The 57,671-nt window shown below is 34.2% G+C and carries 67 protein-coding genes and 1 riboswitch (2 of these 68 only partly in view); of the genes, 54 read left to right on the top strand and 13 right to left on the bottom strand.

Annotated elements, in window-relative coordinates; translation table 11 throughout:
- Positions 1-1,120, bottom strand: partial view of a flavodoxin-dependent (E)-4-hydroxy-3-methylbut-2-enyl-diphosphate synthase gene (gene ispG / locus IEU51_RS01895; RefSeq protein WP_186087671.1) — the 5' portion only. Its footprint begins 2 nt before the window's first position; only the first 1,120 of its 1,122 coding nucleotides appear in the window; its start codon is at positions 1,118-1,120; only part of the stop codon is in view: it crosses the left edge, with 1 base visible at position 1.
- A gap of 74 nt (positions 1,121-1,194) precedes the next feature.
- Positions 1,195-1,920, bottom strand: coding sequence for a DUF1189 family protein (locus tag IEU51_RS01890; protein ID WP_186087674.1), 726 nt, complete (start codon positions 1,918-1,920; stop codon positions 1,195-1,197).
- 126 nt (positions 1,921-2,046) lie between these two features.
- Between IEU51_RS01890 and IEU51_RS01885 the strand changes: the two genes are divergently transcribed.
- The 9 genes from IEU51_RS01885 to IEU51_RS01845 all read left to right on the top strand — a co-directional run bounded on the left by IEU51_RS01885 (position 2,047) and on the right by IEU51_RS01845 (position 11,406).
- Positions 2,047-2,649 carry a superoxide dismutase gene (locus IEU51_RS01885; protein ID WP_186087677.1) on the top strand — a complete coding sequence of 201 codons (603 nt, stop codon included), beginning with the start codon at positions 2,047-2,049 and terminating at the stop codon, positions 2,647-2,649.
- 102 nt (positions 2,650-2,751) lie between these two features.
- Positions 2,752-4,938, top strand: coding sequence for a peptidoglycan D,D-transpeptidase FtsI family protein (locus IEU51_RS01880; protein WP_186087680.1), 2,187 nt, complete (start codon positions 2,752-2,754; stop codon positions 4,936-4,938).
- Positions 4,939-5,084: 146 nt separating this feature from the next.
- Positions 5,085-6,047 (top strand): phosphate ABC transporter substrate-binding protein PstS family protein, encoded by a 963-nt coding sequence (locus tag IEU51_RS01875; protein ID WP_186087683.1) that lies wholly within the window; start codon positions 5,085-5,087, stop codon positions 6,045-6,047.
- Positions 6,048-6,069: 22 nt separating this feature from the next.
- The gene (gene pstC / locus IEU51_RS01870) at positions 6,070-6,987 is read left to right on the top strand and encodes a phosphate ABC transporter permease subunit PstC (RefSeq protein ID WP_186087686.1); all 918 of its coding nucleotides are present in this window, start codon (positions 6,070-6,072) and stop codon (positions 6,985-6,987) included.
- On the top strand, positions 6,987-7,862 hold the full coding sequence (gene pstA / locus IEU51_RS01865; protein ID WP_186087689.1) for a phosphate ABC transporter permease PstA: 876 nt from the start codon (positions 6,987-6,989) through the stop codon (positions 7,860-7,862). Before pstC ends, pstA begins: the two co-directional genes overlap by 1 nt.
- A 78-nt stretch (positions 7,863-7,940) precedes the next feature.
- Entirely contained in the window at positions 7,941-8,708 is a 768-nt protein-coding gene (gene pstB / locus IEU51_RS01860) for a phosphate ABC transporter ATP-binding protein PstB (protein ID WP_229713851.1), read from the top strand.
- Between the two features lies 1 nt (position 8,709).
- The gene (gene phoU / locus IEU51_RS01855; RefSeq protein WP_186087692.1) at positions 8,710-9,345 is read left to right on the top strand and encodes a phosphate signaling complex protein PhoU; all 636 of its coding nucleotides are present in this window, start codon (positions 8,710-8,712) and stop codon (positions 9,343-9,345) included.
- 65 nt (positions 9,346-9,410) lie between these two features.
- Positions 9,411-9,992, top strand: a complete 582-nt coding sequence (locus IEU51_RS01850) for a 5-formyltetrahydrofolate cyclo-ligase (RefSeq protein ID WP_308808164.1) — start codon at positions 9,411-9,413, stop codon at positions 9,990-9,992.
- Positions 9,982-11,406, top strand: a complete 1,425-nt coding sequence (locus IEU51_RS01845; RefSeq protein ID WP_186087711.1) for a rhomboid family intramembrane serine protease — start codon at positions 9,982-9,984, stop codon at positions 11,404-11,406. Before IEU51_RS01850 ends, IEU51_RS01845 begins: the two co-directional genes overlap by 11 nt.
- A gap of 33 nt (positions 11,407-11,439) precedes the next feature.
- Here IEU51_RS01845 and IEU51_RS01840 read toward each other — a convergent pair whose 3' ends face one another.
- Positions 11,440-11,679 (bottom strand): DUF2759 family protein, encoded by a 240-nt coding sequence (locus IEU51_RS01840; protein ID WP_186087714.1) that lies wholly within the window; start codon positions 11,677-11,679, stop codon positions 11,440-11,442.
- A 92-nt stretch (positions 11,680-11,771) separates the two neighbouring features.
- On the opposite strand from IEU51_RS01840, the gene IEU51_RS01835 reads away from it, so the two are divergent.
- The gene (locus IEU51_RS01835) at positions 11,772-12,386 is read left to right on the top strand and encodes an MBL fold metallo-hydrolase (RefSeq protein ID WP_186087716.1); all 615 of its coding nucleotides are present in this window, start codon (positions 11,772-11,774) and stop codon (positions 12,384-12,386) included.
- A 37-nt stretch (positions 12,387-12,423) separates the two neighbouring features.
- On the opposite strand, the gene IEU51_RS01830 is transcribed toward IEU51_RS01835, so the two are convergent.
- Positions 12,424-12,669: a DUF2626 family protein gene (locus IEU51_RS01830; RefSeq protein WP_186087719.1), complete on the bottom strand. Its 246-nt coding sequence runs from the start codon at positions 12,667-12,669 to the stop codon at positions 12,424-12,426.
- A gap of 150 nt (positions 12,670-12,819) precedes the next feature.
- Here IEU51_RS01830 and IEU51_RS01825 point away from each other — a divergent pair, with 150 nt between their 5' ends.
- The 9 genes from IEU51_RS01825 (at position 12,820) to gcvPB (ending at position 21,019) form a co-directional block, all read left to right on the top strand.
- A complete protein-coding gene (locus IEU51_RS01825; RefSeq protein WP_186087739.1) occupies positions 12,820-13,818 on the top strand; it encodes an ATPase, T2SS/T4P/T4SS family in 999 nt (332 codons plus the stop codon).
- Positions 13,775-14,830: a competence type IV pilus assembly protein ComGB gene (gene comGB / locus IEU51_RS01820; protein ID WP_186087742.1), complete on the top strand. Its 1,056-nt coding sequence runs from the start codon at positions 13,775-13,777 to the stop codon at positions 14,828-14,830. The genes IEU51_RS01825 and comGB overlap by 44 nt, the downstream gene beginning before the upstream one ends.
- Before the next feature lie 11 nt (positions 14,831-14,841).
- Entirely contained in the window at positions 14,842-15,171 is a 330-nt protein-coding gene (gene comGC / locus IEU51_RS01815; protein WP_186087745.1) for a competence type IV pilus major pilin ComGC, read from the top strand.
- Complete coding sequence (locus IEU51_RS01810; protein ID WP_188349259.1) at positions 15,149-15,577, top strand: prepilin-type N-terminal cleavage/methylation domain-containing protein; 429 nt, start codon at positions 15,149-15,151, stop codon at positions 15,575-15,577. The genes comGC and IEU51_RS01810 overlap by 23 nt, the downstream gene beginning before the upstream one ends.
- A gap of 167 nt (positions 15,578-15,744) precedes the next feature.
- Positions 15,745-16,224 carry a competence type IV pilus minor pilin ComGF gene (locus IEU51_RS01805; protein ID WP_186087751.1) on the top strand — a complete coding sequence of 160 codons (480 nt, stop codon included), beginning with the start codon at positions 15,745-15,747 and terminating at the stop codon, positions 16,222-16,224.
- A 155-nt stretch (positions 16,225-16,379) separates the two neighbouring features.
- Positions 16,380-16,865, top strand: a complete 486-nt coding sequence (locus tag IEU51_RS01800; RefSeq protein ID WP_186087753.1) for a shikimate kinase — start codon at positions 16,380-16,382, stop codon at positions 16,863-16,865.
- Between the two features lie 74 nt (positions 16,866-16,939).
- A riboswitch (glycine riboswitch) is annotated at positions 16,940-17,026 on the top strand.
- A 66-nt stretch (positions 17,027-17,092) separates the two neighbouring features.
- Positions 17,093-18,169 carry a glycine cleavage system aminomethyltransferase GcvT gene (gene gcvT, locus IEU51_RS01795; protein WP_186088383.1) on the top strand — a complete coding sequence of 359 codons (1,077 nt, stop codon included), beginning with the start codon at positions 17,093-17,095 and terminating at the stop codon, positions 18,167-18,169.
- A gap of 29 nt (positions 18,170-18,198) precedes the next feature.
- On the top strand, positions 18,199-19,542 hold the full coding sequence (gcvPA, locus tag IEU51_RS01790) for an aminomethyl-transferring glycine dehydrogenase subunit GcvPA (RefSeq protein WP_186087756.1): 1,344 nt from the start codon (positions 18,199-18,201) through the stop codon (positions 19,540-19,542).
- Complete coding sequence (gene gcvPB, locus IEU51_RS01785) at positions 19,535-21,019, top strand: aminomethyl-transferring glycine dehydrogenase subunit GcvPB (RefSeq protein WP_186087759.1); 1,485 nt, start codon at positions 19,535-19,537, stop codon at positions 21,017-21,019. The genes gcvPA and gcvPB overlap by 8 nt, the downstream gene beginning before the upstream one ends.
- Before the next feature lie 46 nt (positions 21,020-21,065).
- Here the strand turns inward: gcvPB and IEU51_RS01780 are convergent, their stop codons facing one another.
- Positions 21,066-21,452, bottom strand: coding sequence for a rhodanese-like domain-containing protein (locus tag IEU51_RS01780; protein WP_186087762.1), 387 nt, complete (start codon positions 21,450-21,452; stop codon positions 21,066-21,068).
- A gap of 84 nt (positions 21,453-21,536) precedes the next feature.
- Here IEU51_RS01780 and IEU51_RS01775 point away from each other — a divergent pair, with 84 nt between their 5' ends.
- Positions 21,537-22,355: a lipoate--protein ligase family protein gene (locus IEU51_RS01775; protein ID WP_308808163.1), complete on the top strand. Its 819-nt coding sequence runs from the start codon at positions 21,537-21,539 to the stop codon at positions 22,353-22,355.
- Positions 22,356-22,380: 25 nt separating this feature from the next.
- Here the strand turns inward: IEU51_RS01775 and IEU51_RS01770 are convergent, their stop codons facing one another.
- Together IEU51_RS01770 and IEU51_RS01765 are read right to left on the bottom strand one after the other, a co-directional pair.
- Positions 22,381-22,602, bottom strand: a complete 222-nt coding sequence (locus IEU51_RS01770; protein WP_186087765.1) for an SA1362 family protein — start codon at positions 22,600-22,602, stop codon at positions 22,381-22,383.
- Between the two features lie 11 nt (positions 22,603-22,613).
- The gene (locus IEU51_RS01765) at positions 22,614-23,174 is read right to left on the bottom strand and encodes a hypothetical protein (RefSeq protein ID WP_186087767.1); all 561 of its coding nucleotides are present in this window, start codon (positions 23,172-23,174) and stop codon (positions 22,614-22,616) included.
- Positions 23,175-23,296: 122 nt separating this feature from the next.
- Here IEU51_RS01765 and IEU51_RS01760 point away from each other — a divergent pair, with 122 nt between their 5' ends.
- From IEU51_RS01760 to recN, 13 genes are all read left to right on the top strand, one after another.
- Positions 23,297-24,358, top strand: coding sequence for a M24 family metallopeptidase (locus IEU51_RS01760; RefSeq protein WP_186087770.1), 1,062 nt, complete (start codon positions 23,297-23,299; stop codon positions 24,356-24,358).
- Positions 24,359-24,369: 11 nt separating this feature from the next.
- Positions 24,370-24,927 (top strand): elongation factor P, encoded by a 558-nt coding sequence (efp, locus tag IEU51_RS01755; protein WP_186087773.1) that lies wholly within the window; start codon positions 24,370-24,372, stop codon positions 24,925-24,927.
- Between the two features lie 96 nt (positions 24,928-25,023).
- Complete coding sequence (accB, locus tag IEU51_RS01750; RefSeq protein WP_186087776.1) at positions 25,024-25,464, top strand: acetyl-CoA carboxylase biotin carboxyl carrier protein; 441 nt, start codon at positions 25,024-25,026, stop codon at positions 25,462-25,464.
- Positions 25,464-26,810: an acetyl-CoA carboxylase biotin carboxylase subunit gene (gene accC, locus IEU51_RS01745; RefSeq protein WP_186088385.1), complete on the top strand. Its 1,347-nt coding sequence runs from the start codon at positions 25,464-25,466 to the stop codon at positions 26,808-26,810. Before accB ends, accC begins: the two co-directional genes overlap by 1 nt.
- A gap of 12 nt (positions 26,811-26,822) precedes the next feature.
- The gene (locus IEU51_RS01740) at positions 26,823-27,173 is read left to right on the top strand and encodes an Asp23/Gls24 family envelope stress response protein (protein WP_186087778.1); all 351 of its coding nucleotides are present in this window, start codon (positions 26,823-26,825) and stop codon (positions 27,171-27,173) included.
- Positions 27,174-27,185: 12 nt separating this feature from the next.
- Complete coding sequence (nusB, locus tag IEU51_RS01735; protein ID WP_186087781.1) at positions 27,186-27,551, top strand: transcription antitermination factor NusB; 366 nt, start codon at positions 27,186-27,188, stop codon at positions 27,549-27,551.
- A gap of 13 nt (positions 27,552-27,564) precedes the next feature.
- Complete coding sequence (xseA, locus tag IEU51_RS01730) at positions 27,565-28,908, top strand: exodeoxyribonuclease VII large subunit (protein WP_186087783.1); 1,344 nt, start codon at positions 27,565-27,567, stop codon at positions 28,906-28,908.
- A complete protein-coding gene (gene xseB / locus IEU51_RS01725; protein ID WP_186087786.1) occupies positions 28,898-29,104 on the top strand; it encodes an exodeoxyribonuclease VII small subunit in 207 nt (68 codons plus the stop codon). The genes xseA and xseB overlap by 11 nt, the downstream gene beginning before the upstream one ends.
- Positions 29,094-29,963: a polyprenyl synthetase family protein gene (locus IEU51_RS01720; protein ID WP_229713793.1), complete on the top strand. Its 870-nt coding sequence runs from the start codon at positions 29,094-29,096 to the stop codon at positions 29,961-29,963. The genes xseB and IEU51_RS01720 overlap by 11 nt, the downstream gene beginning before the upstream one ends.
- Before the next feature lie 79 nt (positions 29,964-30,042).
- Positions 30,043-31,920, top strand: coding sequence for a 1-deoxy-D-xylulose-5-phosphate synthase (gene dxs, locus IEU51_RS01715; RefSeq protein ID WP_186087792.1), 1,878 nt, complete (start codon positions 30,043-30,045; stop codon positions 31,918-31,920).
- Complete coding sequence (locus IEU51_RS01710; protein WP_186087794.1) at positions 31,907-32,689, top strand: TlyA family RNA methyltransferase; 783 nt, start codon at positions 31,907-31,909, stop codon at positions 32,687-32,689. Before dxs ends, IEU51_RS01710 begins: the two co-directional genes overlap by 14 nt.
- A gap of 85 nt (positions 32,690-32,774) precedes the next feature.
- On the top strand, positions 32,775-33,227 hold the full coding sequence (gene ahrC, locus IEU51_RS01705; RefSeq protein WP_186077605.1) for a transcriptional regulator AhrC/ArgR: 453 nt from the start codon (positions 32,775-32,777) through the stop codon (positions 33,225-33,227).
- Positions 33,228-33,240: 13 nt separating this feature from the next.
- Positions 33,241-34,905, top strand: a complete 1,665-nt coding sequence (recN, locus tag IEU51_RS01700; RefSeq protein WP_186087797.1) for a DNA repair protein RecN — start codon at positions 33,241-33,243, stop codon at positions 34,903-34,905.
- On the opposite strand, the gene IEU51_RS01695 is transcribed toward recN, so the two are convergent.
- Positions 34,906-35,157: a DUF2627 domain-containing protein gene (locus IEU51_RS01695; RefSeq protein WP_186087800.1), complete on the bottom strand. Its 252-nt coding sequence runs from the start codon at positions 35,155-35,157 to the stop codon at positions 34,906-34,908. It lies immediately after the preceding gene.
- A gap of 199 nt (positions 35,158-35,356) precedes the next feature.
- Here IEU51_RS01695 and lpdA point away from each other — a divergent pair, with 199 nt between their 5' ends.
- From lpdA to IEU51_RS01670, 5 genes are all read left to right on the top strand, one after another.
- Positions 35,357-36,763, top strand: a complete 1,407-nt coding sequence (gene lpdA / locus IEU51_RS01690) for a dihydrolipoyl dehydrogenase (RefSeq protein WP_186087803.1) — start codon at positions 35,357-35,359, stop codon at positions 36,761-36,763.
- A gap of 10 nt (positions 36,764-36,773) precedes the next feature.
- Positions 36,774-37,769 (top strand): thiamine pyrophosphate-dependent dehydrogenase E1 component subunit alpha, encoded by a 996-nt coding sequence (locus IEU51_RS01685; RefSeq protein WP_186087806.1) that lies wholly within the window; start codon positions 36,774-36,776, stop codon positions 37,767-37,769.
- Complete coding sequence (locus IEU51_RS01680; RefSeq protein WP_186087809.1) at positions 37,762-38,745, top strand: alpha-ketoacid dehydrogenase subunit beta; 984 nt, start codon at positions 37,762-37,764, stop codon at positions 38,743-38,745. Before IEU51_RS01685 ends, IEU51_RS01680 begins: the two co-directional genes overlap by 8 nt.
- Positions 38,746-38,755: 10 nt before the next feature.
- Positions 38,756-40,036, top strand: coding sequence for a dihydrolipoamide acetyltransferase family protein (locus IEU51_RS01675; RefSeq protein ID WP_229713791.1), 1,281 nt, complete (start codon positions 38,756-38,758; stop codon positions 40,034-40,036).
- Positions 40,037-40,097: 61 nt separating this feature from the next.
- Positions 40,098-40,535: a BrxA/BrxB family bacilliredoxin gene (locus tag IEU51_RS01670; RefSeq protein ID WP_186087812.1), complete on the top strand. Its 438-nt coding sequence runs from the start codon at positions 40,098-40,100 to the stop codon at positions 40,533-40,535.
- A 29-nt stretch (positions 40,536-40,564) separates the two neighbouring features.
- Here IEU51_RS01670 and prli42 read toward each other — a convergent pair whose 3' ends face one another.
- The gene (prli42, locus tag IEU51_RS01665; RefSeq protein WP_186087829.1) at positions 40,565-40,666 is read right to left on the bottom strand and encodes a stressosome-associated protein Prli42; all 102 of its coding nucleotides are present in this window, start codon (positions 40,664-40,666) and stop codon (positions 40,565-40,567) included.
- Between the two features lie 68 nt (positions 40,667-40,734).
- Between prli42 and IEU51_RS01660 the strand changes: the two genes are divergently transcribed.
- Positions 40,735-41,859: a M20/M25/M40 family metallo-hydrolase gene (locus IEU51_RS01660; protein ID WP_308808162.1), complete on the top strand. Its 1,125-nt coding sequence runs from the start codon at positions 40,735-40,737 to the stop codon at positions 41,857-41,859.
- Positions 41,860-41,929: 70 nt separating this feature from the next.
- On the opposite strand, the gene IEU51_RS01655 is transcribed toward IEU51_RS01660, so the two are convergent.
- Positions 41,930-42,775, bottom strand: a complete 846-nt coding sequence (locus IEU51_RS01655; protein ID WP_186087832.1) for a helix-turn-helix domain-containing protein — start codon at positions 42,773-42,775, stop codon at positions 41,930-41,932.
- Positions 42,776-42,872: 97 nt separating this feature from the next.
- On the opposite strand from IEU51_RS01655, the gene IEU51_RS01650 reads away from it, so the two are divergent.
- Positions 42,873-43,787: a ribonuclease Z gene (locus IEU51_RS01650; RefSeq protein ID WP_186087835.1), complete on the top strand. Its 915-nt coding sequence runs from the start codon at positions 42,873-42,875 to the stop codon at positions 43,785-43,787.
- Between the two features lie 30 nt (positions 43,788-43,817).
- Here IEU51_RS01650 and IEU51_RS01645 read toward each other — a convergent pair whose 3' ends face one another.
- Complete coding sequence (locus IEU51_RS01645) at positions 43,818-44,723, bottom strand: aldo/keto reductase (RefSeq protein WP_186087838.1); 906 nt, start codon at positions 44,721-44,723, stop codon at positions 43,818-43,820.
- An 80-nt stretch (positions 44,724-44,803) separates the two neighbouring features.
- Here IEU51_RS01645 and IEU51_RS01640 point away from each other — a divergent pair, with 80 nt between their 5' ends.
- The 4 genes from IEU51_RS01640 to deoB are packed head-to-tail and all read left to right on the top strand — an operon-like array spanning position 44,804 to position 47,916.
- Positions 44,804-45,346, top strand: a complete 543-nt coding sequence (locus IEU51_RS01640; protein WP_408634869.1) for an NUDIX hydrolase — start codon at positions 44,804-44,806, stop codon at positions 45,344-45,346.
- A gap of 51 nt (positions 45,347-45,397) precedes the next feature.
- Complete coding sequence (gene fur, locus IEU51_RS01635) at positions 45,398-45,859, top strand: ferric iron uptake transcriptional regulator (protein WP_186087841.1); 462 nt, start codon at positions 45,398-45,400, stop codon at positions 45,857-45,859.
- Positions 45,846-46,736 (top strand): site-specific tyrosine recombinase XerD, encoded by an 891-nt coding sequence (gene xerD / locus IEU51_RS01630; protein WP_186087844.1) that lies wholly within the window; start codon positions 45,846-45,848, stop codon positions 46,734-46,736. Before fur ends, xerD begins: the two co-directional genes overlap by 14 nt.
- Before the next feature lie 7 nt (positions 46,737-46,743).
- Positions 46,744-47,916 (top strand): phosphopentomutase, encoded by a 1,173-nt coding sequence (gene deoB, locus IEU51_RS01625; RefSeq protein ID WP_186087846.1) that lies wholly within the window; start codon positions 46,744-46,746, stop codon positions 47,914-47,916.
- Positions 47,917-48,019: 103 nt separating this feature from the next.
- On the opposite strand, the gene IEU51_RS01620 is transcribed toward deoB, so the two are convergent.
- Positions 48,020-48,508, bottom strand: a complete 489-nt coding sequence (locus IEU51_RS01620) for a DUF309 domain-containing protein (protein WP_188349258.1) — start codon at positions 48,506-48,508, stop codon at positions 48,020-48,022.
- Between the two features lie 65 nt (positions 48,509-48,573).
- On the opposite strand from IEU51_RS01620, the gene IEU51_RS01615 reads away from it, so the two are divergent.
- From IEU51_RS01615 to IEU51_RS01575, 9 genes are all read left to right on the top strand, one after another.
- Positions 48,574-49,284 carry a segregation and condensation protein A gene (locus tag IEU51_RS01615; protein WP_186087865.1) on the top strand — a complete coding sequence of 237 codons (711 nt, stop codon included), beginning with the start codon at positions 48,574-48,576 and terminating at the stop codon, positions 49,282-49,284.
- 2 nt (positions 49,285-49,286) lie between these two features.
- A complete protein-coding gene (gene scpB / locus IEU51_RS01610) occupies positions 49,287-49,829 on the top strand; it encodes an SMC-Scp complex subunit ScpB (protein ID WP_186087867.1) in 543 nt (180 codons plus the stop codon).
- Positions 49,826-50,557, top strand: coding sequence for a pseudouridine synthase (locus IEU51_RS01605; RefSeq protein ID WP_186087869.1), 732 nt, complete (start codon positions 49,826-49,828; stop codon positions 50,555-50,557). Before scpB ends, IEU51_RS01605 begins: the two co-directional genes overlap by 4 nt.
- A gap of 81 nt (positions 50,558-50,638) precedes the next feature.
- Complete coding sequence (locus IEU51_RS01600) at positions 50,639-51,172, top strand: redoxin domain-containing protein (RefSeq protein ID WP_186087870.1); 534 nt, start codon at positions 50,639-50,641, stop codon at positions 51,170-51,172.
- A 12-nt stretch (positions 51,173-51,184) separates the two neighbouring features.
- Positions 51,185-52,828 (top strand): cytochrome c biogenesis protein ResB, encoded by a 1,644-nt coding sequence (locus IEU51_RS01595; protein ID WP_186087872.1) that lies wholly within the window; start codon positions 51,185-51,187, stop codon positions 52,826-52,828.
- Between the two features lie 5 nt (positions 52,829-52,833).
- Positions 52,834-54,033: a c-type cytochrome biogenesis protein CcsB gene (gene ccsB, locus IEU51_RS01590; protein WP_186087874.1), complete on the top strand. Its 1,200-nt coding sequence runs from the start codon at positions 52,834-52,836 to the stop codon at positions 54,031-54,033.
- Positions 54,034-54,046: 13 nt separating this feature from the next.
- Positions 54,047-54,760, top strand: a complete 714-nt coding sequence (locus IEU51_RS01585) for a response regulator transcription factor (RefSeq protein WP_186087876.1) — start codon at positions 54,047-54,049, stop codon at positions 54,758-54,760.
- Between the two features lie 131 nt (positions 54,761-54,891).
- Positions 54,892-56,448 (top strand): HAMP domain-containing sensor histidine kinase, encoded by a 1,557-nt coding sequence (locus IEU51_RS01580; RefSeq protein ID WP_188349257.1) that lies wholly within the window; start codon positions 54,892-54,894, stop codon positions 56,446-56,448.
- 1 nt (position 56,449) lies between these two features.
- A complete protein-coding gene (locus tag IEU51_RS01575; RefSeq protein WP_186087880.1) occupies positions 56,450-57,022 on the top strand; it encodes an ECF transporter S component in 573 nt (190 codons plus the stop codon).
- Positions 57,023-57,036: 14 nt separating this feature from the next.
- Here IEU51_RS01575 and IEU51_RS01570 read toward each other — a convergent pair whose 3' ends face one another.
- On the bottom strand, positions 57,037-57,261 hold the full coding sequence (locus tag IEU51_RS01570) for a ferredoxin (RefSeq protein ID WP_186088389.1): 225 nt from the start codon (positions 57,259-57,261) through the stop codon (positions 57,037-57,039).
- A gap of 198 nt (positions 57,262-57,459) precedes the next feature.
- Between IEU51_RS01570 and IEU51_RS01565 the strand changes: the two genes are divergently transcribed.
- Positions 57,460-57,671, top strand: partial view of a LysM peptidoglycan-binding domain-containing protein gene (locus tag IEU51_RS01565; RefSeq protein ID WP_186087882.1) — the start only. Its footprint extends 877 nt past the window's final position; the window shows 212 of its 1,089 coding nt (coding positions 1-212); its start codon is at positions 57,460-57,462; its stop codon lies off the right edge, out of view.

Below are 57,671 nucleotides of genomic sequence, written 5' to 3'. Positions count from 1 at the left end.
ATTTGTTCTCTTCTTGTAATTGTTTCTTGCGTTCGCGTTCTTTTTCGTAGTGCGCTTCTGCTAAGATATCAATTTCTTTTTTGAGTTCTTCTACCATTGTTTCTTCTGGTACTTTACGTACTGTCTTACCATGCATGAAGAGTAGTCCTTCTCCGCGTGCGCCTGCGATTCCAATGTCCGCTTCACGTGCTTCTCCTGGACCGTTCACGGCACATCCAAGTACTGCCACTTTAAGTGGTGCCTTGATATCTGCAATGTATTCTTCTACTTCATTCGCAATTGAGATAAGATCAATCTCAATACGGCCGCATGTTGGGCATGCAATCAATGTTGCGGCGTTTGATGCGAGGCCAAAGCTCTTAAGCAGTTCTTTTTGTACTTTAATTTCTTCAACTGGATCGGCTGATAATGAAATTCTCATTGTGTTACCGATACCTTTAGAAATGATTGCTCCAAGTCCTGCGGCACTCTTCACTGTACCTGAGAATAATGTACCAGATTCAGTAATACCAATGTGGAGTGGGTAGTCGAATGCTTTTGCCGCTTTTTCATATGCTTCGATTGCTAACTTGTTATCTGATGCTTTCATTGAAACGATGATGTCATAGAAGTCTAAGTCTTCTAAAATCTTGATGTGGTGTAATGCACTCTCTAGCATACCATCCGCAGTAGGGTAACCATATTTTTTGATAATATGTTTTTCCAATGAACCTGCGTTTACTCCAATACGAATTGGAATTCCTTTTGCTTTACATGCTTTTACAACTTCTTCAACTTTTTCGCGTCGACCGATGTTACCTGGATTGATACGAATCTTATCAGCGCCACCTTCTATTGCAATTAACGCTAATTTGTAGTCGAAGTGAATATCCACAACAAGTGGAATATTAATGCGTTTCTTAATTTCTTTAATTGCGAGTGCGTCTTCTTCTTTCGGACATGCCACTCGGACAATTTGACAACCTGCATCTTCTAAACGTTTAATTTCTGCAACAGTTGCTTCAACGTCATGTGTTTTAGTTGTTGTCATACTTTGGATGATAATCTCATCACTACCACCAATCACTAAGTCTCCGACTCGAACTGGCCTTGTATTTTTACGATGTGTAATTTCAGACATTTATAATCTCCTCAATAATAATACTAAATTAGAGTACTTTCATTATACATGAAGATATAATTTTTGTAATGAACTCAAACTGTCTTTCGCTTTAAAATAGGCAATTTCATAAAATAATATATTAGAAATGGAATCGTGAGTACATAAACAATGAATGTAGTATCTCTGAATATTATTAGGACAAATAACTGCACTATTGATGCCACTACAAATGCGAATGATTCTAGCTTTAACCAGTTCATATAGTCACTCTTACGATTTAATCTTTTAGAGATAAAATCAAATATAAATGATAAGACAAGTAGGATGATAAAAGCAAATGATGCGAGTACAAATACTTGAATTGAGATGAATACACTCATAAAGAATAACTTATCTTTTGATTGCTGGTTCGCATATTCTTTTAAATCTTCATCATTTTCAATTTCTCCAAAGTTTGAATATGGAAGTACTTGGTCTTCGAAACCGCTGATATATATTCCATTTTTTTGGAATGATATATCTACTTTGGTATCTATATCCTCACTATTTGAAAAACTTATCAAAAAGCCATTTTCATCTATCGTTTTATTTTCGCCATAATAAGTATTATTTTTTATTTCAAAAGTAGGAATTTGAGATTCTACTTGATTTAATTTTTCCATAGCAGCTGTTGTGTCTTGTTGATGTGTGATTGATGGAACCGAAAGAATAATTCCGATAATTAATACGTTTAGAAGTACCTGCTTAAAGGGTACAGTCCTAAAGAGAGGGTATTTTTTAAAGGTTAGAATCCTTTTTAAATACTCAAAATATTTCATGTTTATAACATCCTTAATATCAGACAGAAGTCGTATTTATATTGAATAGCAAGCTTTTACATTGTTATTCTACCATCTTCTTGATATATTTGTGATGTAAACAATTTTTGGGAGGAGAATTTTATTATGGCTTTTGAATTACCAAAATTACCATATGCTTATGATGCTTTAGAGCCATCAATCGACAAAGAAACAATGGAGATTCACCACTCTAAGCACCATAACACTTACGTTACAAACTTAAATAATGCAGTAGAAGGAACAGAATTTGCAGATAAGTCATTAGACGAACTTGTTGAAAACTTATCATCACTACCAGAAGATATTCAAACTGCAGTTCGCAACAATGGTGGCGGTCACTATAACCACTCACTATTCTGGGAACTTTTATCTCCTGAACAAAAAGAAATTCCTGCTGAATTAAAAGAAGCAATCGAGGACAAATTCGGTTCTGTAGATTCATTTAAAGAAAAATTTGAAGCAGCAGCTGCTGGTCGTTTTGGATCAGGTTGGGCTTGGCTAATCATTGGTAACGACGGATTAGAAATCGTTTCAACTCCAAATCAAGACAACCCAGTAATGGATGGTCAAAAACCAGTATTTGGTGTAGACGTTTGGGAACATGCGTACTACCTTAAATACCAAAACAAACGTCCAGAATACCTTAAAAATATCTGGAACGTAGTAAACTGGGACAAAGTGAACGAACTTTACCAAGCTGCTAAATAAATAGTTAATTAAAAAGGCTGATGGCTACCATCAGCCTTTTTATTTTGCCTATTCTTTGATAAAATGAATGAGATATTCTATACATTAAAGTAGGTTTTAATTTTGAGACGTGTAAAAAAGAAAAGTTCTGAAGCAATTAAATATCAAGTTTTCAAATCAAGGGTAAGCTTAGTCTTAGCAGTTGTATTTCTGCTTTGTCTTATCCTTATTTTGCGTCTCGGATATCTCCAAATTATTAAAGGAGATTCCTACCAAGAACGTGTAGAGAACGCACAATATGTTGAGATCAACCAAAACGTCCCACGTGGCCAGATTTTTGATCGAAACGGTAAACTATTAGTTGGAAACAAATCAGAACGCGCGATTTTCTTTACACGTCATAGAAACATGTCAAACCAAGAGATTTTAACACTTGCTAATGAACTTTCCAGTTATATTAACGTAGACGACCAACGTCTTGCTCTTCGTGACAAACAAGATTTTGTTTTAAATAATTATTATGAGCAAGTGCTGAGAGAGTTACCAAATGAAGCTCAACTATTAAAAGACGGAGCGATTTCAAGAACAGAGTTTTATGAAGAAGCGTATAATCAACTTTCTGAAGAATTTGTTGATACATTGCTGACAGATGATGACCTAAATGTTCTAAGTATATATGTAAGAATGATTGTCGCATCAGAACTCAATCCTGTTGCTGTAAAAGCAAAAGACGTCACTGAAGAAGAGTTTGCGAAAGTTAACCAAGATTTAGATAAGCTAGATGGTATAACTACAGGAATGGATTGGACCAGAGATTACAAATACGGCAGTACGTTAAGAACTATTTTTGGTGACGTGAGTTCATCTGAAGAAGGTCTACCAAAAGAATTAACGGAATACTATAAATCTCTTGGATACTCAAACAACGATAGAGTTGGGAAATCATATTTAGAATTTCAATATGAAGATATTTTACGAGGAACTAAAGAAGAAGTGAAATATTCGACAGACCGTTCAGGTAAAATACTTGGACAAGAAGTTGTTCGCCCAGGTAAACCAGGGAATGATCTATACCTTACTATTGATATTGAACTTCAACAAGAAATTGAAAAGCTTGCAGAGCATCATCTAAAGTCGTTACGTAAGTTAGCTGAAGATGCGAAAAAACGAAACGATGAAAATAATGACTTAGACTGGGATATCCATCCAGAATATATAGACACAGTGAATATCGTTGTTCAAGATCCTAATAATGGAGAGATCTTAGCGATGGTCGGTAAACATATTAATGAAGAAGGCGAAGTTGAAGACTTCGATTATGGTACATTCGCAGTAACCTATGTACCAGGATCATCAGTGAAGATGGGTACAGTTGTAACAGGCTATCAAAATGATGTACTAGAACCTGGTGAATTCATTGTGGATGAACCGTTAGTATTCCAAGATGGTACGAAGAAAACATCTTTCTTCAATAGAAATGATAGTATCGCAGTCGATGACCAAGAAGCGATCATGGTTTCATCTAACATATATATGATGAAGATTGCTTTAAAACTACTCGGTTTAGAATATGAGAAAGGTATGCCACTACCCATTGATATCTCAGATAACAGTTATAAACTAAGAAACGGTTTGAATCAATTTGGATTAGGAGTATCAACTGGGATTGATTTACCTAATGAAGAAACTGGTATTGCTCCTGCTTTAACAAACAATCCAGGGAACTATCTAGATCTAGCGATTGGACAGTACGATACGTATTCTGCAATGCAGTTGTCACAATATATTTCTACTGTTGCAAACGGCGGCAGCCGTATTCAATCACATCTTGCTAAAGAAGTGAGAGAGTATGATGCAAATGCAAATGGTCCTGTTGTTAAAACATTCAACGCAAATGTATTAAATACAGTTCAAATTAATGATAAAGAGTTTGAGCAACTGAAAAAAGGGATGTACGACGTATTCAATACGCATGACCAAGCGACTGACCGTTATGGTACAGGCTGGGATGCATTCCATAATTTAGAACCGAAAGCTGCAGGTAAGACTGGGACAGCTGAAGCATTTAGAGAAGGTCACTCAGTATTAAACCAAACATACCTCGGATATGCGCCTGCTGAGCATCCAGATATGGCTTTCTCTATTATATGGCCAACAATGCCAATGACAATTCCATTCTTCCCAGCACAGTTCTTAGGACAAGATCTTGTTCTGAAGTATTATGAATTAGAATATGGACAGGCACCTAAAAAACCATACAATTATAACCTAGATGAATTCTATCCAAGAATTAAAGAAGGTTCTTATTAAGGCTAAGAGTGATTTCTCTTAGTCTTATTTTTTTATGAATTAATATTTACATATTCTTTACAAATCGTTTATTTAATATTTATATTAGGGGCCTATTATAAGAACTGTAAGAAAAATCATTAAATCTTTCGGAGGTCTCATCAGACATGAAACAAAAGTTATTTAGCTTTTTAGCAATTCTATTAGCAGGTATTGTACTTGCAGCTTGTGGTAATTCATCAACAGAATCAGATTCAGAAGAAACTGGTACTGCAAACGGAGGAGAAACTACTGAACTTAATAAAGACGAAAAAATCATCGGTGACGGTTCTAGTACAGTTTTCCCAATCCTTGAAATCGTAAACGAAGAGTTCAATGCAGAATATGGTAAAGCTGCAGAAATTGGAGTATCTGGTACAGGCGCTGGATTTGAAAAATTCATCGCTGGAGAAACAGATTTCCAAAACGCTTCTCGTGGAATTAAAGATGAAGAGAAAAAAGCGCTTGAAGATGCAGGTGTTGAATACACTGAATTACAAGTTGGTACAGACGGTTTAACAGTTGCTGTTAACATGGCTAACGATTTTGCAACAGACTTAACTTTCGATGAACTTTACAAAATCTATAGTGGTGAAGCTAAAACTTGGAAGGACGTTCGTTCTGATTTCCCAGATGAAGAAATCAAGGTATACGGTCCAGATCAATCACACGGCACACACGATTTCTTCGTTGAAGAAGTAATGAATGATGAAGATGTTGTTGGAGAATTAATCCAAGACACTAACCAAGTAGTAAACGCAGTAGGATCTGACGATTATGCGATTGGATTCTTCGGATACAACTACTACTTAAATAACCAAGAAACACTTAAAGCAATTTCAATTCAAGGTCCTGATAATGACTCAGCAGTTGAACCAACTGAAGAGAATGTTAAATCATTCGAATATCCATTATCACGTCCACTTTACATCTATGCTTCTAATAAGAGTGTAAAAGAAAATGAATCAGTTAAAACTTTCTTAGAATACACTTTAGAAATTTCACAAGAAGCAGCTGAAGAAGCTGGATACGTTGGACTTGACGATGAAAAACTAAAAGATGAGCAAGACAAACTTAACTCAATTAAATAAGTTTAGGAAAGAGGCAGTATGAATGGTTGATTTAAACATTCGTGAACGTATCGCCAATAATCAAAGATCTAAACTAGTAGAGAAAACAGTACCTATCGTACTGTTTTCTATTACTATCATTTCGGTTTTAACAACTATTGGGATACTTTATACGTTAATCGTTGAAACAGTACACTTTTTCGGACGTGTATCTATCGTAGAGTTTTTAACATCTACTAAATGGAACGCTTTTAGTAGCACACCATCTTGGGGTATTTTCCCGTTAATTTTAGGAACTTTAAAAATCGTAGTGATCGGTGCAATTGTCGCAGTACCAACAGGTATTGGTGCAGCGATTTATTTAAGTGAATATGCATCTGATAGAACGCGCAGAATTATTAAACCCATCTTAGAGGTGCTTGCAGGTATTCCGACTGTTGTTTACGGTGCGTTTGCGATTACATTCGTAACACCTTTTTTACAAAGTTTCATACCTCCACTGAACCACTTTAACGCCCTAAGTCCGGGTATTGTAGTGGGTATAATGATTTTACCAATGATCGCGAGTTTAACAGAAGATGCGTTATCTTCTGTTCCAAACTCAATGAGAGAAGGTTCACTCGGAATGGGTGCAACTAAATTCGAAACAGTGTCTAAAGTTGTATTACCAGCAGCAATTTCTGGTGTAGGAGCAGCAGTTGTACTTGGTCTTTCAAGAGCAATTGGAGAAACTATGATCGTGTCAATTGCAGCAGGTTCTACTCCGAACTCAAGTTTTAATATTTTGGAGTCATTACAGACAATGACTGGGTTTATCGTACAAGTAACGTCAGGTGACGCAGCTTTCGGTACAGATGTTTACTATAGTTTATATGCTGTAGGTATGACATTATTTATCTTTACACTAGCAATGAATATGATTTCACAGTGGATTACTAAGAGATTTAGGGAGGAATATTAATGCTTTTGGATGCAAATGTAATTGAAAAAAAACGTAGTCCAAGACTCATGAAAAACAGTTTCATGAAGATGCTATTCCTTTTCTCTACTCTTATTGGACTTGTAGTTCTTGTCGTTTTACTTGGAACTACGCTTTTAGATGGATGGAAATATTTAACTGTAGACTTTTTTACTAACTTTAGTTCAAGTCGACCATCGAGAGCAGGTATTAAAGGTGCAATACTTGGTACGTTATGGCTCATGGCATTTACTACTCCGATTGCTATATTTTTATCAGTCGGAACTGCACTTTATTTAGAAGAATATGCACCAAAGAATAAATTTACTAAGTTTGTTGAAACAAATATTGCAAACTTAGCAGGTGTGCCGTCAGTAGTATTCGGTCTGCTTGGTTTAACTATTTTTGTGAGACAGTTTGGTTTAGGTAACTCGGTTATTGCAGCGAGTTTAACTCTTTCATTAATGATCATGCCAGTAATCGTAGTAGCGTCACAAGAAGCATTAAGAACAGTGCCACTTGCTGTACGTGAAGCTTCAATTGGTATGGGGGCATCAAAATGGCAAACAGTTTCGCGTATTATTTTACCAGCAGCAATTCCAGGGATTATTACAGGTATTATCTTAGCGATTTCTCGTGCAATCGGTGAAACAGCACCACTCGTTGTTATCGGTATTCCGGTAGCATTATTAACAACACCAAGTTCTCCACTTGATAGTTTCCAGGCATTACCAATGCAGATTTATAACTGGGTAAAAATGCCACAAGCTGAATTCCAAAACTTAACAGCAGCAGCAATTATTGTACTTTTAGCATTACTACTTATGATGAACTTCGTTGCAATTATCATTCGAAACAAGTATTCAAAAAGATTTTAAGGTGGATTATAAATGATTATGACTAAAGAAAAAACAAGTGCGATCCATATAGATAATAAAAATCTAAATCATTCGCCAATGGAGATGCAAAATAAAGAAATCTTTACTTCAAAGAACTTTAACTTATGGTACGGAGATAACCATGCGTTAAAAAATATTAACCTTTCATTCCATGAAAATGAAATCAGTGCGATTATCGGACCGTCAGGTTGCGGTAAATCAACTTACATTAAATCATTAAACCGTATGGTAGAACTGGTTCCGATTGTTAGAACTGAAGGTGAAATTCTTTACCGTGACACGAATATTCTAGATAAGAATATGACAGTAGAAGAGTTACGTACTAAAGTAGGGATGGTATTCCAAAAGCCAAATCCATTCCCTAAATCAATTTATGATAACGTCGCTTATGGTCCTAGAATTCATGGTATTAAAGATAAAAAGACTCTAGACCAAGTGGTTGAAAAAAGCTTAAGACAAGCTGCAATTTGGGATGAAGTTAAAGACCGTTTGAATGATAATGCTTATGGATTATCAGGTGGACAACAACAAAGAATTTGTATCGCTAGAACTTTAGCTGTAGAACCTGACATCGTACTTATGGACGAACCAACAAGTGCGTTAGACCCAATTTCTACAATTAAAATCGAAGATTTAATGCAAGAACTTAAAAAAGAATACTCAATCATTATCGTTACACACAACATGCAACAAGCAGCACGTGTATCTGATAAAACTGCATTCTTCTATCAAGGAAATGTAATTGAATACAACGATACAAACATCATCTTCGAGAACCCACACGATAAGCGTACAGAAGATTACGTGACTGGTAGGTTCGGTTAATATGTCTGCACGTGTAAAATTTGTAAATGATTTGGAAGAACTGAAACAGTACATTTATGATATGTCACAGTTATTATCGGAAAGATTCGACTCACTAGTTAATGTGCTTGAAAACAACGATAGAGCACTTGCTAAAGAACTAATCGAGCGCGACGTAGACATAAATGAACTGGAAGTTAAGATTAACGATCAGTCCGTTTCACTCATTACATCACAGTCACCCGTAGCATCGGATTTAAGATTAATTATTTCATGCATTAAAATCGCAGAAGATTTAGAGAGAATCGGAGATAACATTTCTAATATTGCAGAAGTATCTAGACGTACGCAAATTATGAATAAGCAAATTCTACTTCGCTTAACAACAATGATTCGTCTTGCTAAATTAATGCTAGATGATGCGATGGTTGCAATGAAAACGGAAGATCTCAGCTTAGTAAATGAAATTATTGAGAGAGACAACGATATAGACCAAATATTTGTTCAAGTAACAATGTCTGATATCTATGAAGAAACAGATGCATTTGTTACTGGTCAGATTCAACTGACAGCAAAATATTTAGAGCGTATCGGAGACCATATTGAAAATATTGGAGAACATATCTTCTTCACGCTTACAGGTAAAAGATATAAGTAGAACCATCTATTGATGGTTCTTTTATTTTTATCTCTATTGTTATTTGTTAGAATAGAAATAACGAGGTGAATACGGTGAATAAAAAAGAATTACGTAATCAAATGATTTCTAAATTACAAGGGTTTAGTCCTAGTGAAAAGTTAGGGAAAGAGTCTAGCCTTTACAGAAATTTATATGATTTTTTAGAAGGTAAGTCATACGAAACTGTAGGTCTCGTATTATCGATGAGCCATGAGCTTGATACGTGGCCAATCATCGACCATTTTATTGACCAAGGGGTTAAAGTTTATGGTCCAAAGTGTACTTACACGACGAAAGCTATGGATTTTTACGAAATCAAGTCACGAGATGAAATCACGAAAGATGAAAAGAATATACTAATTCCTGATAGTTCTAACGAACAAAATAACCAGGTTGATTTGCTTCTTGTACCAGGTCTTATTTTCAATGAAGAAGGATACAGAACTGGATACGGCGGTGGGTTTTATGACCGCTTCCTTGAAAACTTTAAAGGTGAAACAGTATCTCTATTATTTGACGAGCAACTTGGTCAAGTAATTACGGAGTCACATGATTTACCTGTGGATACTTTAATTACACCAACACAAATAATTATTGCGAAAGAAAATAGAACTAATGGCAAATAAATGGCAAGCAGCATATGAAATAATACGGTATACAAAATATGTAACAGCATATTATGAAAGTGAAACGGATACCTTATGGCTTAAGAATAAATCGACTCGTACACTCATGTGTATCAATGAAACACCGATTGAAAATATCCATGTCGAAGGTATTACTGAATCTATTTTTTCAAATAAAAATAGTCTAGATACAATTGCAGGATTTAATGTTAAACGTGTTAAAATTTATTACTTAAATTCAGCTAAAGGGAAACGTACATTTAAATCAAAAAAATTACGTGTCACTCACTATGGTATTGAAAATATCGGTGAAATTATTTTAAGTCCTTTTTATAAGATTGATACTAAATATAAGAAACAAAAACAAAATGATTGGTATAAAAGAAGAGTATTATCAGGGAATCCATTAGAGATGTATATGATTAAATCCACACCAATGACGAGTGTGTTAATCATGATCAATACACTCATCTTTTTAATGAACTTGTTTTATATTCATATTAAAGATTCCATGCACTTTACAAATCAACTTGGTCTTACACACTTTGACGTCGTGCAGGGGGAGTATTATAGACTCATTTCAAGCGCGTTCATACATGCCAATGTAGAGCATTTCTTGTTTAATATATTTGCACTCTATATACTTGGGAAGTTTGTTGAGAGTATATATTCACATGTACATATCTTAATCACTTATATCGTGACCGCACTGCTCGCAAACGTTGTGTCATTGACATTTATTACAGATAGCCTATCACTTGGAGCAAGTGGTGCAGTATATGGATTACTCGGAGTACTTGTGATATTTATGCTCATCAATAGAAAGATCAACACAAAACTCATCGTACAGATTGCTTTAACTTTTATAGTAATCAGTGTGATATCAAGCTTCTTTAGTAATGTGAACCATTATGCACACGTCGGCGGACTTATCTACGGTCTTATGCTCGGTGTTTTATTCCAAGCAAAACGGATCGATTGGAAGATTTCACTGCCAGTACTTGTATTGTTACTCGCAACTCCTATCATTCTCTGGAGCGTCGTTTTAAAACATGATTCTTATCAGCCAGTGGACGAAGTGGGACTAAAATATCTGAACGAAAAACAGTACGATAAGGCGCTAGAAACTGTCAATGAGACATTCCAGTACAATAAAGAGACAAGCACAACATATTATATTTTAGCTAAACTTTATGATATTTCTGGTGATTTTGAAAAGGCAAAAGAAAATTATAATAAGAGTTTTGAACTAGATCCTGAGAATGAATTAGCTTTAAAGTATAAATTGTATGAGTTAAGAAAAGCAAATGATTACGATTCAATGAAAAAGTTGATTGATAATATCGACAGAGATCATATTTATGATGATGAACTTCGCGCAATAGAAGAAGATATGAGAAGTAAAGGGTATTAAAAAAACACGAACAATTTGTTCGTGTTTTTATTTTTAGTGTCCTAAAGTTGGATATCCAAATGTGAAAATCGTTGCAAGTGCAAAGAAACCAAATGTTGCAATTGCACCAACACTAAATATGATCGCTAAAATGTTTTTAGCTTTAATTGAGTTCACGAGTGCAAATACTGCAACTACTGCAATTAAAAGCATGAGTAGTGAAAGTGTGTTTACACCAATGTGAATCGTCGTGTTACCGATATTAAATAACTCACCCGTATTAATGAAAGGCATTTTTCATCCTCCTTAGCATTTATAAACATATCACTTATATATATTGTATAATTGAAACAAGAGATTGTCTATATTAATTTGAGGTGAAATACATGGAAATCATTACATTACCGCTTGGACCACTCGATACAAATTGCTATATTCTTTTTAACGAAGACAAAAAAGCACTTGTGTTCGATCCGTCTTATGATGGTAAGAGAATTTTATCAGAAATTAAATCAAGAGGACTAGAAGTAGAAGCGATATTCCTCACACATACTCATTTCGACCACATCGGTGCATTGGACGTCGTAGCAAAGGATTTAGGCGTTACGACTTACTTAGGTGGAGAAGAGTATGAATGGGTACAAAACCCTGCTTTAAATGGCTCTAGCCGTTTTGGTGAAACAGTGACTACGAATGTAAAACGTGAAGAGTTAGAAGATGGCCTATTTGAAACAGAATCATTTAAGTTTGAAGTACTTAGTACACCAGGCCACTCACCAGGTAGTAAATCATTTGTATTTGATGATTTCGTAATTTCAGGAGATGTTCTTTTCAATAAAGGTGTAGGTAGAACAGATCTCTATATGGGGAACGAAAAAGAATTGATGCATTCTATTAAAGAGAAGTTATTTAAACTTGATGAAAACATGGATGTTTATCCAGGACATGGAATGCCAACGACAATTGAAGAAGAAATGCATGAAAATCCATATATTAGATAGAAAATAAAAAATACACGTCCGAGTTGGACGTGTATTTTTATTGGTTACCAAATGTTGGTTCCATTAAGAATGTTGAATAGTAAGTAAATCCTACAAAGAAGAATACTAAGTATGCAGCGAATACATACATGTACATTCTTTCAGTTAGTTTCATATATCCAAGTAATACAAAGAAACCAGTTTGTGCAAGGAAAAAGAACGCCATTGTTGTCATATCACCAATATAGAACAAAATAGCAAACATAGCTGTCCAAAAGCCCAGCATTTTAAATACCTTATCCATCGAGTTGTCCTCCCACCTGAACCTATTAATTACCTTAATTATAATGAACTCTAAGAGTGTTGTAAATACTAATTCAGTTTTAATGATACAAATATTTTTATTAAAAAAAGTAAAAGCATGTTTTTTAAGTATATGTATATAGGAGGACATATGAAGACATTACTAAACACATTGTTAAAAGACGCACAGGACAATTATTTTACAGATATTCATATTATACATCAAAGTGATGTAGGTATCATTCGCGCAAGACAAAGAGGAAAAATGATTGATGTACAAACGCTTAGTTTAGAGTCTTATAAAAAACTTATAAACTATCTAAAATTCATTGCAGATCTAGATGTTAATGAGTACCGTGTACCACAGAGTGGTCGCTTAGAAGTCACTGTAGATGATGAACTTATGAATATACGAATTTCTACATTACCCGTTTCATTGATGAATGAAGTCATAGTCATACGCATATTAAACAGCGCTAAATATATTCCTTCAAGCGAATTATTTAGAGATTCTTCAGACTACACATTTTTGAAACAGCAAATGTTGCAAACACAAGGACTCATACTCTTTACTGGCCCAACAGGTTCAGGTAAAAGTACTGTTATGTATCGTTTATTAGAAGAAATTGTTGCAACTGGAGATAGACAGGTAATTAGTATCGAGGATCCAATAGAATTTAACTTAGAACGTGTAATTCAAGTTGAGATTAATGAAAAAGCACAACTTGATTACGGACCACTCTTACGTGGAGTTTTACGTTGTGATCCTGATGTAATCATGTTTGGAGAAATCCGAGACAAAAAGATTGCAAAAGAACTCGTTCGAGCAAGTCTATCTGGTCATCTTGTTATTTCAACATTTCATTCTAAAAGTGCCGTCAGTGCACTCATGCGTTTAAAAGAATTTGATTTGTTGAATGAAGAATTAAGAGAGTCTCTAACTCTAATTATTAATCAACGCATTTTACATTTCAAAAATGAAACGTTCATTGTGTATGAAGCACTTAATCAAGATGGAATCACAAAAATACTTAATGGTGAGCATGTTGAAATCAAAACGATATCATCGAAAGTAGAAGACTTATTTAAAGAAGGGGTGATTTCTCATGAAGAATACCACTCGTTCAAAGAAACACTCGAACAGACTTAAAAAGTATGATGCAGACTTTTTGTTAAAGCTTGCTGAATTACTTCAAAATGGATTTACGCAAAGAGATGCACTTATATTTTTATTTAAACAATATGATGTGCTAAAAGTGTCTGAAACAAACATAGGCATCAAAATGGCTGAAAATGGAAATAGCTTGGCAGATGTATTGAAGTTTCTTGGGTTTAGAAACTCTGTTATTTCACAAACACAGTTTGCAGATGTTCATGGAGAAATTATATCTAATCTGATTGAAACTAGTGTTTATTTGAAAAAAAGAAGAGAGACGATCAAAAATATAATGAAAGCTGTTCAATACCCTCTCATCTTGCTTTCTATCTTTGTCGTAATGCTTGTGATTTTAAACTACACGGTTATTCCTCAATTTAACTCCCTGTTTTTATCTATGAATGCAGAAAAAGGAACACTAATAAAAGTGCTTGTGAGTATTTTAAATACTTTACCTAAAGTTGCACTTGTCACTTTTTTAATCGCCATAGTCATAGTTATCACCTTCACATTAATTTTAAATCAAAAGAATAAATATAAGACTCTCTTAATTGTAAGCAAAGTACCTATATTAAGAACCTATTTTAAATATTATATTTCACATAAATTTGCTCGAGAGGTTGGATACCTCATAAAGAGTGGAATTGAACTAAAAGTTATCATCGATATTTTTAAAGAACAGGATCTAAATCCATACTTAAAAATAATTGCAGAACATATCGAAATGGGAATAGTACAAGGCTTGTCGTTCTCTGAGTCCGTTAACGAGACAAAGTACTTAGATCATAAGATATATGCTTTTATAAAACATGGAGAAATTAATTCTAATGTAGGTAAAGAACTTCTCTTATATAGTGAGTACACGATTGAAAATATGATTTTAAGAATTGAGAGAACAACTTCAAGAATTCAACCTGTTATTTTTTCTGTGATAGGTCTTTTAATTGTTTGTTTATATCTAGTCATTGTGCTCCCAGTATTCCAAATGATGTCCCAACTAAATTAGGAGGTCTCTAAATGAGAAATGTATTCAAAAAAGCAATTTTAAATGGAAAGAAAAATGATGGTTTTACTCTGATAGAAATGTTACTCGTACTTCTCGTAATATCTGTGCTTATTATTTTAATCATCCCTAATATTGCAGCGCAAAGTAAGAATGTTCAAGAAACTGGATGCTCTGCTCAAGTGAAAGTTGTACAAGGGCAAATTGAAGCTTATACACTAAATGAAGGTATCGCACCAACGTCTATATCACAACTCGTACCGGATTATCTAACTACTAACCAGACTGCATGTGCGAATGGAGACTCTATTACGATTGTTAATGGACAAGCAACTCGAGAATGATGGTTTTACACTTGTAGAAACGATGCTCACGCTATTTGTCGTGAGCATTCTTCTCTTTATTACCATAGTGCATATTCCAAAATTTGAAAATAATCATAGTCTGGATGAAGTTCAAAATATTAAGTATTTCCTAGAGAAAAAGCAATTTGATGCGATGCGTAAAGAGAGTTTAGTATTAGTGCGTATTGATTATCAAACCAACCAAATAACCTCTCTTGATACAAAAGATAATTCTAGGGAGGTATTAAAAATTAATCATTGCATACTAAAAGAAGGTAGCCTCACTCAATTTACATTTAATAATAAAGGAGATTCGAGTGCATTTGGAACAATTTATTTATCTTGTAAAAATAAAAATTCAAAACTTATATTCCAAATTCAAAAAGGTAGATTTCGGATCGAATAAAGGATTCTTACTTGTTGATAGTTTGATGTCTGTATTTATCATAAGTCTAATTGTCTCTTTGCTCATTCCAGCAGTAATTGGCGCACATCGCTTGGAAGAAGAGTCTTCTCAAAAGTTAGAATTCTATAGAACACTGTATATTGACCTTAATTCAGGTCTAGATTTTAATGAAAGTAATAAATATTTTATCAAATCTGGATATGTTTGTAACAAAGAAGGGACGTGGTGCATTGAATCAGTTAAAAAAGAATGATGGATTCACATTACTTGAAGTACTCATTTCATTATTTTTAATATCTGTCATTATCACGTTATTCCCAATTATCTTGCAGTTCTTTCTAAAAGTAAAAGTACCTGCTGATAATTTTGATATAGACATATTTATTTTAGATATATATAGCGAAATAAATGTAACAGAAGAATATGATGTTAAGAAAATTTCAGATAGAGAGATACAAATACAAAATGATAAAAGAAAAATAAACTATCGTTATTTTGATAAAAGACTAATAAAGTCTGTGAATAACGATGGTTTTATTACTCTAATGTATGATGTATCAAAATTTGATGTTGAAGAAACAAAAGATGTTTTCAGAGTTAATGTAGGAGGAAAGAAAACATTTGAAATTGCTATTAAAAAACAATGATGGGTTCGTAAGTATTTCTGCTTTCTTTTTACTCAGTTATATTACAGGTGTATTTTTCTGGTATATGTCACGTGTTTTAATGGTGATAGAAGTCAGGAACAGTATAATAGGGTTATATGAAAAAGAAATTATACAAATATTAACTAGGTGATTAAATGATTTTAATTGGATTTATGGGATCAGGAAAAACAACAGTTGGAATAGAGCTTGCAAAAATTCTCGATAAACCATTTATTGATTTAGACCAGCAAATTGTTTTAGAAAATAATATGAAAATTCCAGATATTTTTAATAAGTTTGGTGAAGCGGGATTTAGACAAAGAGAATATGAGACCCTAAAAAATGTAATTGAAAAAGATGCAATCATTTCTACAGGTGGAGGCATTATTACATATCCAGATTCTTTCGATTTACTAAAAAATATTTCTAAAGATATTTTTTATTTGGAAATTCCGTTTGAGATTTCTTTTAACAGAATTAAAAACGATGAAAACAGACCTTTAACTAAGTCTAAGAAATCAGATTTAAAGAAAATTTTCGAGCATAGAATCCCTCTATATAAAGAGCTGTCTGATTATTCTATTAATGGTTCTGAGAGTGTTAATGAAATTATTCACAATATACTTATGCATAAAAAATAATATAAACTCAATTCGCTTGCTATTCCTTACAGATTAAAGATATAATGTATACGGATACAAAAGAATATGTACGGATGAACAGTGCTGGAGAGAACGTTATTCGTCGCCGAAGGAGCAAGCCGCAAGGTGAATCTCTCAGGCAAAAGGACGGCACTGGGACGTAATCCTGAAGAAATTCAACAGGGCAATATTTGGTTATTGTTCTGTTTTTTATATTTAAGGAGGATATTATGGGTGAATTAAAGAAAACACCATTGAATGATTACTATCACGAAGTCGGTGCAAAACTTGTAGACTTTGGTGGTTGGGAAATGCCTGTATCATTTACTAGCATCAAAGATGAACACAATGCAGTAAGAGAAGACGTTGGTATATTTGATGTATCTCATATGGGTGAAATTAGAATAACTGGTCCAGATGCTGAAAAGTTTGCAAACTACACACTTACAAATGATGTAACAAAATTATCATTAGATAAAGCACAATACACATTCATTTGTAATGAAAAAGGTGGAGTAGAGGACGACTTAGTAATCTACAAACTTGCAGAAAATGACTATCTTTTAGTTCCAAACGCTGCAAATACAGAGCATGACTTTGAATGGCTTAAAAAGGTTGATGGTTTTGACGTAACAGTTGAAAACGTATCAAGTGATTATGGACAAATCGCTATTCAAGGACCAAATGCACGCAAATTAATTCAATCATTAACTGATGAAGACATCAGTGAAATGGGTATGTTCAACTTTAAACAAGATGTTGAAGTTGATGGTTTCAATGTTATTCTTTCTCAAAGTGGATACACTGGAGAAGATGGATTTGAGCTATATACAAAGCCTGAAGATGTTCTTCCTTTATGGAAAAAGTTTAAAGAACTAGGCGCAGTAGAATGTGGACTTGGTGCACGTGATACTTTAAGAATGGAAGCAGGTTTACCATTACATGGTCAAGAACTTACTCCAGAAATCACTCCATTAGAAGCAAAACTAGGTTTCGCCGTTAAAGTGGACAAAGGTGATTTCATTGGTCAAGAAGTACTTAAAGATCAAAAAGAAAATGGTGTTAAAAGACGCAGTGGTAAATTCGAAATCACTGGTAAAGGTATTGCACGTACTGGTTATGAAGTATTCGACAACGACGGAAACAAGGTTGGAGAAGTTACAAGTGGTACACAATCACCATCTACTAAGAAATCATTTGGTTTTGTTCTAGTTGACAATGACTTCTTTGAACTAGACAAAGAATTTGTTATTAAAGTTCGTAATAGGGAAGTCCCAGCTAAATTTGTTAAAAACTTTAAATAAATATAATTAATTTTTTAAGGAGTGTAAATATGAGTCATCGTTATTTACCAGTAACAGAAAAAGACAAACAAGAGATGTTGCAAGCGATTGGTGTAAGTGATATCTCTGAACTATTCAGTGACATTCCTGAATCAGTTCGTTTCGAAGGTGATTTAAACATTAAGCCTGCGAAAGACGAGTACTCTTTACTTAAAGAGTTAAACAAAATTGCAAGCAAGAATATCACATCAACTACACATTCATCTTTCTTAGGTGCTGGTGTATATGATCACTATATTCCATCAGTAGTAGATTCGATTATTTCACGTTCAGAGTTCTATACAGCTTATACGCCGTATCAACCTGAAGTTTCACAAGGTGAATTACAAGCAATCTTCGAGTTCCAAACACTCATTTCTGAGTTAACGGCACTACCTGTAGCAAACTCATCAATGTATGATGGTCCAACTGCATTCGCAGAAGCTGCTACGATGGCAGCAGGTGCAACTCGTAAGAAGAAAATTGTAATTTCTGAATCAGTTCACCCACAATCATTAGAAGTTGTTAAAACTTACTGTGCGGGTCAAAACATTGAAGTAGTTGTTGCACCTCTTGATGGAACAAAAACTGACATTACAAAATTAGATGAACTTGTAGATGCAGATACAGCTGCAGTACTTGTACAATATCCTAACTTCTTCGGAACAATCGAAGACTTGGAAGAAATCGAAAAAATAGCTCATAAAGGTAAAGGATTATTCGTTGTAAACAGTAATCCTCTTGCTCTTTCATTATTAACACCTCCAGGTGAATTCGGTGCAGACATTGTAACTGGTGATACTCAAGTATTTGGTATTCCAGCACAATTTGGTGGACCACACTGTGGATTCTTTGCAGCAACGAAAAAACTAATGAGAAGAATGCCTGGTCGTTTAGTTGGTCAAACGACAGATGACGAAGGAAGACGTGGTTTTGTATTAACTCTACAAGCACGTGAACAGCATATCCGTCGTGAAAAAGCGACTTCTAACATCTGTTCTAACCAAGCATTAAATGCACTTGCTTCATCTATCGCAATGAGTGCTCTTGGTAAGTATGGTGTAGTTGAAATGGCTGAAGCAAACATTCAAAAATCTCACTATGCTAAAGAAGCATTTAAAGCTGCAGGATTTGAAGTATTAGAAGATCGGAACTTTAACGAGTTTGTTGTTAAATTAAATAAAGACGTAACTGAAATCAACGATGAGTTATATGACAGTGGTTTTATCGGTGGATACGACTTAGGCCTAAGCTTTGATGAGTATAAAAACCACATGTTAGTTGCAGTTACTGAACTTCGTACTAAAGACGAAATTGATGAATTTGTTGAAAGGTTAGGTGAATATAATGGCTAGAAAAGATGCGAGCCCATTAATATTCGAAAGAAGTATTGCAGATAGATTTGCTTACTCACTTCCACCAGTGGATGTAGAGACTAAAGATATTAACTCTTTATTAGATGATAAATTTATCCGTAAGACTAAAGCAGAATTACCTGAAATCAGTGAGTTAGATTTAATCAGACACTACACTGAACTTTCAAATAAAAACTGGGGTATCGACACTGGATTCTATCCATTAGGATCTTGTACGATGAAGTACAACCCAAAAATTAACGAAAAGGTTGCTAGAATTGATGGATTTGCTACATCTCATCCACTTCAAAATGAAAAAGCAATCCAAGGTTCATTAGAAATTGTTCATGACTTACAAGAATCTCTTAAAGAGATTACTGGTATGGATGAAATTTCATTACAATCTGCAGCAGGTGCTCAAGGTGAGTGGACAGCGTTAATGATGATTAAGGCTTACCACGAAGCTAATGGTGACCATAAGAGAACAAAAGTTATCGTTCCTGACTCAGCACACGGTACAAATCCTGCCTCAGCGACTGTAGCTGGTTTCGATACAGTAACAGTTAAATCAAATGAAAAAGGTTTAGTAGACATCGACGACTTAAAGAGAGTAGTTGGAGATGACACAGCTGCAATCATGCTAACTAACCCTAACACTTTAGGTTTATTCGAAAAAGATATCTTAGAAATTAGAGATATCGTTCACGAAGCTGGTGGTAAACTATACTATGATGGTGCGAACTTAAACGCAATCATGTCTAAAGTACGTCCTGGAGACATGGGCTTTGACGCAGTTCACTTAAACCTTCATAAAACATTCACTGGTCCACACGGTGGTGGTGGTCCTGGTTCAGGTCCAATTGGGGTTAAAGCTGATTTAGCAAAATTCTTACCAAAACCTTTAATTGTTAAAGAAGAAGATACTTTCAAACTAGATTACGATCTACCACAAAGTATTGGACGCGTTAAACCATACTTTGGTAACTTTGGTATCTACTTACGTGCTTACACGTACATTAGAACAATGGGACCAGACGGACTAAAGAAAGTTTCTGAAGATGCTGTATTAAATGCAAACTACATTATGCGTAGATTAGAAGGTACTTATGAACTTCCATACGATCAACATTGTAAACATGAGTTCGTATTAAGTGGTTCTAAACAAAAGAAACAAGGTGCAAGAACATTAGACATAGCGAAAAGACTATTAGACTATAGCTTCCACCCACCTACAATTTACTTCCCATTAAACGTGGAAGAGGGACTTATGATCGAGCCAACTGAAACTGAATCTAAAGAAACTTTAGACAACTTCATAGACGCCATGTTAAATATTGCGAAAGAAGTAGAGGAAGATCTTGATTTAGTACTTGAAGCTCCTCATGATACTGTAATTGGTAGACTTGATGAAACAAAAGCAGCACGTCAACCAGTTCTACGTTTTGATCGTGAAGAAATTATTGAAGAGAAAAAATAGCATAAAAATAAGGTCGATGAAAATCGACCTTTTTTTATCTTTGCTATTAATTTTTAGAGTTAATCTTACCAGTCCATTTGCTGATACCACGTTTTAATACATAAATATCAGTATGACCTAGTTTCTTTAAGATACGAGCAGCTCGTAGTGCAGTTCTACCGTTTTGATCATATAGATAGACTGGCTGATCCTTACGAAGCGCTTTTGCTCTTTGGTTAAATACAGTCATTGGAATGTTTCTAGCACCTAAAATATGACCATACTTATAAGGCTCTTTTTCTCTTAGATCAACGAGCTGTACGCGTCTTAAATCTTTGCTAAATTCTTCCTCATCTACGATGTTTACACCTTTAACACTTAATAGAGCATTAACAATCATAAAGACAATGATTAATACTAAAATAACGAGTAGTACGATAGTTGTTGTACTCAAAAAAATCTCTCCTCAATATGTTACAATAGTTTAATTATAGTAGTTTTCATAATGTTTTAAAAGTAAAAGTTCGGAGGTATTTTAGTGAGTAATACATGGCTTTATATAAAAAGCGGAAAACAAGATGCATTTTTTAATATGGCTTTAGATGAACTATTAATGAACAAAGTCAGACGTGGTGAAATTCCACCAGTGATTCGTTTATACGAATGGGAAACACCTACTTTATCAATTGGATACTTCCAAAAAATGGAAAAAGAGATCGATATTCCTAAGGTTGAAGAATATGGATATCAACTTGTTCGCAGAAAAACTGGTGGACGTGGTGTATTACACGATAAAGAACTTACATATAGTTTAGTTTTGCCTGAAGATTATGAAGGGATGCCAAAAAGTGTAACAGAAAGTTATAGAATTCTTTCTGAAGGTATCAAAGAAGGATTCAAAAATCTTGGTCTTGATGCATACTTCAGCATCCCTGATAAGAAAGAGAGAAGAGAAGAGCGCAGCAGTGTGTGCTTCGATACTCCAAGTTGGTATGAATTAGTCGTGGAAGGAAGAAAGATTGCTGGTAGCGCTCAGACACGCTCTGAGGGCGTAATCATGCAGCACGGATCCATTCTCTTAGACGTCGATATCGATCACCTATTTGACATGTTTAAATTTACTAACGACCGCTTTAAAGAAAAAATGAAATCAACATTTTTGGAAAAAGCAGTTGCAATTAATGATATATCAGATAAAAAAATCACAATCGATGATATGTACAATGCATTTAAAAAAGGCTTCGAAGATGGTCTAAACGTAACTACTAACGAGTACGAACTTACTGAAGATGATCATAGAGAACTAGAATTATTAATAGAAAAATATGCTTCTAGAGAATGGAACTATAGAAGATAAAAAAAGATAAAAAAGGAAGTTTAGATTATTTTCTAAACTTCCTTTTTCTTTTTGTCTGTCTCATCGCTTTTCTATACTTTCTTTCATCTTCACTTAGAATAAAGAAGTAGTAAATTGCGTAAAGTATAGCGATAAATATCACAATTGAAATGATCGTCTGGAATATAAAATCAAATATATTACCGATATTCGTAATGAGCCCAATAACTCCAATACCGATAAACATATAAAACAGAGTTTTCTTCATTTAGTACACCCTTATAAAAATTTTACTGTTTCTTGAAATGCTTCAATAGCTTTCAAGATTTTTTCTTTGTCTTTTTCTTCATAGGCTTTTGTTACGTTGGCCATGTTTTTTATTAAAGCGTCGTTGAATACTGCAATCTTTTTGTCTTGTCTAGTTAATGTGTTAGACAGTTTTAGTTTATCGACTTCTTTATTATAATCATCGACAATATCTTTGATGTTTTCTTCTATATTTTTGATGTTTTCTAAATTAATAATATCTGTTTTTTTGTAATAAGTCGTCTGATCTTTTAATGTATCAATTTCACGTGAAAGTGACTTCGAATAATGGTCGACAGTTTCTTTATAGATTGTTATGTTTTCGTCCTTAGAATCTCTTTCGATTCTAGCAATTTCTTCGTCAATGTGCTCTATATCTGCTTTTAGTTGTTTATTTTCAACTTCTGCTGATTGAAGTTCTTTTTGTAATTCAGATACTTGTTCTTGTTTTTCAGCATGTGAATCTTCTTTACTTAAAGATGAACATGCACCAAGTAGTAAAGTTGTGCTTAAAATGAGTAAAAAACGCTTCATATTTAATCCTCTTCGTAAATATATTATGTGTTTTAGTTTAACACATTGACCATTAAAAATTAAAAGCATATGAATAATTAACAAAATAAGGTAAAATATGGTGTGAAAGGTGGATATCATAAATGATCAAATACGAGAAATTAAATCAGCTATTAGAAAGTAATAATCTAGATGCATTATTAATTATGAGCCCCTATAACAGACGTTATGTTACTGGATTTAGCGGTTCAAGTGGTGCCGTCGTTTATACTAAGAACGAAAAGTTTTTAATCTCGGACTTTAGATATAAAAACCAAGCTCCAAATGAATCTGTGGATTTTGAATTTGTTCTACAAGATAAAGGTCTACTTCCATTTATTGTAGAATTTATGAAAGAGAAAGGTTTAAAGACTATTGGTTTTGAATCTGAACATGTAAATTACAATATTTATGAATCTCTTAAAAATGAATTTGACCTTGTACCTCTTACAGGCGAAGTTGAAAAAATTCGTATGGTTAAAACACCAGATGAAATCGAGAAAATTAAAAAAGCATGTGAAATTGTTGACGAATCATACATGCACATTTTAAAATTTGTTAAGAGTGGAATGACAGAGCTTGAAGTAAGAAATGAACTTGAATATAAGATGGCTCAACTGGGTTCAGAAAAGCCAAGTTTTGATACAATTGTTGCGAGTGGACATCGTGGTGCATTGCCACATGGTGCGGCGAGTAACAAAGTAATCGAACGTGGTGATATGGTCACTCTAGACTTCGGTGCATACTATGAAGGTTATGCTTCTGATATTACACGTTCATTTGCTGTAGAAGAAGTTTCAAGCGAAATGGAAAAAGTGTATAATATTGTACTTGAGAGTCAATTAAAAGCTTTAGACGAAATAAAGCTTGGTATGACAGGTGAAGAAGCCGATAGTATCGCACGTGATGTGATTAAGTCTTATGGTTATGGAGATAACTTTGGACACTCTCTCGGACATGGTTTTGGACTTGAAGTACATGAAGGACCAGGACTTGCCCAATCAAGTGACATTGTTCTCACAGAAAACATGGTAATTACTATAGAACCTGGTATCTATGTAGATAATGTTGGTGGCGTTCGTATTGAAGATGATGCGATCGTAACTAAAAGTGTTCTAGAAAAATTAACTCATTCAACGAAAGACTTCATTATTGTAAATAACTAGGAGGAAAAAGAATGATTTCAGTTAACGATTTTAAAACAGGTTTAACAATAGAAGTAGATAACGGTATTTGGAGAGTTATTGATTTTCAACACGTTAAACCAGGTAAAGGTGCGGCTTTTGTACGTTCTAAATTACGTAACTTAAGAACTGGCGCAATCCAAGAAAAAACGTTCAGAGCAGGAGAAAAAGTTGGCCGTGCTCAAATTGACAACAGCAAAATGCAATACTTGTACAATGACGGTGATGACTATGTGTTCATGGATAACAACACATATGAACAAATCACTGTAAATAAAAGCCAACTAGAACATGAAATTCAATTCTTAAAAGAAAACATGCCTGTATCTATCATGATGTATGAAGGTGAAACTCTTGGGGTTGATCTTCCTAAATCAGTTGAATTACAAGTAGTTGAAACTGAACCAGGTCTTAAAGGAGATACTGTTTCTGGTGGTACAAAATCAGCTACTATGGAAACTGGTTTAAAAATTCAAGTTCCTTTATTTATTGAAAATGGTGAGATACTTGTCGTAAATACAGATGATGGCAGCTATGTTTCACGTGCATAAAAAGCAGATTCTATCTGCTTTTTTTTATTAAACATTGAATTGGTACGACCACATCTGTAAAATAGTAATATCTTATATTATTTAGGAGTTAATAAAATGAACTTAGATTACATTGATCAATTATTAGACAAAATGGAAAAAGCACAACTGACAGAACTTTCATATAAAGATAGTGAAGTAGATATTGTTCTTAAAAAAGAAACACCACAAGTAAGTTATACGGCTGCACCAGCGCCAACAGTTCAACAGGCTGCACCAGTAGGGACACAAGAAATTGCTGAAACATCTGCACCAGTAGAATCTGGAACATTTATTAAAGCACCAATGGTAGGTACTTTCTATAAAGCACCATCACCAGAAGCAGACGCTTATGTAAAAGTTGGAGATAAAGTATCTAACAACTCAGTGGTTTGTATTTTAGAAGCTATGAAACTATTTAACGAAATCGAAGCAGAGGTTTCCGGTGAAATTGTTGAGATTTTAGTTGAAGATGGAGAAATGGTTGAATTTGACCAACCATTGTTCAGAGTTAAATGATTAAAAAAGTACTAATTGCAAACCGTGGTGAAATCGCGGTACGTATAATTCGTGCATGTCACGAGCTTGGACTTGAAACGGTATCCATTTATTCTGAAGCAGATCGTGATAGTTTACACCGGAAACTCGCTACAGAATCTTACTGTATTGGTCCAAAGCTTTCTAAAGACAGCTACCTAGATATGATTAGCATCATTACAATTGCTGAAAAAACAAACTGTGACGCGATTCACCCAGGATATGGGTTTTTAGCAGAAAACAGTGACTTTGCTGAAATGTGTGCAGCATCTAATATTGCTTTTATAGGACCAAGTCATGAAACGATCAGTCTTATGGGGGTTAAAGATGTTGCCAAACAAACAATGATTAAAGCAAATGTACCAACAGTTCCAGGCTCAGATGGTGTTGTTCAATCTGTTGAACATGCGAAACAAATTGGTCAAGAAATTGGCTATCCTTTAATCATTAAAGCAAGTCATGGTGGTGGAGGAAAAGGAATTAGAGTTGCTCATAATGAAGAAGAACTCGTTCAAAATTATCGTTTAACTGAACAAGAAGCAGAAAGTGCTTTTGGTAACAGTGACTTATATATCGAAAAATATATTACAAACTTCCGTCATATTGAAATTCAAATCTTAGGAGACTATCATGGTAATGTGGTTCATTTAGGTGAACGTGATTGTACTGTACAACGTAGAATGCAGAAATTAGTTGAAGAAGCTCCAAGCCCAATTATTGACGCAGCAACGCGAAAAGAGATGGGTGAGACTGCTGTGCGTGCAGCTAAATCAATCAATTATGTAAACGCAGGTACGATTGAGTTTATCTATGACTTAGATGCGAATGAATATTACTTTATGGAGATGAACACACGTATTCAAGTTGAACATCCAGTGACTGAAATGATTACTGGTATCGACCTTGTCAGAATGCAATTAAAAGTTGCAATGCGTGAACCAATTCCATTTAAACAAGAAGATATTGAATTTAAAGGACATGCTTTTGAATTCCGTATCAACGCTGAGAATCCATTTAAAAACTTTATGCCTTCAGCAGGGAAAATTACAGACTTTTTAGCACCAGGTGGATTTGGCGTAAGATTAGATACTGCATCATATGCAGGATATTTGATCCCACCATATTATGACTCTATGATTGCGAAACTTATCGTCTATGGTGATGATAGAACAGATTCATTAAGAGTTGCAAAACGTGCTCTAGATGAGTTTGAAATTAAAGGAATTGATACTACAATTCCATTCCACAGAAGAATTATTGAAAATGAAGACTTTTTAAATAACGATTATAATACAAATTTCCTCGAACAACATGATATAATGAACTGATGAGGTGAGAGCATGTTAATACAATCTAGAACAGAATCAACAGGAGATATTACAATTTCTAACGAAGTGTTAGAAGTAATCTCTAGTATTGCTGTACTCGAAACAAAAAGTGTCCATTCACTTAACAACAACTTAGCGAGTGGTACAATTGAAAAATTAGGTAAAAAGTATCGCGCTAAAGGTATTCGTGTTGAAGATGTAGATGGTAATTTAAAAATCTCTGTATATGTGAATCTGAGCGATGATAGAAATGTCCATAGCATTGCTGAAACAATTCAGGAAAACATTAAGACAGCTGTGAACAATATGCTTGAAATCAACATTTCAGAAATTAATATTCACATAGTGAATATTATTAAATAATAGGTGTATAGAATGAATAGACATGAAATAAGAATTAAAGCATTTCAAATTTTATTCCAACTCGAAAAAGGTTTAGTTATGTTAGACGAAGTGAAGTTTAAAGAGTTGTTAGATACTGAAGCGTATTTAAAACAGATCGTTAACTACTATTTAAACAATCAAGAAGAAATTGATGCATCAATCAATAGTAACCTAACAAACTACACAATTGACCGCATTCGTAAAGTGGATCGCAATATCTTGCGCATGACAATTGCTGAAATAGAAGGTACAGATATTCCTAAAAAAGTTGCGATTAATGAAGCAATTAAAATTGCAAAAGTTTATGGCGAAGCTGATAGTTATAAATTTATTAACGGTGTTTTAAAGAACTATTAAAAAGAGTGATTAAATGACTAAAGATAAGTATCTTTCAGTTAACGCATTAACAACATATATTGCAGAAAAATTTGTCAAAGACCCGTATCTTGAACGGGTCTTTGTTCAAGGTGAGCTGTCAAATGCGAAATTGCATTCGTCTGGCCACCTTTATTTTTCGTTAAAAGATGAAAACAGCCAAATCCGTGGAATTATGTTCCAATCACAGGTCAACAAGTTAAAATTCAGACCTAAAGACGGAGACAAAGTCATTGTTGATGGTAGGGTATCTGTGTACAAAGGTAACGGTACATACTCAATCAATGCCTCTAATATGATTTTAGATGGTATAGGCCAACTGTTTTTACAACTAGATGAAAACATTAAGCTCTTAAGAAGTGAGGGCTTATTTGATGAGATACATAAAAAACCAATCCCAAAATTTCCAAGACACATTATTCTCATTACTTCTAAAACAAGTGCTGCAGTAAAAGATATGTTAACGGCCGTTGAAAGAAGGTTTCCACTTGTTAAAATTTCGATTTTAAATACATTGATGCAAGGTGAGAAGAGTAAAAATAATGTGATTGAACATCTTAAGTTTGCAGACTCACTAAATGCAGATACAATCATTTTATCTCGTGGTGGCGGGTCTATAGAGGATCTATGGACTTTTAACGATATAGATGTCGCGAGAACAGTATTTGAGCTTAATACACCTGTAATAACAGGTATTGGCCATGAAACAGATACGACACTTGTTGATTATGTAAGTGATTTACGGGCAACGACTCCAACTGCAGCAATTGAACACGCAGTGCCTGACCAGATTTCATTATACGAACTGATTAGAAATTATGAATACTCAATTTTAAAACACATGAATTTAAAACTTGAGAGCAAACTAAATGAGTTGGATAGTGTTAAAAATTATTATAAGTTTAAAAATCCATCATCATTGTATGATCAACAAGTTCAAAAGTTAGATCACTATTCGGGTCAACTTGAACACAAATTCAATTCTATTTTTACAGATAAAAAACATTATTTTGAAAGCAGAAAGTCGCAAATTTTTAATATAATAAAAAGTAATAAAATTGAGTCGTATCAGACACATGTGAATAGACAAGATGCACAGATGAAGCAATTAATTAAATATCAATCAGATAAAAATAAATTGCGTCTAAAAAACAATATAGATCTTTTAGATTCATTATCTCCACTCTTAATTTTAAAACGGGGATATTCTTATTCAACTATAGAAGACAAGGTTATTACTGATATCGACGATGTTTCAGTAAATGATATGATGAAAACACAGTTAAATAAAGGTACAGTTTGGTCTAAAATTATTGAGGTGGAGAAAAATGACAAATAAAAATCAATCGTTTGAAGACAAAATGAAAAGAATAGATGAAATTGTTGTTAAATTAGATAGCGATGATATCACACTTGAAGAATCGCTGAATCTCTATAAAGAAGGGGTCACCTTAACTAAAGAATGTGATGATATTTTAAAAAATGCACAATTAAATATCGAAGAATTGACTAAGGATGATTCTGATGGAGAATAATGTAGTACTAGACAAAGTTGTCGACAAAATTATTGAACAATTAAAACTGAATACAATAAACACATCACTCCTAGAGTCGAGCGTATATTCAATTAATGCTGGTGGTAAGAGATTCAGACCATTATTACTCTTACAGACATTAAAAGCACTAGGAACAGATGTAAATTTAGGCATTATTCCTGCAGCTTCTCTTGAGATGATTCATACGTATTCACTGATTCATGACGATCTACCTGCAATGGATGATGACGAATTGAGACGTGGAAAACCAACGAATCATATCGTTTACGGTGAAGCGACTGCTATTTTAGCTGGAGATAATCTATTAACAGAGAGCTTCAATTTACTGACAAAGTCAAAGCTAAGTCCTGAACAAATAGTAAAACTCGTTACCTTATACTCTAAGTGTGCAGGTCAACTCGGTATGATCAGTGGTCAAATGCTCGATATTGAAGCAACTGAAAAAGAACTCACTATTCTGGAATTAGAAGAAATACATCGCAATAAAACAGGTGAATTAATTGTCGCAGCAATAGAAGCAGCAACAATTATTGCGAACAGTGAGTCACATGTTACTGAGTCACTTAAATTATTTGGTGAAAAGCTCGGATTATTATTCCAAGTTACTGATGATATCTTAGATGTAACAGGAACTACTGAAACACTTGGTAAGCACATTGGTAGTGATGAGAAGAACAATAAAACGACGTATGTTTCTTTACTTGGACTTGATGGTGCAAAAGAAGTGAAAACAACTTTAGCAAATGAAATGAAAGACATTTTAAATACGCTAGATAAAGACATCCAAATATCTGAATTAATGGAAATTGTAGAATTAATAGTGAATAGAACAAAATGATGACATGTGTCATCATTTTTCTTTTTGTGATTAATATTAAAATGATATAATGAGTAAAGTACAAAAAGGTGGGTGCTATATGGATTTATATAATATAGAAGATCCCTCATTTTTAAAAAATAAAAGTGAAGATGAATTGAAAGAAATTGCACAAGAAATCAGAGACTTTTTAATCGAATCATGTGCAAAAACAGGTGGACACATTGGTGCAAACCTAGGAGTAGTAGAACTAACACTTGCTCTCCATAAATTCTACAATTCACCAAAGGATCAAATTATTTTTGATGTTGGACATCAAGCATACATTCATAAAATATTAACAGGAAGAATCAATCAGTTTGATTCACTCAGACAATATAAAGGGTTATCCGGATTCCCTAAACTCAGTGAATCAGAACACGATGTTTGGGAAGCAGGACACTCTTCAACGTCTCTCTCAGCAGCGATGGGGATCGCTAAAGCAAGAGATATTAAAGGAGAAGACTTTTCGGTCATTCCAATCATCGGCGACGGAGCATTAACAGGTGGTATGGCGTTAGAAGCGTTAAATCACATTGGATCAGATAAAACTAAGATGACAATCATCCTAAATGACAACGAGATGAGTATTGCGCCAAATGTTGGAGCACTTCATAATATGCTCGGTCGAATTCGTACTAATACGAACTACAACCGTATTAAATATGATATAGAAGAACTGTTATCTAAAATTCCAACTGTGGGTTCATCGATTCGTGGTGTCGCAGATCGAGTAAAAGATAGTCTAAAATATTTAGTTGTAAATGGTGTGTTCTTTGAAGAACTTGGAATTAAATACATTGGTCCAGTCGATGGTCACAATTTCCAAGATCTAGAACGCGCATTAAAATCAGCGAATGAAGCAAATGGACCTGTTCTAATTCATGTCATTACCAAAAAAGGTAAAGGATACCATCATGCGGAGAATGACGCTGTCGGTACTTGGCATGGTCTTGGACCTTATAAAATTGAAACGGGTGAATCACTTGGCTCAGGTAGCACGATGTCGTGGAGTGAGTTTATGTCAAACTCAGTCTTTGACCATGCTTTAGTAGATGAAAGAATCGTTGCACTTACGCCAGCAATGCCTGTAGGCTCTAAACTTCATAAATTCCAAAATGAATTACCTGAACGCTTTTTTGATGTTGGTATTGCTGAACAACATGTGGTCACAATGGCTGGTGGACTTGCAAGTTATGGCATGAAGCCTTATGTTGCGATATATTCAACATTCTTACAAAGAGGATACGATCAGGTCTTACACGATATTGACCGTCAAAAACTCAATGTGTTCTTTGGAATCGACCGCAGTGGCTTAGTAGGTGCTGATGGAGAAACACATCACGGTGTGTTTGATTTAACTTTCCTATTACCATTACCAAATATGGTAGTTGTTATGCCTAGAGATGAAAAAGAAGCACAGATGATGATTGACTTCGCCGTTAACTATGAAGGACCAATCGCATTTAGATATCCTAGAGGTAATGTTTTAGGTATAGATATGAATGAAGAGAGACCAGCAATTGAATATGGTAAATGGGAAACTGTAAAAGAAGGCAAAGATATCACTGTAATTAGCTATGGACCAACCTTAATTGATGTGCTAGATGCAAGTGAAGAACTAAAAACAAAAGGTATTAATGTTAATGTTGTAAATGCACGCTTTATAAAGCCGATTGATACAGAATTAATTACAAAAATAGCTGAACAAAACCAACCGATTTTAGTGGTAGAAGAAGCAATGCTCGCAGGTGGACTAGGTGCTCTTGTTCAGTCATTCGTTATGGATTACGATCTAAAAACGCCTGTCAAACGTATCGGTATTGATGATCAATATGTTGAACAAGGCAGTGTTCCTGAATTATTAGAAGAGGTTGGTCTCACTAAAGAAAATATTGTAAACAAAATCGAAGAGATTATAAGCAATGAAAAAAACTAAAACTAGAGCTGATCTTTATCTATATGAAAACTATAATTTAGGTACAATCGAAGATATTAAACGATTGATTATGGCGGGTAAAGTATTAAATAACAATGCACCTGTATACAAACCATCTGATATTATCATTGAAGAATCAGCGGATATACGTTTTAAAAATATTAAAGAATTTGTTTCACGTGGAGGGCTTAAGCTACGTGAAGCGATTCAAGTCTTTAACCTCGAGTTTAATGACAAAGTCGTCGTTGATATTGGCAGTTCTACTGGTGGATTTACAGACTGCGCACTGACACATGGTGCGAAACGTGTCTTTGCTGTAGATGTTGGTACAAATCAACTGGATTATAGTTTAAGAGTTGATGACAGAGTCATTGTATTAGAACAGACAAACTTTAAAGATATTACAGATGAAATTGTAGACAAACCAAATACGTTTACGATTGACGTAAGTTTCACTTCAATCGTTCCTATTTTAAGACATATTAAAGTACTTTTCGATCATGAATATGAAGTGATTGCACTTATCAAACCTCAGTTTGAAAGTTATTTAGAAGAACGTGAATCAGATGGCATTATTAGAAACGCTGAAACTCAAAAAAACACGGTGATTCGTGTAGTAGATGAGTGTGAAGCAATTGGTTTTAGTACGTACCAAATTATTGAATCCCCAATTAAAGGGACAAAAGGTAATACTGAATTTTTACTGCATATTAAAAATGATCATAAAAACAATAAATTATCTGAAGAAGAAATCACAGCAATGTTTTAATTGCTGTGATTTTTTTGATTTGTATTCTTTATTGACGTTGTGGTATATTCGAATAAATATACATGTTAAAGAAAGGTGATATCTAATGTCAAATAAGTCTGTGCGTCAAATTAAAATTAGAGAAATTATTTCTAGTCACAATATCGAAACTCAAGAGGAGCTTGTTGAAAAGTTACTCGAACAAAAATTTGATGTAACTCAAGCAACGGTGTCGCGAGATATTAAAGAATTACAGTTGTTTAAAGTACCAACTGCAGATGGTTCATATGTATACAGTATGCCTCAAGATAGAAAGTATCATCCTCTGGAAAAGCTTGGAAGGTACTTAATGGACAGCTTTGTAAAATTAGATTCACATGATAACTTACTTGTTTTAAAAACATTACCAGGAAACGCTCAATCCATAGGAGCAATCCTCGATCAACTCGAGTGGGAAGAAGTCGTTGGAACGATCTGTGGTGATGATACATGCTTACTTATTTGCCGTGGGGAAGAAGCATTACAGACAATTAAAGAACGTATTTTTAACTTAATTTAAAGGTGTGTAAACCATGTTACTTCGTTTAAACATTAAAAACTTTGCTGTACTTGAAAATATAGAACTCGATTTATACGACAAATTAACCGTCATTTCAGGTGAATCGGGGACAGGTAAATCTATGTTAATCGAAGCCATGGGTTACCTCGGTGGTAAGCGTGCAAGTACAGAAGATATTCGTTATGAAACTTCAAGTTCCGTTATTGAAGGTGTGTTTGATTTTCCAGACACAGAGAAGTTAAATAAAGTGCTTGATCATTATAATATTCCCATCGATGAAGTGTTTATTGTCCGTAGAGAAATTATGCAAAATAAGAAGAGTATTATTAAAGTAAATAATCAACTTGTTACTCTTACTGCTTTAAGAGAAATAATGGCTGAAGTATTTACGATACATACTCAAGATGCCCATGATGATATTCTGCGTAAAGAGAACCAACTCAATTATCTAGATCTTTTTATTGAACTTGAAGAAGAGCAAGTATATAAAGATTATCAAATGGCATATCAGAACTATCGTTCAATTAGTACTCGCATTAAAGAGCTAGAATATAAAGACCGCAACAGATTAGAGCAATTAGATTATTTAAAACTTCAATTAAAAGAGATTAGTGCACTGAACCTACAAAATGTGGATGAAGAAGAGGAATTGGAAGAAGAGTTAGAATATCTCATGAACTATGAAACTGTTCATGAATCACTCCAAACAATTGAATCTATGTTTAATTCCGAATTGAGTATTGAGACACAACTTTACGAAATTAACTCAACACTCGATCGAATTGTTCAATTCGCACCGAATTATGAATCATATCGTGAACAGCTTGAGAGCAGTTACCACCTACTAAGAGAATTAAATAGTGAAGTCAATAGAGATATAACAAGCTTAGAATTCGATGAAAACAGGCTAAACGAAATTCAAGAGCGGCTGAGTTCTATCAACTACCTAAAACGAAAATATAACGAAACGTTCACTGGTCTAATCGAATTACAAGGTAATCTTGAAAGAGATATCGAGGCGCTCGTAAACTTCTCTGCATCTTATGAGGAACTTCAAGAGAAAAAGGAACACGCATTCAAAAAAATGGAGTCTTATGCGAAAGAATTACATCAATTACGTATAGATCGTAAAGATTTCTTAGAAACTTCAATTGAAAAAGAACTGCAAGATCTAGATATGCTTCATTCACAAATAGAAATCAGTGTTAAAGAAGGACAATTTAATGAAAAAGGATTTTCAAATGTAGAATTCCTGATTTCAACAAATAAAGGAGAACCGATGAAGCCACTAAACAAAGTTGCTTCAGGTGGAGAAGTTTCCAGAATAAACCTCGCTTTAAGAACTATTTTCTCTACTTTTGAGAATCAAGCACTTGTTATTCTGGATGAGATAGATACAGGTGTGAGCGGTTATGTAGCTACAAAGATGGCAGAGAAAATGAAATTACTGTCTAAAACAAGACAAGTATTTACAATTTCACATCTCCCACAAGCAGCGGCAACATCTGACCATCACTTAAATGTATATAAAGAAGTCATTGATGGAAGAACTGTTTCTGTCGCTAAATACTTGAATGATGAAGAACACACATATGAAATAGCACGTATGTTAAGTGGCTCTGAACTTAACGATGCTGCAATCAACAACGCACGAGAATTAATAAACTCTAGCAAATGATTATTTGCTAGAGTCTTTTTCTTTCATAAAACGTTCTTGTGCACGTTTGTTTTTCTTTTCTCTATGGAGTATGTAACCTGCAATAAACCATATGCCAAGTACTGCAAGTATAAGTCCTACAATGAATTGTAGAGCTACTGAAGAAAAGGGTGGGATGGCTAAACCAAATATGGCATCCCTCATTAATTTAATTCCATACGCTGCAAAAATACCCGGGATAACGAGTATCAATAGCGCGATTATTTTTTTCAAATCATCACCACATATTTTTGTTATTTTCTGAAAATAAGGTCACACAATCAAAAATCTTTTCAGTGTTGTATAATGGATTATAGATTAGATAATTGAGTACCAATAACTTATATTATACTAATTGGTATATTAAATTTCAGTAGTTCTGAAATTTTTTTAAGTAAATGAGTGGTATGACCACACATCATTGGAGGTATTTATGGCTAAACATTATGATTTAGTAGTAATCGGTGGCGGAACTGGTGGCTATGTTTCTGCAATCAGAGCAAGTCAACTAGGACTCAGTGTTGCTGTTGTTGAAAAAGAAAAACTCGGTGGTACATGCTTACATAAAGGGTGTATTCCTACAAAAAGTTTACTCAAGTCAGCTGACATAATCGAGCAGATAAGAACAACGAACACGCTCGGTATCACAGATTTTGAAATTAATTTTAATTATAAAAATATAGTGAATAGAAAAGAAGAAGTTGTGGACCAAATGTATAAAGGTGTCCAAGCCTTAATGAAAAAGAACAAAATTGATATATACGAAGGCTACGGGCGCATGCTTGGACCGTCAATATTTTCACCAATCAGTGGGACTGTTGCAGTTGAACAGAGTGATGGTGAGAGTGAAATTTTAACGAATGACTATGTATTAATTGCAACTGGAACAACACCACGTGCATTACCATATTTAGAATTCGATGGTGAAGTAGTGATTTCGAGTGACCATTTCTTAACTCAAGAATCATTACCGAAATCAATCTTAATTATTGGTGGCGGAGTAATTGGTGTAGAATTTGCATCATTATTATCAGACCTAGGTGTTAAAGTTACAATTGTTGATGTTGAAGATCGCTTATTAAAGTTAGAAGACAAAGATGCATCTCGTGCGATTGAAAAATCATTTAAAGAAAAAGGCGTGACTGTTCATACAAGTACACGATTAGAGGAAGGTCACCTCACTAAAAATGAATCTTCAATGACTGCTAAAATAAATGGAAAACAAGATGAATATGATCAGGTGCTTGTAGCAATCGGACGCGTACCTCTAACAGATGATCTTGGACTTACAAATACAAAAATCAAAACAAACAACGGATATATTGAGACAAATGAATTTTATCAGACTGCAGAATCTCATATATACGCAATTGGTGACTGTATTGGTAAGCTACAACTTGCACATGTCGCAACTAAAGAAGGTGTGATTGCAGTAGAAAAAATTGCACATCAAACCCCATTAAAGCTCGATTATAAATCTGTGCCTAGATGTGTATATTCAAATCCTGAAATTGCATCGATTGGATACACTGAAGATGAATTAAAGGCTAAAAAAATTAAATATAAATCGAGTAAGTTTCCTCTTGCAGGTGTAGCAAAAGCTATGATTGAAAATAATGGTGGTGGTTTCGTTAAACTCTTAGTTGATGAGGATGAATCCATTCTAGGTGCCACAATTGTAGGCGCACATGCGACAGAATTAATAAATGAACTTTCACTCGCTAAATTCTTAGACGTGAGTATGTCCGAACTTAAAGAAACAATTCATGCCCATCCATCAGTTGGAGAAGGTATTTTTGAAGCATCATTAGATGCATTAGGTATAGCAATTCATAAATAGGAGGTTCATTATGGCAAAGCATATTGAATTAGGATTAGACAACGAAGATTTAAAAAATATGTATCGTACTATGTTACTATCAAGACGTTTAGATGAGCGTATGATGTTACTTAATAGAGCGGGTAAATTACCATTTGTAATTTCATGCCAAGGACAAGAAGCTGCTCAAGTAGGTGCAGCGTATGCATTAAACAAAGAGCACGATATCTTAAGTCCATATTACCGAGATCTTGGTGTTGTGACTGAATTTGGAGTTACGGCAAAGGATAGTATGCTTGCAGCATTCGCTAAAAAAGAAGATATCTCGAGTGGCGGTAAACAAATGCCAGGACACTTTGGTTCTAAAAAGCACAATATTATCACTCAAGGGTCAGTAGTAACAACGCATATATTACATGCAGTCGGTGCAGCATATGCAAAAATGTTGGATGATGCTGAAGGGATTTCTTTCGCAACTTTAGGAGAAGGTTCTACTTCTCAAGGGGACTTCCACGAAGGACTAAACTTTGCAGCGATTCATAAACTTCCATTCATCTGCATGATTGAAAACAACGGTTATGCCATTAGTGTTCCGTCAGAATTACAATATGCAGTAAGTGACTTATCTAAACGTGCATTAGGTTACGGAATGCACGGTGAACAAGTGGATGGTAATGATCCCTTAGAGGTTTATAAGGTGATTAAAGAAGCACGTGAACGTGCAGTGAATGGTGAAGGTCCAACACTTATTGATGCGATTGTACATCGTTTAGGTGCACATTCATCAGATGATGACGATAAATACAGAGAAAAAGAATTTATCGCCTCCTTAAAAGAAACAGATTGCATGGTTACTTTCAAGAAATATATGTTAGATGAAACAGATATAAATGAAGATTGGTTTATTGAATTAGAAGATGAAATTAAAGCTGAGATTAATGAAGCAACTAAATATGCTGAAAAAGCAGAATATGCAGCGCCAGAAGACGCATTACTAAATGTATATGAGGAGGTTCACAATGGCTAAGATGACCTATTTAGAAGCGATACGCGATGCCCTTGATTATGAAATGGGAAAGGACAACGATGTATTCGTGTTAGGAGAAGACGTAGGTAAAAAAGGAGGCGTATTTAAAGTTACTGATGGGTTACAAGAAAAATACGGTGTTAAAAGAGTACTCGACACGCCTCTAGCTGAATCTTTAATTGCAGGTACTGCAATTGGCGCAGCAATGATGGGTAAAAGACCTGTAGGAGAAATCCAATTTGCTGAGTATATTTTACCAGCAACAAACCAAATCTTAAGTGAAGCTGCTAAAATCAGATACCGTTCTAATGGTGACTGGAATTGTCCAATGGTAATTCGATCACCATTTGGTGGTGGAATTCACGGTGCACTCTATCATTCACAATCAATTGAGAGTGTCTTCGCATCAACACCAGGACTAAAAGTAGTTATTCCCTCTTCACCAAGTGACGCAAAAGGTTTACTCATCTCTGCAATTAGAGATAATGACCCTGTATTGTTCTTTGAACATAAAAAAGCATATCGTTTTCTAAGAGAAGATGTACCAGAAGGCGAATATACTGTGCCAATTGGTGAAGTAGACGTAAAACGTGAAGGTGATGACATTACAGTCATTACGTATGGGCTTTGTGTACACATGGCGATTGAAGCGGCTGAACGATTAAAAGATGATGGTTACGAAGCGAAAATCGTAGACTTAAGAACAATCTATCCGTTAGATAAAGAAGGCATTATGAAATCCGTGAAAAATACGGGTAAAGTGTTACTGATTACTGAAGACAATTTAGAAGGTAGCGTGATGAGTGAAGTATCTGCAATCATTAGTGAAGAATGCTTCTATGATTTAGATGCACCCATAATGAGACTTGCAGGACCAGACGTGCCAGCAATGCCTTATGCACCGCCAATGGAAGACTTCTTTATGGTAAATCCAGATAAGATTTATAATAAAATGAAGGAATTAGCAGAACACTAGGAGGATATTGATGGAAATTATTAAAATGCCAAAACTTGGTGAGAGTGTTCACGAAGGAACGATCGAAGAATGGCTTGTACAAGTAGGAGATGCAGTTTCAGAATACGACCCGTTATGTGAAGTACTTACTGACAAAGTGACAGCAGAAGTTCCATCTTTATATGATGGTGTAGTAAAAGAAATTCTCGTCGAAAAAGGAGAAACAGTTAGTGTAGGGACTCCAATTTTAAAAATTGAAACAGATGATAACACATCGAATGGTGAAGATACTAAAATCGAAGAAGTAGAAGATAAAAGAGAACAGACCAAAGAATCAGTTTCTTCATCTGCACAAGATAAAAAAGAAAGACGACAAACGGATGCATCGAAACCATCAGGCATGAGAATTTCACCAGTTGTAATGAGACTTGCTTCAGAAAATAATATCGATCTTAATGATGTAAAAGGTACTGGTGCACTCGGACGCGTAACTAAGAAAGATATAGAGAAATTCATTGCATCTGGAGGTAGCAATAAAAAACAAGTACAAGAAACTAAGGCAGAAGAACGTGTAATTGATAACGTACAAGTAGAAGCACCAAAAGAAGTATCTCACCTTAAAGGCAGTCGCATTTCAGTTACTGGCGTAAGAAAAGCTATTGCGAATAAAATGACTCAGTCTGTGAATGAGATTCCTCATGCATGGTTAATGATGGAAGTAGATGCTACAAATCTAGTTGCACTCCGTAATAAGCATAAAGAAAACTTTAAGAAACAAGGTGTTAATCTTACTTATTTCACATTCTTTATAGATGCTGTGACAAAAGCGTTACAAGAATACCCAATTTTAAATAGTACATGGCAAGGCGATGAAATCCTTGTACATGATGATATTAATATTTCAATCGCTGTTGCATCAGATGATAACTTATATGTTCCAGTAATAAAAGATGCAGACAGATTATCTATTAAAGGGATAGCAGAAGAAGTTGGTACTTTAGCGACACTTGGTAGAAGTAATAAGCTGACTCAAAGTCATATGAGTGGTGGTACATTCACTGTAAACAATACTGGAGCATTTGGTTCAGTACAATCTATGGGAATCATCAACCATCCACAAGCTGCTATATTACAAGTTGAGTCTATCATCAAGAAACCTGTCTTTATAAATGACATGCTTGCAGCGCGTCATATGGTAAATCTATGTATGTCAATAGACCACAGAATACTAGACGGACTAGTCGCTGGTAAGTTCTTATCTAGAGTAAAAGAATTAATTGAAAACATTGATCCGAATCAATCAAACCTCTAGCCTTTACAAATTATACTCATAAGCATAAACTAAATATAAATGAGTAAGAGGAGTGTATTAAATGGACTTAGATATTAACTTATATATGAATGACCTTGTTTCAAATGCACGAGGAGAATTAACAGATGCTGGTTACACAGAATTACTTACACCAGAAGATGTTAACCGTGAATTAGATAAAGAAGGTACAGCACTTGTAATGATCAACTCAGTATGTGGATGTGCGGGTGGCATTGCGAGACCAGCTGCAATTCATTCATTAAACTATGATCAATTACCAACACGTTTACTTACTGTGTTTGCTGGACAAGATAAAGAAGCGACTGAAGCAGTTCGTGAAAGAACACCTGACTTCTTACCTTCATCTCCATCATTTGCATTCTTTAAAGATGGTAAAATTGTAGATATGGTTGAGAGACATGAAATTGAGGGACATGATGTAATGAGTGTCATCACTGATCTTCAAGCATGGTTCATGGAATACGGTGAAGAAAGATAAAAAAAGTGGTCGCAAGACCACTTTTCTTTTTAGAAGCTTGTTAAATAGCTTACACCCATTAGTAAACCTGAAACAACGATTAAGATAATCATCGCCCAAATAATTGCGCGTTGAAGTTTTTTATTCGACATTACGTTCGACCTCATTTGTATTAATATATTTTTATTTTACCGACTTATTTGTCGATTATCAACTAGGAGTGAATATATTGAATAAGGAAAGACTTGTAAATCATTTATTAGAACTTGTACAAATTGATTCAGAATCAGGAAATGAACGCGAAATTGCGGATCATTTATTTAAGCTGTTTTCTGAAATGGAACTCGTAGGATTTGAAGATGATACACAGAAAGAAACGGGTTACGGTGCAGGAAACTTATTCTTTGTGCTTAAAGGTGAAGAAGATATTGAACCAATTAGTTTTATGGTTCATATGGATACAGTAAGTCCTGGTAATGGAGTTAAGCCTAGTGTTGAAGGAGATTACATTGTATCTGATGGTACAACAATTCTCGGTTCAGACGACAAAGCTGGTGTTGCTGCTGTTATTGAAGCGATTCGCACGATAAAAGAAGAAAATATTCCACACGGTGATGTAGAAGTAGTCGTGACTGTTGGTGAAGAAACAGGACTTATCGGTGCTAAAGCTTTTGATACTTCCGTATTAAACAGTAAGTTTGGTTATGCCGTAGATGGAACTGGTGAAGTCGGTACAATTGTAAACCGTGCACCTTCACAAAATAGTATCGAAGTTCATATTCATGGGAAACCTGCACATGCCGGAATCGAACCTGAAGCGGGTGTATCTGCAATCAATATCGCAGCAAGAGCAATTAGCAATATGAACCTTGGTCGCATTGATGCTGATACAACTGCGAATGTTGGACGTATCGAAGGTGGTAAAGCAACAAACATTGTGAGTGACTACGCTTATGTTCTTTTAGAGTCACGTAGTTTAGATGAGAAAAAACTTGCTGACCAAACAGCACATATTGAAGCGAAGTTTAAAGAAGCGGCTGAAGCGCTTGGTGGTAAAGCGGATGTATTTGTTGAGTTTAAATATCCTGCATTACATGCAAAAGAAGATAGTGATGTAGTAACACTTGCTGTAGAGGCATCAAAAAACATTGGTCGTGAAGCAAACATTATCTCTTTAGGTGGGGGAAGTGACGGTAACGTCTTTGCGGGTCAAGGCATCGATGTTGCAATCCTCGGACTTGGATATGAAGAAATTCATACAACAAAAGAAAGAATGCCTCTTGAAGAGCTTTATAAAATTACAGAAATGATCATTGAACTTGTAAAATTACAAGCATTGAAGTAAAAACTTAATGATAGATCAATTAAAAACGCACTAGACTTTCTAATAGTCTAGTGCGTTTTTAAGATTTATACTATTCGTAATAAGATTGCCAAACTTGAACGATACATTCGTCTTCAATATCGTTTACAAGTCCTTTAATTACCTCGATTGAAAATTCTGTTTCAATATCATATTGTTCTTTTACTTGCCACTTTCTATAAATATGTTCATAGAGCTTTGGGATTTCTTTTTCTATTTGACCATTTGACTCAAATATTTGATAGTTTGATGAAGGTGTATATACCGTTTCAAATGCTGTGTCAATATTAGAAGGGGTACCTACAAATACTTGTATATCACCATCAACATATTGTTCTAAGACTACAAGTCCTTTTACTTGGCCGTTGTTGTGTTTAAGAATCTCGCTAACAATTCCACTGTTCATTAGATAGTTTAAATATCTAAACTTTTTTGTGTAGTTATAACTATTTGCTGCAAAGAATTCTGTGATACCAATGAGACGAATGCCATCATGATATCTTGATTCCGTGAATGGATCTCTTTTTGTCGTTGGTCTTATCTCAAAAGAAACGCGAAGTTGTAGAGGAATCGTATTGATATGTTTATCAACATCATAAACACTGATGCCAAACTGTTTTTGGAATTTATCTTTAAAAAGTTCTAAATCAGGGTGATTATAATACTTAATGATATCAACAAGTCTTCTATGACCGTCATATACTTCTAATGCAATCTCTGTGAGCTGCCTTTTTTCTTGATACTCTTTAGGAGTCATGCCGACTAAAGAGATAAATAATGTGAGAAATGACTTTGTTTCGATATCGTCATCTGCAAGCACGGCGTCAAAGTCAATCGTCTCTCGTAAATGGTCTTCAATATATACTATAAACTTTTCAATAAAATGAATTGTATCCATAATTTCACCTGTCTTCTTTAATTATTATTCCACGATGTGTGTTAAAAGACAAGCTTAGTTGTGATATAATGAACTCAATTTGAAAAGAGGTAAAAGTATGAAATTAACAGTATTAGGATCAGGAGCAGGGCTACCTTCTAAAGAACGAAAAACACAATCTATCGTACTAGATTTGATTCCTGAAATAAATGCATATTTTTTAATTGATGCAGGGGAAGCACTTCAACATCAACTTTTACTTACGAATATTAAACCAAGAAAAATTAATCATGTATTCATCACTCATCTACATGGAGATCACATTTATGGATTACCAGGTTTTTTATCAAGTCGAGCATTTCAAGGCGGAAATGATCGACCATTACATTTATATGGTCCAAAAGGGATTAAAGAGTGGTTGGAACTTACATTTCACATTTCAGGTACAAGTTTAAATTATCCACTTTTTATTCATGAGATTGGAGATGGGATGAAGTTAGAAGTAGAAGGGTACACTGTACAGGTGCGTCTACTTGAACATCCTGTGGATAGTTATTTATTTGTATTTGAAGAACCGGACAAAGAGGGGTCATTAGACGCTGCTAAATTAAAAGAAATAGGAATTAAACCTGGACCAATATATGCTGAAATAAAGAATAGTAAAACGTTTGTTCACGAGAATATTACTTATAGGACAAGTGATTTTTTAGGTCCAGTTACACTTGGTAAAAAAATTGCGATTCATGGAGATACGAGACTTATAAAAGATGATGAATACAAAAAACTAATTGAAAATAGTGACGTCGTTATACATGAAGCAACATTTTTAGATTATGAAAATGAAAAAGCGCATGAGTTTGGACATAGTGAAATTCATGAAGTCATGGAACTATTTAGTACATTAAATATTGATACAACAATTTTTACTCATATCAGCAACCGATACGACGAAACGTTTATTAAAGGGATAAAACAGACTCTTCCAACAAATGTATGGATTGCAGAAGATTTTTTCTCATTTGAAGTAAAATAAATCTCCAAGCAATTTTGCTCGGAGATATTTTTATTCTCTATGATTTTCATAGTATAGAGTTTTGATATTACCTCTGATTTCTTTAATTTCATCATTAGAAATACTTTCTGCATCTAGGTAATGGCCAATGTTTTGTTCGAGTTGTTTGGCTGAACTCACACCATTAAGTGTAACAACATTCATATAATCTAAATATTTAAATGCAATAGACTCTAAAGAATGATTATAATCTGTGAGCATCATGAGCATTTGTTTTAATTCATCATACGTATATCCATACGTACCTTTTTTGAACTTTTTCTCTAAGACATTTTCGTGTTTATTTGAGAGTAATCCTTGCATTAAACCGCCGCGAGCGAGAGTTACGATGTTTTCATCTAAAAATTCTTCACCTTGAGTCTTTAAAATACTCAGATCCGTCATTAAAGTTGCGATATTGGAATTTTCTTTGTAATAATCAATGACATTTTTCCTAATAGATGAAATACCGTAGCTCTTTATAATTCCTCTACGCTTTAGCTCTTCAAAAGTCGCGATTGTTTCGTCTATATTATCTTCTATTGTACCGCCATGTAATTGGTATAAATCAATAGATGGTATACCCAGTCTTAATTTAGAATCTATCGCTGCTCGATTAATGTAATCTCCACTTGGATTCCATCTAATCTTTTCTCTTAAAGCTGAATCAAATTCATTACCGACCTTTGTTCCGATTTTAATATCGAAGTGTTTCATGTAATCATGAAGCAGTGGTCCAACAGTCGCTTCATTTCTTCCGTACTGATAAAGATCTGCAGTATCAAAGAAATTGACACCAAATTCTAGTGCAAGTCTTAAAATATCATTGATTTCTTTTGTATTGCCTAAAGGCAAATTCATGCACCCTAAGCTGAATCTTGAAATAGATTGATTATCTTTTGTTATGATATATTTCACAAGAGACACCTTCCTGTTTTAAAATAGTTATATCGTACTATACCCAAATCACAACAAAATTATAATTGGAGGCAATTAAATTGCAAAAAAACAATTCGCATTTATTAGAAAAGACTGTAGGCCGCAAGTCGATTTACAAAGGTAAAATCATCGATGTTAATTTACTCGATGTTGTATTACCAAATGGCGAGGATGCGAAAAGAGAAGTTGTATATCATCAAGGTGCTGTCGGTGTAATCGCAATCTATGAAAATGAAATGTATTTTGTGAAGCAGTATAGGATTTCAGCTGAAGAGTGTTTAATTGAAGTACCTGCGGGAAAAATTGAACCTAATGATTCACCTGAAAAAACAGCATTGAAAGAATTGAAAGAAGAAACCGGACTGGTTGCAGAATCTGTATCTAAAATATATGAATTTTATGTATCACCTGGTTTTGCCAATGAAATCATACATTTGTTTGAAGCAAAAAATGTGCATCCGGAACAGCAAGAGTTAGATCCTGATGAATTTGTAGAAATAATTAAAGTGCCTTTAGATCAATTAGAAGAAAAATTAAAAGACAATTATTTTAAAGACGCGAAGACGATTGCAGCTGTTCAATATGTAATTTCTCACTACTAAATTACAATTTTTTCTAGTATACTAGAGTGGACATAATTTGGAGTGGTTTAGGTGGAAATAAAGATAAAGAACGTAAAAGAACAACTGCATAGTGCTGGATTTAAGTTGACACCTCAACGAGAAGTGACTTTAAAAATTTTACTCGAAAATAAAAACAGTCATTTAAGTGCAGAGGATGTTTTTCTGCGTGTTAAAGAAGAATATCCAGAAATAGGTTTAGCAACTGTTTATCGTACGCTTGAACTTTTATCTGACCTCCAAATTTTAGAGAAGATGAACTTTGGAGATGGTGTATCGAGATATGACTTCAGAAAAACTGGAACCAAGCATTTTAATCATCATTTAATTTGTGTGAAATGCGGTAAAGTTCAAGAGGTTGAAGATGATCTTCTCAGCGATGTTGAAAAAATCATTGAGCATGAATATGGCTTTATGGTTATGGATCATAGGCTCACTTTTCATGGTGTGTGTAGAGAATGTCAATTGAAAGAGGATACGAATGAAACAGACTGAAAATAATATTTTAGAGTATCGTTCATATCTCCAAATTGAAAAAGGACTCACACGGGCTTCAATTGATGCTTATATGCAAGATTTAAAACAATATCACGACTTTTTAGAACGAAAAAACTTAAGTCTTAGTGATGTAAAGCCAGAAGACTTAACGGGATTTTTAAAAGAAGAATCTCTGAGTGGTAAACAAACAAAATCGATTGCAAGACTACAATCGACTCTTAGAAATTTCCATCAATTTCTACAAAACAATCAGTATACAGTAGAAAATCCTGCACAGTTGCTGAGTAGAGTAAAAATTGAACAGTCACTACCTGACGTTCTGACTGTAGAAGAGATGGAAGCATTAATTACTTCTCCAGATGATACTATAGCAGGACAAAGAGATCATGCAATCATGGAACTATTATATGCATCTGGCGTTCGTGTAAGTGAATTAATCGATATCACGATTGATGATGTGAATATCGAGATGGGCTTTATTAACGTTATTGGTAAAGGGAACAAGCAGAGAATTATTCCAATTACAGATCGGTCTGCAGAAATTTTAGATAACTACATTAAAAATATCAGACTAAAATTCTTAAAGTCCGAGAATGTGTATACTTTATTTTTAACTCAAAGAGGTAAAGGGTTCACGCGTCAAGGTCTTTGGAAAATGATTAAAAAATATCAATTACAGAGTAATATCAAAAAGAATATTACCCCACATACATTCAGGCACTCATTCGCCACACATCTCATCGAAAATGGTGCAGATTTAAGAGCAGTACAAGAATTATTAGGTCATAGTGATATTTCTACAACTCAGATGTACACACACTTATCTGCTAAGAAGATTAGAGAGATGTATAAAAAATTTCACCCTAGGAAGTAGGTATATTATGTTTAAACGTATACATTTAATCGTATTAGATTCTGTAGGTATTGGAGAAGCACCTGATGCCGAAAAATTTAATGATAAAGGGACACATACTTTAAAACACACATTAAAATCAAAAACAGGTTCATTCAAAAATCTAGAGTCATTAGGGCTTGGTTGTATTGATAAGTTACCAAATATCGGTTGTACAACAGAACCAAAAGCGTTCTATACTAAAATGCAAGAGGTATCTCAAGGTAAAGATACAATGACTGGACACTGGGAAATTGCAGGTTTAAATATTAAAACAGCATTTAAAACATATCCGAATGGATTTCCTGATGAGTTAATCAATCAAATCAAAGAAAAAACTGGTAGAGGCATCGTATGTAACTTGCCAGCAAGTGGTACTGAAGTAATTGATGAATTTGGTGAGCATCAAATGGAAACAGGCGATTTAATCATCTATACTTCTAACGATCCAGTACTTCAAATTGCAGCGCATGAAGAGATTATTCCGGTTGAAGAGCTTTATGAAATCTGTGAAATGGTTCGAGAACTCACAATGGAAGATGAATTCCTGGTTGGCCGAGTTATCGCTCGACCATTTGTGGGACCAAAAAAGGGTGAGTTTAAGAGAACAGGAAATAGACACGACTATGCACTAAGCCCATTTAATGACACAGTTTTAAATGCACTTAAAAATGCTGATTTTGATACAATTTCTGTTGGTAAAATCTCTGATATTTTTAATGGTAGTGGAATCACTGAATCACTCCGTACGAAAAGCAACATGGATGGGGTAGATAAACTCCTAACAGTAATGAATAAAAAGTTCACTGGATTATCGTTTACAAACCTCGTTGATTTCGATGCTGAATATGGACATAGAAGAGATCCAGAAGGATACTTTGATGCATTAGTTGACTTCGACAACCGTTTACCTGAAATCATGGATGCATTACAAGAAGATGATTTATTAATCATCACCGCTGATCACGGAAACGATCCAACGCATACTGGAACAGACCACACACGTGAATATGTACCTTTACTCATTACTTCGAAAAAAGATTTGAAGTTTGGTAAAATAAATGAACGCTCAACATTTGCTGACATTGCCGCAACTATTGCTGACAACTTTAATGTTGACTATAAGACACATGGTAAAAGTTTCTTAGGAGAGATTCTTTAATGGACAAAAGGCATCAAAAAGCCGTGTTTTTGTTTATACTCGCATTTGCAATTACATGGGGCATCATTTATTGGTTAATCTTTGCATAAAAAAGCGCGACAGTTTAGTCGCGTTTTTTTCTGTTAAGTGCCTGTAATCTTTCTTCTATAACATCAGAACGGTCACGTAGTCTATGTCTATCGACAGTTTTTATATCCGTCACATGAATTGACTTTAGATACTTATCAAACTTAGCACTTGAGTCAAAGTCTGATGCTTCGAATAATGCATTGAAAACAGTATCTGTGATTGGATAGAGTAGAGGCTTAAATGGAATAACATCAATATCATCGATTCTTTGTTTGATTAAATCTATAAAAGACTCTTTTAGTCCAATTGAATTTAGATTAAATGAATGAGCTTGATATAAATTAAGAGCACGGATATATGAGCGTTTTGCTCCAACAGTATTCCCACGTCTATAGTGGTATTCGGCTGTCGCAACTAAAACGAGAAAGACTTCTTTATCAAACTTAGTAAAATTGTCTTTCATTTTCCATGCATCTTCCATGATTTCATGGCATTCAAAATAGTCTTGTTCTATAATTAACATATTATAAAACTGATGTAGAGGCGTATCACGCATTCGTTACACATCCTTAGGTTGAGGTCGTTTTAATGAAACAATATACTGTTGAACTTGATGTCTTTCAAGGTCCACTAGATTTATTATTACATTTAATTAAAGAGTTAGAAATTGATATAAACGATATTCAAATGAGTCTATTGACTGAGCAATATCTAAATTATATTCATAAAATGAAGGAATTCGAGTTAAATATCGCGAGCGAGTATCTCGTCATGGCAAGTGAACTCTTGCGCATCAAAAGTAAAATGCTACTCCCAGAACCAGTCATCGAAGAGGAGTATGAAGACCCGAGAGGTGAGCTTGTTTCACAACTATTAGAATACCAAAATTACAAATTTTACGCAGACAATCTGAAATCTATAAAAGAAACTGCTGATGAAAAATTCTTAAAGGCACCACATGTATTTGAAGAAAGAGATACAGATGAAACACTTGTTATTCATTTAAATGAGTTGCTAGAAGCTTATGAAAAATTAAAAATGAGAGTTCACGTAGAAGAAGACGTGCATGTTTACGTGGAAAAAGAGCCGTTTACAGATCAAGATGCGAGAAAATTTTTAGAAACAAAATTTAAGACTAAGAAAACATTAAGCATCACGGAACTTTTTCAGTTTAACGAACCAATAAATCAGGTGGTCCAGGTATTTATCACTTTACTTGACCTTGTTAGACTTAATAGATTCCGAATAGACATTCATTCACAAACAGACTTCTATATTAAAGAGATAAAGGAAAGCTAAACATGGAATTATCTAAGATAGATATTATCGAAGGGTTACTTTATATTGCTGGTGACTCAGGCTTACATGAAAAGACTTTAATTGAACATGTACCAATCACGAAAGAGCAATTAGAGAAGACGATTGAGACATATAATAAAAGTAACTTTGTTATTGACCAGCACGGTAGCATGTATTATTTAAAAACGACAAACGCAATGTCAAAATATATTGAACGTGTATTAGAAAGTGCACCAAAGAATAAGCTGTCAAATGCAGCGCTCGAAGTGCTCGCGATTATTGCGTATAACCAACCGGTTGCTCGTGGTATGATAGAAGAGTTGAGAGGAGTCTCACCTGACGGTCCACTAAACACATTGCTATCAAAAAACTTAATTGAACGTGTACACTTTGATGAAGACAGACGTACTTTCTTTAAAACGTCCCAACGATTCTTAGAAGTATTCGATTTAAAATCAATAGACGAACTACCAACAGCTGAAACAATAGAGGAACAAGAGCACATCGATCTATTTTTCAGTAACTTAGAAGGAGAGATGGAATGACACAAGTAAGATTAAATAAAAAGATTGCAGACGCAGGAATTACATCTAGACGTAAAGCAGAACAACTCATTTTAGATGGAAAAGTAAAATTGAACGGCAAAGTTGTAAAAGAACTTGCTACTTTCGTTGGAAATAAAGACAAAGTTGAAGTGAACGGTATTCAAATTGAAAATGAAGAACCAGTTTATATCCTCTACCATAAACCAACAGGAGAAATTTCAAGCGTTGAAGATGATAAAGACAGAAAGACTGTTGTAGACAACTTCAACAATTTAGGACTTAGAATCTATCCAGTTGGTCGTTTAGACTATGATACCTCAGGTATTTTACTCTTAACAAATGATGGAGATTTTACGAACTACATGACACATCCAAGATACGAAGTAACTAAGACATACCGTGTACGAGTAGATGGGCATTTGACAGAAAGACAACTTGCAGAGCTTGCAACAGGTGTGATGTTAGAAGACGGTAAAACTGCACCGGCAGAAGTTGAGGTCATCCGTGACGCAGAGAATAAAGATATGATTATCCAATTAAGCATTCATGAAGGTCGTAATAGACAAGTTAGGCGCATGATTGAATACTTTGGAAAAGAAGTTAAAAAACTAAAACGCATTGGCTTTGATTTTTTAACAATTGAAGGCGTACCAACTGGAGAATATCGCTTCTTAACACCAAATGAAGTTAAGAAATTAATTGGACATTCAAAGCAAGTGTCAAAATAGTTCATTTGTCATAAAGCCGTCAAAGTATGACGGCTTTCTTAATGCTATAATGGGAATATTAGAGTTTAAGGGGGATTTTGAGTGAAGAAAAGGACACGTAATATCATTCGTGTTTCAACAATTGTTGCAATTGTTGTTTTAACCGGAATTACGTTATGGTTTAACTTCACTAAAGATAATGCCACAACTAAAGTTGGGGATAAAGCAGTTGATTTTAAATTAAAATCACTAGAAGGTGAAGAGTTTCAACTACATGAAGTAACAAAAGATAAAGGAGTTATTATCAACTTTTGGGGTACTTGGTGTAAACCATGTCGAGAAGAGATGCCTGATTTAAACAGAGCGCAGGTGGATCATAACGATGATGATGTGATAATCATTACAGTGAACGTCTCAGAAAAACCTCAACAAATTGAGCAATTCTTACGTGGACTTGGAGAGGATATGAGCTTAACGATGTTACTAGATCCAAATAGAAGCGTGACAAAAGCATATAACATTGGACCTCTTCCAACGACAATTGCAATCGATAAAAACAATAAAATCGTGAAAAAACAAGAATACCAGTTATCAAAACAAGATATTGAATCATTTATAGAAGCTGTACAAGAGTAGGATGTGTGAAATTTGGAACTAAAAGAAATTAAGTGTCCACATTGTGGACACGTCAATCCACCTGGTACACAACTCTGTCAATCATGTGGACTGATGATCAATGAAGATTATGATAAAAATAAAATTAAAGACGTCATGCGCTATGACGGAAGTGCAGTACGTTCAAAAGTAAAGTCACAATCCATTTTTGATAAAATTTGGATATTCTTTACATCGATTAGAAATGGTGTCATCATCATTGCATTAATCGCTATTGCTGCATCAATCGGGACGATTCTTCCACAGCAATATTTTATTCCAATTGGTGTAGATCCAGAAACATACTATTCAGATAACTACGGTACGTTTGGTTTAATCTATTACAAGTTCGGTTTTCATAATCTGTACTCATCATGGTGGTTTGTACTACTAAATGCGATGCTTGCGCTATCTATTATTGCTGCATCTGTTGACCGTGGTGTGCCGCTTTATAAGTCATTGAAAAACCAGCGTGCAAAGAAACACCCGTCGTTCTTCAAGAGACAACGCATCACTTTAAATAGTGAAACAGCAGACTCAGAAGATGTCAACAAAATCATTGATGGACTTAAATCTAAGCGATACAAACTCACTGAAGAAGGTCCACACTTACTTTTCGAAAAAGGAAGACTGTCTAGATGGGGTCCATACATTAACCACACTGGGTTAATTATTATACTTATTGGTAGTATGTTAAGATTCTTTCCAGGTATGTACATTGATGAAATTCTATATGTACCAGAAGGAGAAACTGTAGAAGTACCGACTACAGACAATAAGTATTACATTAAAAACGAAAAATTCATTTTAGATACTTATGAGAAAGACAGTGGTTCGGTATTTGATAAATCACTTGCTATGCAAGGTGATTTAGCGAGTAACTACCAAACAAATATTACTTTCTATGAAAACTTATCGTCTGACGTTGTTGGAAGTGAGCCAGACTTAAAAGAAATCGATACAGATGAAATACGTGTGAACCATCCGTTTAAGTTTGAAAACTATGATATTTACCAATCTAGTTTTGATAATAGCTCTATGAAATCAATGACGTTTAAACTTGTTGATAAGAATGACAAACAAGTCGGTGAGGAGTTCACTGTTGATTTAAAAGATCCTGAAAGCACTTATGAAATTGATGAACAAACAAATATTGAATTAAGAGCATATGCACCAGACTTCCAAGAAATTGGAGAACGTGGTGAATTAATCTCACAATCACCAGTTGCTAGAAATCCAGCGTTTGTATTTCAAGTAAACAATGATTCTTTAACAACACCTGAAATTTCACTGTTACAGATTCAAAATACTGATGAAATCACACCAAATAATGAATACAAAGTTAAGTTTGTTTCAATGGAAAATCAGATTGCAACAGTACTTACACTTAAAAAAGACTTAACAATGCACTTAATTGCTGTTGGTTTTATCATCTTTTTAATTGGAGTATTTATTGGATCTTATATTAATCATAGACGTATTTGGATAAACAAAGAAAATGGACTGTCACTTGCAGCTCATACAAATAAAAACTATTACGGACTTAAGAAAGAGTTAAACTCTGTATTGAATGAGAATGGTTTTGATTTTGTGAATGATAAAGATGAAGCAGAGCATGATGACAGAATGAAAGGATAATTCTAATGCAACATACTTTTTTACAAATCAGTAACACCTCAATATTTATTGCATTTATTTTATTACTGATTGCTTTAGTGCCACTTGCACTGAGCATTCGTTCTAAACATGAAGAACGCAACTCAAAAATTGCAGTTGGAATTGTAATCGTCGCATTTATATTAGAGCTTGTTTACTTTGCATTTAGATGGGCTGCAACAGGACACGCGCCTGTATCAAACTTATTTGAATTTATTGCAATGTTCTCTATCATGCTAATTGCAGGTTACTTAATCACATATGTATATTATAAAACAAAGGTTTTTGGGCTATTTGCTATCCCCATTTCATTAATTTTACTCGGTTATGGAAGCATCTTCTCAACAGATGTGGCACCGTTAATACCAGCTTTACAGAGTAATTGGTTATTCATCCACGTAACCACAGTTACTTTGTCTTACGGTATTCTTTCAATGAGTGCCGTGGCTGGGTTTATCTACTTATTAAAAATTATACCTGCAGATGAAAAATCATTACGTGCACGTATGCTTGAATTTTTAATGTGGAATATAGTTGTAGTCTTCGCATTCATTATTTCAATTAGTGTAATGCGTGGTATTGGATACCAAAATGACTTCCTTTATGTAGATCAAACAGGTAACAATGCAATTGCAGAATATCACTTACCAAGCTTGATTAACTACAATGATGCGCAAGCTGTAAATCACTTAGGTGACAATCAATATGAAGCCGCAGATCACTTTAATTTAGGTATTAGCTTACCACCAATTATAAAAGCGCATAGTCTTAACACAGTTGTTTGGTCAATAATTTTAGGTACTGTACTATACGGTATTCTAAGACTCGGGTTTAGAAGAAGACTCTATACAGTGGTTAAGCCACTTGCAAAGAGTGCAGACTTAAACCTTATGGATGATATAGGATATCGTTCAGTAATCATTGGCTATCCATTATTCGCACTTGGTGGTTTATTCTTCGCCGCTATTTGGGCTCAAGAAGCGTGGAGTAGATTCTGGGGTTGGGACCCTAAAGAAACATGGGCATTTATTACATTTATGTTCTATACGATTTTCCTTCACTTAAGATTAAATATAGGATATGAAGGAGAAAAGTCTGCATGGCTTGCTGTAATTGGTTTCTTAATTATATTATTCAATATGATTGCGATTAACCTAATTGTTGCTGGTCTCCATTCATACGCATAAGGAGGGAATTCATTTGAGTAAACAAAGAATTTTAGTTGTAGATGACGAGGAAAGAATTCGTAAGCTCGTTGTTCTATACCTTGAAACTGATATGTTTGAAATTGTTGAAGCTGACAACGGAGATACTGCATTAGAACTCGCATTAAACGAATCGTTTGATTTAATCATCTTAGATATTATGATGCCAGGTCTAGATGGTATTGAAGTGACTAAACAAATTCGTGAGCACAAGTCGACACCAATCATCCTACTTACTGCAAAAGGTGAGGAAGCCGATGTACTAGATGGTTTTGAATCTGGTGCAGATGATTATGTAATTAAACCATTTAGTCCTAGAGAAGTGTTGCAACGAGCAAAAGCAATTTTAAAACGTTCTAGTGAAACAGCGTATTTAAAATTTGATTCTAAGAATCGAGATATTATTGTATATGAGCACATAGAAATTGATAATGACGCACATAAAGTAACAGCGAATGGAGAGCTCGTAAATCTTACACCAAAAGAATATGATTTACTCCTGTTCTTAGCAACGAGTCCTGAAAAAGTATTCGATAGAAAAGAACTGTTAAAAGAAGTGTGGAACTATGAATTCTACGGTGATTTAAGAACTGTAGATACTCATATTAAGAGACTGCGAGAAAAATTAAATGATGTATCACCCGAAGCAAGTCAAATGATCCAGACTGTTTGGGGAATTGGGTATAAGTTCGAGGAAAACCCAGAATGAGAGCATTCAATAGTATTGTAGTAAAACTGTGGTTGACTATTATCATAATAGTAACTGCAGTTTTACTTATATTATCTATCACTTTGAGCTACTATTTTAAGAATTACGCGCTTAATAATACAGAAAACCAATTGCAACGAGATCTATCAAGGATTGAATCTGATATACTTTTAAATCACTCTACAGATATCGATGATAAGCTTATTAACATAGAAGACAACTTGATGATTTATAAGAATGGAGAGTTTATTTCTACAGATTCAGACGTTGATCAACTCATCTATCAAACGATTATTGAGTCAGATAATGCAGAATCACGTTTTATTGTTACCGATGCACGAAACAAAAAATATATGGTCAATATTCTGGATATGTCGAACTATTTTGATGATAATACGGCAATCATTAAATACAGTGACCTCACACCAACCTATGATTCTATAAAATATATTACTCTGATCATTTCATTAAGTGCGTTCTTTATCTTTTTAATAACAACGTTTTTTGCATTCTTGTTAATTAAAAGAATTACGGAACCACTTATTCAGCTGAAGAATGGGGCATTCAATATTGCTAAGGGTAATTATGCGACTCTTGAGGTCAAGAGTTTTGATGAAATCGGAGAGTTAACTCTCGCATTCAACAAAATGAACGAAGATATTAAAAACAGTATCAGTAATTTAAAGCACGAACAAAAACTTAGAGAACACATTTTTTCATCGATTTCAGATGGCATTGTATTCTATAATCGAGATTTAGAAGCGATCTATAAAAATACTGAAGGTGAAAGATGGCTAGAAGAAATTGTACAAGATAAAGTACTCGTGAATAAAATAAATGATGAAATTATTAACTGTTTATATCATCAGAATGATTCGTCGTTTACTTATGAAATAAATGAGAGTTATTTAGAAATCGGCTTTAAGAATGTCGCCTATACGAACGTTAATTACGGTGTGACATTAACGATCAGAGATATTACAAATGAAATTAAGCATGAACAACTGAGACATGAGTTCATTTCAAGTGTGTCACATGAACTTAAAACACCAATGGTCATGTTGAGAGGTTATTCAGAGGCACTTCTTGATGGTATTGTAACTGACGAAAAAGATGTTCGTGAAATGATTTCAATCATTAAAGACGAGTCTGACCGCATGAACAATTTGGTAAATGAACTTATTTCTGTGTCTAGGTTAGAAAGTGGACAAAGTCCATTTAATATCTTGGAAAATGATATTACTTTGCTGATTAAAGACATTGCACAGAAATTTAGATTTGAGTTTAAAAAGAATCAAATTCACTTTGAGTATAATTCCGAAATCAATCAATGTATAATTCCGTTCGATTATGATAAACTTAATCAAGTATTTACGAACTTAATTGATAATGCAATTAGATATACTGAACCTGATGATAAAATTTCAATTGTATTAAAAGAAAATGATCGACATTTGATCATTGAAGTTAGCGATACAGGAAAAGGAATTAAGGCTTCATCACTTGGTCGTATATTTGAAAGATTCTATAAAGAAGATAAAGCACGAACAAGAGGAAAACAAGGGACTGGCCTTGGACTCAGCATTGTTAAAAGTATTATCAATGGACATGGTGGAGATATCACGGTCGATAGTGTTATTGGTCAAGGTACAACTTTTACTATAATACTCAACAAGGACGGAAAATAGAATGAAACATTTTAGCACTAAAAACATCATAATTATCGGTATCTTATCAGCATTATCATTTATTTTAATGTTGATCAATGTTCCGTTACCATTTTTCCCACCTTTTTTAAAGATTGATATTGCAGATATTCCTGCGTTTATTGGTTTTATCTTATTCGGTGGGGGCGTCGGATTTTTAATAATTATTTTAAAAATCGTTTTATACTCAATTATTGCAGCGAGTGAACCAATCGGACCACTTGGAAATTTAATCGCTTCTATCAGTTATTTATTACCGATGTATTTAATTTATCGTAAAGCTAAAACGACCAAATCATTGCTTACAGGCATACTCGTAGGTACGCTTGTATTAACTATTGTTTTATCATTACTTAATTATTTTGTATTACTACCACTCTACGGAATGATTATTGACCAACGAGATATCGTTGAGAATTTAAAGACATTAATTACAGTTGGTATTATTCCTTTTAACATTGTAAAAGGATTACTTGTAGGAGTAGTTATTTATCTTGTACATCTAAAAATTATACCAGTATTAAAAAATGTTACAGAAAAAAATACACGCTTATAATAAGCGTGTATTTTTTATTCAAATTTCAGAGCGTCGCCATCAAATGGCTCGTCTGCTACTTTAATTGAGTCCGTTGGGCAACCGTCAAATGCGTCTTCCATGTCTTCTAGAAGATCTTCTGGTACTTCTGCCGTACCTTGGTTATCATCCAGTATTACATAAGCAATACCGTCATCATCATAGTCATATATATCAGGAGCAGCTGCACCGCAAGCTCCGCATGCGATACACGTGTCCATATCAACAATTGTGTATTTACCTGACAATTCGTTCACCTCTCAACAATTATGCCTAATATTATTTTAAGAGTAAATACCAAATATTTCAATATAAAACGGGTACAATCATGAATAGTCAGTCATTTGACTGATAGTACTTTTAAATTATGCATAGAAATATTATAATTATGATTAATACCGAGTATAGGAGCATGTGCTATGAAAGATGATTTTTATAAAGATATGGAGCACACTAGACGAGAGAAAAAGAATGAAGCTTCAAATCGTCGCAGACGACGCACAAAAGTTGATCCTGAACTCAGCAGAAGTGCAAAGTATAAAGAAGATGATAAGAAGCAAAATAATTCTTCGAAAAAAGCTAGTGTGAAAAATACTTCAACTACTAACAAAAATAAACAAACAACTAAGAA

It is taken from the genome of Phocicoccus schoeneichii (assembly GCF_014635565.1).
Classification (GTDB): Bacteria; Bacillota; Bacilli; order Staphylococcales; family Salinicoccaceae; genus Phocicoccus; species Phocicoccus schoeneichii.
The sequence above is the reverse complement of the archived record's forward strand: the minus strand, read 5'-3'. Positions and strand labels throughout refer to the sequence as shown.

Coding starts and splice junctions, on each gene's coding strand:
- IEU51_RS01890 (WP_186087674.1), bottom strand. CDS start 1,920: ATGAAATATTTTGAGTATTTAAAAAGGATTCTAACCTTTAAAAAATAC.
- IEU51_RS01885 (WP_186087677.1), top strand. CDS start 2,047: ATGGCTTTTGAATTACCAAAATTACCATATGCTTATGATGCTTTAGAG.
- IEU51_RS01875 (WP_186087683.1), top strand. CDS start 5,085: ATGAAACAAAAGTTATTTAGCTTTTTAGCAATTCTATTAGCAGGTATT.
- pstC (WP_186087686.1), top strand. CDS start 6,070: ATGGTTGATTTAAACATTCGTGAACGTATCGCCAATAATCAAAGATCT.
- pstA (WP_186087689.1), top strand. CDS start 6,987: ATGCTTTTGGATGCAAATGTAATTGAAAAAAAACGTAGTCCAAGACTC.
- pstB (WP_229713851.1), top strand. CDS start 7,941: ATGGAGATGCAAAATAAAGAAATCTTTACTTCAAAGAACTTTAACTTA.
- phoU (WP_186087692.1), top strand. CDS start 8,710: ATGTCTGCACGTGTAAAATTTGTAAATGATTTGGAAGAACTGAAACAG.
- IEU51_RS01845 (WP_186087711.1), top strand. CDS start 9,982: ATGGCAAATAAATGGCAAGCAGCATATGAAATAATACGGTATACAAAA.
- IEU51_RS01840 (WP_186087714.1), bottom strand. CDS start 11,679: ATGCCTTTCATTAATACGGGTGAGTTATTTAATATCGGTAACACGACG.
- IEU51_RS01835 (WP_186087716.1), top strand. CDS start 11,772: ATGGAAATCATTACATTACCGCTTGGACCACTCGATACAAATTGCTAT.
- IEU51_RS01830 (WP_186087719.1), bottom strand. CDS start 12,669: ATGGATAAGGTATTTAAAATGCTGGGCTTTTGGACAGCTATGTTTGCT.
- IEU51_RS01825 (WP_186087739.1), top strand. CDS start 12,820: ATGAAGACATTACTAAACACATTGTTAAAAGACGCACAGGACAATTAT.
- comGB (WP_186087742.1), top strand. CDS start 13,775: ATGAAGAATACCACTCGTTCAAAGAAACACTCGAACAGACTTAAAAAG.
- comGC (WP_186087745.1), top strand. CDS start 14,842: ATGAGAAATGTATTCAAAAAAGCAATTTTAAATGGAAAGAAAAATGAT.
- IEU51_RS01810 (WP_188349259.1), top strand. CDS start 15,149: ATGGACAAGCAACTCGAGAATGATGGTTTTACACTTGTAGAAACGATG.
- IEU51_RS01805 (WP_186087751.1), top strand. CDS start 15,745: ATGAAAGTAATAAATATTTTATCAAATCTGGATATGTTTGTAACAAAG.
- IEU51_RS01800 (WP_186087753.1), top strand. CDS start 16,380: ATGATTTTAATTGGATTTATGGGATCAGGAAAAACAACAGTTGGAATA.
- gcvPA (WP_186087756.1), top strand. CDS start 18,199: ATGAGTCATCGTTATTTACCAGTAACAGAAAAAGACAAACAAGAGATG.
- gcvPB (WP_186087759.1), top strand. CDS start 19,535: ATGGCTAGAAAAGATGCGAGCCCATTAATATTCGAAAGAAGTATTGCA.
- IEU51_RS01770 (WP_186087765.1), bottom strand. CDS start 22,602: ATGAAGAAAACTCTGTTTTATATGTTTATCGGTATTGGAGTTATTGGG.
- IEU51_RS01765 (WP_186087767.1), bottom strand. CDS start 23,174: ATGAAGCGTTTTTTACTCATTTTAAGCACAACTTTACTACTTGGTGCA.
- IEU51_RS01760 (WP_186087770.1), top strand. CDS start 23,297: ATGATCAAATACGAGAAATTAAATCAGCTATTAGAAAGTAATAATCTA.
- efp (WP_186087773.1), top strand. CDS start 24,370: ATGATTTCAGTTAACGATTTTAAAACAGGTTTAACAATAGAAGTAGAT.
- accB (WP_186087776.1), top strand. CDS start 25,024: ATGAACTTAGATTACATTGATCAATTATTAGACAAAATGGAAAAAGCA.
- IEU51_RS01740 (WP_186087778.1), top strand. CDS start 26,823: ATGTTAATACAATCTAGAACAGAATCAACAGGAGATATTACAATTTCT.
- nusB (WP_186087781.1), top strand. CDS start 27,186: ATGAATAGACATGAAATAAGAATTAAAGCATTTCAAATTTTATTCCAA.
- xseA (WP_186087783.1), top strand. CDS start 27,565: ATGACTAAAGATAAGTATCTTTCAGTTAACGCATTAACAACATATATT.
- xseB (WP_186087786.1), top strand. CDS start 28,898: ATGACAAATAAAAATCAATCGTTTGAAGACAAAATGAAAAGAATAGAT.
- IEU51_RS01720 (WP_229713793.1), top strand. CDS start 29,094: ATGGAGAATAATGTAGTACTAGACAAAGTTGTCGACAAAATTATTGAA.
- dxs (WP_186087792.1), top strand. CDS start 30,043: ATGGATTTATATAATATAGAAGATCCCTCATTTTTAAAAAATAAAAGT.
- IEU51_RS01710 (WP_186087794.1), top strand. CDS start 31,907: ATGAAAAAAACTAAAACTAGAGCTGATCTTTATCTATATGAAAACTAT.
- ahrC (WP_186077605.1), top strand. CDS start 32,775: ATGTCAAATAAGTCTGTGCGTCAAATTAAAATTAGAGAAATTATTTCT.
- recN (WP_186087797.1), top strand. CDS start 33,241: ATGTTACTTCGTTTAAACATTAAAAACTTTGCTGTACTTGAAAATATA.
- lpdA (WP_186087803.1), top strand. CDS start 35,357: ATGGCTAAACATTATGATTTAGTAGTAATCGGTGGCGGAACTGGTGGC.
- IEU51_RS01685 (WP_186087806.1), top strand. CDS start 36,774: ATGGCAAAGCATATTGAATTAGGATTAGACAACGAAGATTTAAAAAAT.
- IEU51_RS01680 (WP_186087809.1), top strand. CDS start 37,762: ATGGCTAAGATGACCTATTTAGAAGCGATACGCGATGCCCTTGATTAT.
- IEU51_RS01675 (WP_229713791.1), top strand. CDS start 38,756: ATGGAAATTATTAAAATGCCAAAACTTGGTGAGAGTGTTCACGAAGGA.
- IEU51_RS01670 (WP_186087812.1), top strand. CDS start 40,098: ATGGACTTAGATATTAACTTATATATGAATGACCTTGTTTCAAATGCA.
- prli42 (WP_186087829.1), bottom strand. CDS start 40,666: ATGTCGAATAAAAAACTTCAACGCGCAATTATTTGGGCGATGATTATC.
- IEU51_RS01655 (WP_186087832.1), bottom strand. CDS start 42,775: ATGGATACAATTCATTTTATTGAAAAGTTTATAGTATATATTGAAGAC.
- IEU51_RS01650 (WP_186087835.1), top strand. CDS start 42,873: ATGAAATTAACAGTATTAGGATCAGGAGCAGGGCTACCTTCTAAAGAA.
- xerD (WP_186087844.1), top strand. CDS start 45,846: ATGAAACAGACTGAAAATAATATTTTAGAGTATCGTTCATATCTCCAA.
- deoB (WP_186087846.1), top strand. CDS start 46,744: ATGTTTAAACGTATACATTTAATCGTATTAGATTCTGTAGGTATTGGA.
- IEU51_RS01620 (WP_188349258.1), bottom strand. CDS start 48,508: ATGTTAATTATAGAACAAGACTATTTTGAATGCCATGAAATCATGGAA.
- IEU51_RS01615 (WP_186087865.1), top strand. CDS start 48,574: ATGAAACAATATACTGTTGAACTTGATGTCTTTCAAGGTCCACTAGAT.
- scpB (WP_186087867.1), top strand. CDS start 49,287: ATGGAATTATCTAAGATAGATATTATCGAAGGGTTACTTTATATTGCT.
- IEU51_RS01605 (WP_186087869.1), top strand. CDS start 49,826: ATGACACAAGTAAGATTAAATAAAAAGATTGCAGACGCAGGAATTACA.
- ccsB (WP_186087874.1), top strand. CDS start 52,834: ATGCAACATACTTTTTTACAAATCAGTAACACCTCAATATTTATTGCA.
- IEU51_RS01575 (WP_186087880.1), top strand. CDS start 56,450: ATGAAACATTTTAGCACTAAAAACATCATAATTATCGGTATCTTATCA.
- IEU51_RS01570 (WP_186088389.1), bottom strand. CDS start 57,261: ATGGACACGTGTATCGCATGCGGAGCTTGCGGTGCAGCTGCTCCTGAT.